The sequence below is a fragment of the Pseudomonas sp. LBUM1651 genome, from assembly GCF_059716135.1.
On sequence record NZ_CP166805.1, the window covers coordinates 629,492 to 687,162 of the forward strand.

The following is a 57,671-nucleotide window of genomic DNA, read 5'->3' on the forward strand; positions in this document are numbered from 1 at the left end:
TCAGGGCTCAGTGCCCAAGGATTGGCGCTTCACCGATTACGAACTGGTATTGGCCAAGCGTGCCGCCAAGTTGCGGCACGACCTGGAGCTGGAGTGGGAAGGCGTCGCCCTGGCGCTGGACCTGCTCGAAGAGGTCCAGCAACTGCGGGCCGAGAACCGCATGCTCAAGCAGCGGTTGGGCCGGTTGGTGGTTGAGTAAATGTCCTGATGTTTTTGTGTCTGCCTGTTCGGACGCTTTCGCGAGCAGGCTCGCTCCCACATTCAACCAGGTTCCTTCAGATGAAACACGATCGAATGTGGGAGCGAGCCTGCTCGCGAAGAACGATAACGCGGTCCCTTGGCGTCACACCTTTCTTGGCAACACCACCGTAAACAGCGTGCCGTCGGTTTCGTTCGAGCTGACCTCGATCGTCCCCTGATGCGCATCGACCACTTCCTTGACGATAAACAATCCCAACCCAAGGCTGGTCGATGGCTGGCCCAGTTCTTCATCCGCGCTGCGTACCAGCGGATCGAAGATCGTGCCGAGCGCCTCCTCGGGAATCGGCACGCCAAAGTTATGCACCGTGAGGCGAACAGCGTCTGGCTCGCCAGTGAGCGTGACCGTCACATCCCGTTTGTTCGTCCCATGCTGCAACGCATTGCCGATCAGGTTTTGCAGCAGTTGTGCGAGCCTTGCGGCATCCCAGACACCGCGCGTATCGCCCTCTGTTTTCACCGTCGGATCGCACTCCGGGTTGCCAGCACAGGCTTCGGCCACCGCCGCATGCGCGGCATCGGCGAGGTCCATGGGGGCTGGTTCAATCGGCAGGCTTTTGCCCAATCGGCTACGTACCAGTTCCAGCAAGTCGCTGACCATTACCGCCATGTGCCGAGCACCGCGCTTGATGTTGTTCGCGCACATCAGCGCATCGCCTTCGAGCGTTGTTTTACGCATCAGCAATTCAGTCGACATGCTCACCGCTTGCAGCGGTGCGCGCAGGTCATGACCGAGGATCGCCAGGAAGAGATCGCGCGAACGATTGACCTGTTCGGCATAGGCCGCGGTGGACTCGGCGAGGGCTTCGTCGATGGCTTCATTGAAGCGGATCATGTCCTGAAAGTAGGCCAGGTCGGGTGACTCCAGGCAGTTGACCCACAGGCGAATCACGCAGGCACGCAGGTGGCGAAACTCGCTGGTCATCTGCACCAGATCGAAACCTACGGTGTGTCGCAATTCCCCATGGCTGGCACCGGCTTCGTCCAGGCTCGGGGTTTTTTCCGGGCCTTCACCCTTGGCCTTGGCCAGTTGTTCGCTGGCGGTCTGGGCGGTGGTCATGTCTCGCGCGGCAGCCAGCAGAATCGCCTTGGCGTGATCACGCAACGCCACCCGGTCCATGTTGTCGGCCGCCGGGGTGATCGTTTTGGCGAACTGTTCCCATTCATCGACGATACGGTCCACGTGTTGCCTGATGAATTCGGATAAGCGCATGGCCCATTACCTGACAGGAAAAGTCTGGGCATCTTAGCCCCTTTGCCGACGGGTAAGAACTACCGCTGAAAAGCCGGATCACGCACGAGGGGTATCAGGGTGGTATTTAGTTGTTTTTCAGATTCTAAAGTTGGATGTTGTTTCGTTTTATTCCTGTGTTGACCGCAGTTTTTTAGTCTTTTGTTTTTCCATGCCTTCAATAAGCTGATGGCTCTTATTATCGCGCACGGATGCTTGCGAACATGAAGGACGATAGCGAAAACGTTTATCTGGAATACCTTGCGGATAAAATTCCGACGACGATGAAAAACCCGTCAGTGGCAAGGCTCATATCGAGAGAGAATCTGAAACCGGACTTTCCCGAGTGGTACATCAAGGCGCGCAGTATTGATCGTCAATACTTGAAGGACCTCATCAGTGAGCGCTGGCGATTGCAAAGTGCGCTGGATGAGGTGCTGGGAGACCTGCAAAAGGACATCAACGCGTTCGCCGAACCCTTGCTCGTTCAGGGCCTGAAAGAAAGGCTGAATCTGCAACTGGATGTCCATGCCACATCGGTGCGGCTTTATGTTCCTGCGCCCCTGGGTTTTGGCATCGACACTCATGCCAGCCGGCTCAGGCAGTCAACATTGCTGGAGGCTGCGCTACACAATTTCGAAGACGCTGAAACCGAGCCAGGCGCCTTTCGCGACGGCAGCGGCGTCTTTACCAGCGACATTGACGGGTCGCCTAAGCGACATTCGTTGACGGTCGAAAAGTTTGCGACCTTGTGCCGGGACCTCGATCTCGGGGCACAGTATCAGCAGCATATTTCGGGTTTGCTGGACCCTGCGCAGGCGGACGCCAAAGCGTCGCTCGAACAACACTTCGTGGGCACTGAAAAGGCAGCCTTCAACGAATCGGCGCTGATTGCATATTTGAAGGGCGATGTGACGTCTTATGCCTATGGAAAGTTGCAGCAACTACGGGACAACCAGCAAAACATCATGATGGGCAATCGCCCGTTACAGGCTCATCGACTGTCGCTCATGGGATTCAAACTCACCGGGATCGTACTGTTTAGTGCTGTGGCTGACCCCACGTACATGCAGGAAACTTTCGATAGTCTGGTCCCGAAGCATCAACGGTTGATGATGGAGTGGTCGAGCAAACTCGAATTGTTGCCCGGACAGGAGTTTGAGCAGTTCAAGTTGCTCAAGTCTTTTTTTGCCAACGGCCCCCGCGCGATTATCGAGGACACGCAGCGGACACAAGACCGGTATGCGCAAAGCCGTCTGGATGGAACGTTGATTGCCTACGTACCGGATGACCCCGATCATCCGCTCAAGGAGTACGACTCGTTCACCGACTTCATGAAGGAACTGACGAGCCAGTTACGCGCTGCGGATTACCAGCAGTTTTTCAGCCGCTTTGTGGCACACAAAGACCAAGGGCGGTTTTTCGCGCGTGTCCGGGAGCGTTTCAGCACCTTCACCTGGCAGCAGCGCGAACCGTTGGACATGGGACCGTGGTGGCGGGAAACCGCAGTGGAAAACCCCAATGCGGAGCCCATCACCAACCCCATCGTCGGTGAGCTGTGGCCTCAGCTTTGTCTATGGCGGCGCTACAAGGCCATCGCCGATGCCCGGCAGATCGCCGTGCCCACTGACGATGAAGATGCCGCCAGTCGCTGGAAACGATTGACCAGCTACGCGGATATCGGTTGGAACATTTTCAACTTCGGTGCGATGTTGGTGCCGGGCCTGGGAGAAGCCATGCTGGGCATCATGGTCGGGCAAATGATGCTCGAAACCATGGAAGGTATTGAAGACTGGAGCAAAGGCGACAAGGAAGAAGCGGCGGCCCACCTGACAGGAGTCCTGATCAATTTCGCCCAATTGGCAATTATGGCGGCAGGACATGTTTTACCCGCAGGTGCGCCGGCAGCGGTCAAGCCTTCGGCCTTTGTCGACCAGCTTAAGCCGGTCACGCTCGCCGATGGCAAAAGCCGGCTGTGGAACCCCGACTTGAGCCCGTACGAACACAAAGTCAATCTGGCCCGTGATTCGAAAGTGAACCACCGCGGCCTTCTCCCGCACAACGATCAGGAATTTCTGTCGCGCGATGGCAAGTATTTCTCGGTCCAGGACGACCCGGGCACCGGACAGCCGCAGCTCCGGCATCCGGACCGCCCGACGGCCTACTCGCCCAAGCTTGCGCACAACGGGGCCGGTGCCTGGCTCAGCGAAATTGATCGTCCTGTCGAGTGGGACACGACGGCGCTCATGCGACGCCTCGGGACGACGCTCGATGCGTTCGACGATGCAACCCTGGAGCACATCCGTATCGTCAGTGGAGTCGAAGAAGATGTGTTGCGCCGGTTACAGGTCGAAAACGAAGCGCCACCGGCATTGCTGACCGACACGATCAATCGGTTCAAGACATGGGCGGACACGGGGGCGCTTCCCGCGAACGGTCAGCCCCCTTCGAGTAATGCAGGGGTGCGATTGCTCCAGCGCGACTTCGAGCAATTGCCCGCCAACGTGGCGGAGGAGTTGCTGGCCGCCGCCGAGCCGGCAGACTTGCAAGTGCTTGCCGAGCAGAAGCGTATCCCCTTGCAGCTCAGGCAACAGGTGCGCGCAGCCTTGCTGGAGGTCCGTGTGGCTCGGGCCTATGAAGGGCTTTTCCTTGACTCGCTGACAGATCTCGATACGGAAAGGCTGGCGCTGCACACCCTGCCAACCTTGCCGAATTGGCCGGGCGATGTGCGCATCGAAATCCGCGAATATTCGTTCACCGGGCACCTGCGCGACAGCATCGGCCCTGACAATGCGCGCGTGCGTAAAATCCTCGTCAGCGATGAGGGCGGTTATGAAGCACGGGACGCCGCCAATCATCATTTGCATGGGGCCGACAACCTGTTTGCTTCTGTGCTGCATGCCTTGCCTGACGCTGAACGCAGCGCGTTGGGGTATGAAATCAATCAAGGGGCAGCTCTTCTGCAGGCCGTTCGAAAAGCGCCCCTGACGCGGGAAACGTTCAAGCCGATGCTTGCAGACAACCCGCGTTCCATACCGGCCTATGATCGCGCCTCAATGCAACTGAACGGCGGCACTCGCGGGGCCGTTCAGGGCATCCGACGGCTCACCGCAACAGTGACACCGCAGGAGCGGGTCGTGAACGTGCGGCCCGGCTGGACCGAGGCCGAGGCGCAGGCCTATCTGGACGGCGGCGGCCATGGCAGCAGCCCGGAGCAGCGAGCAGGCGAGCTCGAAGCCGAATTCGATCGACTCAACGCCAACTTCCGGCGCTGGCTGAAGTCACCGACCGAGGCCTTCAGATTCAGCCCGGCCGGCTTTGCGGAATGGGAGGCCAGAAACGCGCTGTACAAAGCCATCAGGCAGTGTTGGCAGCAGCTCGGCGAACGTGATGTGGATACGTTCGGCAACCTGCAGGGCAGAGTGCTCGACCTCAAAAATATGCCGCTGGGACGGTTGTTGGGCACCATGCCCACCCTGGAGGGTACTTTCGAGCATGTCACCCGTCTGAACCTGCTCGGCACCGAACTGATCGATGCGCAGGTGTCCTTCCTCGATCATTTTCCCAAACTGCGCTCGTTGAACCTGAGCAGCAATCGGCTCACGCAACTGCCACCGGCGGTGGGCCGATTACGAGGGCTGACGGAGCTCGCCCTCGGGAACAACCGGATTGTGCTGGATGCGCGGTCGGTGATTGACCTTGGCGCTCTATGGCGGCTTCAGTCCCTGGACCTGCGAGGGAATCCTTTAGGGCGGGTGCCGAACATTGGCCGGATGCGCATGTTGCACACCGTGATCCTGGCCGAAACCGGTATTCATACCTGGCCTGACGGTCTGTTTTCTCAGCCAAGATTTCGGCATTTCTATCTCAATCTGCAGCGCAATGAGCTGACTGTCATTCCTCGGGTTGCACCGGGCTCTGTCGAAGCCGAACTGCTGGCCCGCACCGTGTTGAACCGTGATCCCGAATGGATTTCGCCAGAGAACCTGAACACGCTGAGAGAGCACATTCGATCCGTCGGCCTCGACCCCGACCGGCCTTATCCACCCCGCGGTGTGCAAGACAGCCTTGACTGGGAGGAAGGCATGACGCGACCTGAATGGGTGGCTCGTCAGGAAATTTGGAATGCGGTCGAAGACGAAACGGGATCGGTGCCGTTTTTCAACAAGATCCGCGCGCTCACTGAATCGACTCACTTCAAAAACGACCCGGCATTCAGAGCAGACATGACCAGCAAGCTCTGGCGAATGCTGGAGGCCATGTCCAAGGACAGCGAGCTGCGCAAGAATCTTTTCGTGATCGGCAAAGAAGAGGGCATCAATTGCGTTGATGGGGGGGCCCATCTGTTCAATACGATGGGCATCGAAGTGCTGATCCAGGAAGCCTATGCGCTGGGCAGTCCGAGCCTGGTGGAAGCGGAACTGGTGCTGCTGGCCAGAGGCAAATCCCGTCTGAATGAGTTGAGCAGGATTGCCAACCGGCGCATCGCCGAGCGGCTGGCGGCCGGTGAGCAATTCAGGCGCGTCGATGACAACGGCGTGGTAACAGGGACCATCGATGAAGTCGAAGTCCATATGGCCTTCATGACGGATCTTGCTGAGCGGCTTGAACTGCCCTGGCAATCCCGGGACCTGCAATTTCGGAACATGACCGGTGTTACGCCGCCGATGATCGACGACGCCTGGCGGCGGGTGTTGGCGTTGGAAGAGGGAGATTTGCTGCGTGACTCGATCAGCGAACTGCCGTTCTGGGAGTCTTATGTTCAGGGCTCCAATCGCCGGACGTTCAAGCTCTTCAACCGCCGGACCAATGCCACGACGGAATTCAACATGGCGCTGGATAAACGGGCGACCGAGACACAACTTTCCGTGGAAGAAAGAGCCCGATTGAAAGAGGAGATTCGGGTGCTCGCCGCAGAACTGGGCAAGCAGGAAAGCGAGTTTGCTCCGGGACGGGTCATGACCGACGAGGAGTATGGCTCCGAGTTGAGTCTGATATACGACGAAGAGAAGGCGTTGCTCAAGACACTCACCCAGCAGGCGATGGACCGGGCAAAACTGCAACGGGTTGAAATCCCGTTTACGGTCGAGCCGCAAAACTGATCACGCATCAGTCCGATTAATTCGTACATAAGGAAATGTACTTTGGAAAACACTCATGAATCGCCGCAGCAATCGTCTGCGGCGGATGATCACGGTTTTAATGACGACATCCTTGCCGGGTTGATCCCCGACTGGCTGGTTGATGCTTCACCGCAAAGGCGAGAGGCCTTGAACAAGGCTCAAGGGGCTTTACCGCAATGGTTTCTGTCAGCGTCGAAAGCACAGCGTCTGTCGCTGCACGAGCACTATGAAGCCAGTTTTGCCTCGCAGAATCTGCTGGATAAAACAATGTCCAGCCTGCAACAGATCAATACGTTTGCCGAACCCCTGCTGGTCAAGGCACTGAAAGATCAGCTGGGTGTGGGGTTGGATGTCAACAAAACGTTCCTGCTGCTCAAAAAGCCAGTGGAGCTTGGCGTATTCAAGATAGAGGCTGGCTCCTTTGAGGTCACAAAACTTCCGCTGTTGCAGGCGGCATTGCACAACTTCGAAGAGGCCGAAAGTGTCCGTGGCGCTTTTCATTCCTCGTCAGGGTTCGTTGTCGAAGAGTCGACAGGCGACAACAGGCAGGTGCTCACGACGCTGAGTGTCGCGGGGTTTATAAAACTCTGTCGCGAGCTGGATATCGGGGCGAAGTATCAAACGTACCTGAACGGCTTTTTAAAGCCCTCGGACATCGTCGCCGAAGGTGTGCTGCGTGAACGTTTTATCGCCAGTCAAAAATCCGCGATGCGTGCCGCCGCCGAGCTGGCCTTGTTGAAGAAAGACATCGAGCCCAAGGATTATTCGATGATCCTTTCGGTCATCGACGGCGAGATCAATCCCAAGGTAGACGATAAACCGGTCTGGATCGGCGACCTGGTTTTGATGAAGAAAAGAATGACCGGCTGCGTGTTCTTCCATATCTGTGAAAAGTATCGCTACTCCGATGAAGTCATTCTCTACATTCCCCATGATCCGCAGCATCCATTGAAAAGGTACAAGGGCCACGAGATGGAGGCCGACTTCAAACGTCGGTTCATGACTGAGGAGGTTGCGAAGCCCGATGGCGGTCCGACAGACTATCAACGCTTTTTCAGCCAGTTTGTCGCCTACGCCGACCGGCCATATTACTTCAGCCAGTTCACTCAAAAAGCGCCAGATTCACCGCCAGACGCGGCCGCTCCCTTGCGCTCCCCCGTGTGGCAACTGGTTGACGCATTCAACCCGTTTTCCGCGATCACCCGGCCGCGCGAATTGCCCCCCGCACCCCCTGCCAAACAAGAACCGGTCGACGATCCTTTTGTCCGAACCTCGGGTTTCAGGCGCAATGGACTTTGGGGGCCGAACGTCGACCTTTGGCTGGATCTCTACGAGCAAAGTACTGACAAAATCCTTGCCGATGCCCGCAGCCATGCGGTCCCTACTGCCGATGTCGATGCCAGGGCCCGAGCGGAAAAAATCGCGCGTTTGCAGGAGATCGGCATGTTGGCATTGAACGTCGCTTCGATGTTCGTGCCCGGATTCGGCGAAGTCATGATGATCGTCATGGCGACTCAGATTACCTACGAGGCGTTCGAAGGTGCCGTCGAGTGGAGCGAGGGCGACCGCAAGGCCGCCTTGGCGCACTTGACCGATGTCGCCGAAAACCTCGCGCTGATTGCTGTTATGCACGGGGCAGGTAAAGGGCTCGCCAAGGTGACAGCGATCAAGCCGGAACCGGTTGTCGACGGGTTGCAGCCGATCACATTGCCATCGGGTCAGCAGAAGCTGTGGAAGCCTGACCTTGGCCCCTACAAAACCACTATCAGCCTGCCAGCGGATTCGCAGCCCAACAAACTGGGCCTGCATCGCTACAACGGCCAGGACATCCTACCTCTGGACGACAGTCACTTTGTTGTTGATCAGGACCCGGTCAGCGGACAACACGCCATCCAGCACCCGAGCCGGTCGGATGCTTACGCTCCACAGCTGGAACACAATGGCGTCGGGAGCTGGATCAGCGAAATCGATCAGCCTTTAACCTGGCATGGGCCGAAGCTGATGAAGCGTCTGGGTTATCGGGCGCAGGCGTTCACCGACACCCAGCTGGAGCAAGTACGGATCAGCAGCGGCGCAGAACCCGACCAACTGCGTCGCATGCATGTCGAACAAGAGCCACCTTCAGCCCTGCTCACCGATAGCCTCACACGCTTTCGAATCGACCGTGATATCGAGGTGTTCAAGGCGCGCATCAGCAGTGATGTCCCCAGGGTCTTCGGCAGCGCTGATCTGCATCTGCAATTCAAACTGATGCGCAGTCAAGGGTTGCTGCCCGACACGCCCCCCCTGAGAGTGCTGGACGGCAAAGGCAAGATGATCTGGGAAGATCCCCTTGATGGAGGCGTGTCCTCGCGTCGACTGATTTTCATGGTGAGTGACCAGGAGTCGGCGAAAGGAACAGTGCTCCGGTCGCTCCTGGAAATGTACAAGGCGCAGAACGTTGAACTCGATAACGTTCCGGGCGCGGCAGATGCACCGCTGGATCAACGCGCCGTTGAGTTGCGCAAGGAAATCGCCAGTGCCGCGCAGGACAGGAAGCTCACACTGTTCGAATCGCTCTACCGGGAGCAGAACGCTACCGGCGAGCGTGATGTGCAGCGCATTCAGGGCTTTTTTCCAAAACTGCCAACGGTTGTAGCGAAACAGATTCTGGAGGCCGCGACACCGCAAGAACTGGCTGTAATTGCCAGGCCCGGGCCTTTGCCGCAGGGCATTTATGAGCAGGCTCAGTGGTGTCAGCAGGAACTGCGAATGGCGCACGCTTATGAAGGGCTCTATCTCGATCAGGCCAATATCGACAGCGAACGGCTGGCTTTGCACAGCCTTGCAACGCTGCCGGGCTGGCCAACCGAAACCCGTTTCGAACTCCGCAGCTACGGGCCGCAAGGACGACTGCTGGATGCGGTCGGTACGTCGCAGACGACCGTGGTATTGGTGCTGGACGACAATACCCGATTCGCTCAAACGTCCTCTGCAAACCTCTACTCGACACTCTTGCAGGCCCTGTCGCCAGACGAACGACAGGCATTGGGTTTCACCTTGCAAGAGGCGCAAAAATTGAAGCAGGCGGTGCAACAATCGCCGATGCCGCGCGAACAGTTCAGAACGGTTCTGCTCAATCAAAGAGACCTTAAAGCCAGCGTTGAGCCGGGTAGCCGATTGCGCGGCGGGGGTTACCCATTACCCAGCGCAAAGGAGATGGTGAACTTTTTCCGGACCAGTCGAGGGCGCGTTCGCAGGTTGTACCCCGACTTCAGCGAGGCACAAATCGAGGCATTCCTGCAGACGCCAGGGGTGGACGTTCGAGACGAACTGACTCGACTTGAAACCGAGTTTGCGACCTTGAAACGCGACTTGAATGCCTGGATTGAAGAGCGCACCAGGGCGCAAACCAGCTCACCTGTGCCGCACGAGCCGGCAGGCGTGGAAGCGCAATTGATCGCCAGCAGACTCCGGCGCAGTTGGTGCCGGCAGAGCGGTTCAACGTTGAGCATCTCTTCTACTATGGAGCTGCCGGCCTTGACCGCGCAATTCGATCATGTGGAGGAGCTTGAACTTCTGGGTGTTGGCTTGAACGCAGGTGCCTCGGGATTCCTTAAAGGGTTTACACGTCTGACGAAGCTGAGCATGAGGTGGATGGAGCTCACACAGTTGCCCGAAACCATCGGCGAGATGGGACGTTTGACGCATTTGAACCTCAGTGAGAACCACATTCAACTCAATGAACAGAGCGCGGGATTATTGGCCGCGATGAGCACACTCGAAACACTCGACCTGGAACACAATCCGCTGGGTATCTCGCCGGATTTCAGCGCCATGACCCGATTGAAGACCGTCGACCTCAGACACACAGGGATCACTCAATGGCCCAAGGGCTTGCAGGATCAAGCCGGTCTGGAGACGGTCGATTTGCGCGACAACCAGCTGCGCGAAGTGCCATCCGCCGTCCTCAACCCGCCGGCTGATCAGCTCGAAGCGGTCGCCAGGGTGAATCGGGTGACGCTGCTGGAAGGCAATCCTTTTTCCCCTCAAGGCCGGACTCAACTGTTGGACTATCGAGAGCGCCTGACACGCACCCGGCCCGAGCTGTTAGAGGGAGGAATTACCGGCGCGTTTCACGTTCAGAACCCGATGCTCGCGAGGGTTCGTCAGCTGTATCCCGACTTCAGCGATGCAGAAATCGAGGCATTCCTGCAACCGTTGGGCGATGGCGCCGAGGTGGAACTGGTCCGGCTTGAAAGGGAGTTCGAGACGTTGAACGAGCAGTTGTCTGCCTGGGCGTTTTCAGGAGGCGGCGCACGCCAGACTTACGTGCGGGCAGGGGGCAACATTCGGCTTGGCACAAGAGCTGAGAGGTATACCGCGGCCGAGCGCATTCGGCGTTGCTGGAAGCGGCAAGCTCCGCGAAGAAATGCCGTCGACGGTACCCCGATCGGTTTCGAACTCGACTTGAGTCATGAGACCCTCGATAGCGTGCCCGACCTCGAAGCCGATTTCAGCCACGTGGGCTCGCTGAAACTCAACAACATGGGGTTGAGCGTTTCGCCCGAGGGGTTTCTATCGCGTTTCAGGGGCGTGCGTTGGCTGAACATGGCGGAAAATCGGCTGACAACGTTGCCCCCGGCATTGGGCGAAATGAACGGTTTGACCCGTTTGTTCCTGGAGGGTAACCGTATCCGCCTGACGCCGGAAACTGCCGAGCTGTTGGCCGGGCGTACGACACTCCGAGCGTTGAATCTGTCTCGAAATCCGTTGGGCATGACACTGGATTTCACTCAAATAGCGGATATGCGCTCGCTTTTTCTGGACGACGTCGGCCTTGAAACCTGGCCCGTCGGGTTAGCTGCGCAGCCCCTGCTGGACAATATTGTCCTGAGAAACAATCTCATCACCACGATTCCTGAGTCGGTCATCAACCCTCCTGCCGAGCAATTGGACCGTATGGCGGCTATCAACAGCCGTACCTATATTGGTGGCAATCCATTGTCCGAGGCCTCCCAGCAACAACTGCGTGATTATTGGACCCGACTTGAACGGGAGCGGCCGGATTTGGGGGCCGTGAGATATCCGGGCGTGTTCGAGTTTCAAGCACCTGAGGCTACCGGAGCACTGGAGCGAGTGCGACTCGGTGCGCAGCAACAAACAGCACTTGAACGCTGGACCAAAGACCTGACCGTTGACCAGCTCTCGGCCAGACAGATTCAATGGCAGGCCCTGTTCCAACAGGCAGAATCCGAGGGTTTCTTCCGGGTGCTCAATGACCTGCAAGAGGCGGGAGCGGGTCACGAGGATCTCCAGCGTCGCGTATGGGAGGTGATCGACCCCATCACGCAAACCAGCCCCGAATCCGAAGCGTTGCGTGAGCAAATGTTCGAGTGGGCCGGGCGGCCGGCTTGCTGTGATCGTGCGGCGTTGTCGTTCAGTAATCTGGAAATCATGGCCATGGTGTACAAGGCACGTACGCTGGCGATGGATGCAGAGCAGGGCGAAGCATTGTTGAAGTTGTCCAGAGGGTTGTTCCGGCTGGATGAGGTTGAAAAGATCGCGCTGGCCGATATCGAGAAGCGTACGGCCGCAATCAAAAACTCGGAAAGGTCTGCGGCCGAAAAAGCTCGCCTCATCAATAAAATGGAAGACGTCGAAATCAAACTGGCTTACCGGTTTGGTCTCAAGGATCGTCTCGACCTGCCAGGGCAGCCTCAGCAAGTCAGGTTTGTCGTCATCACCGACGATGAAAGCACCCTGTTGCGCAATCCCTATGCGGTCACGCGCAAAATGCTCGATGACGCCTACGCCAGAGTCGTGGGGCTGAACAGCTCTGATGACGAGCTCCAGGCGCTGTTGTCGAGAGATTTCTGGAAGGATTTCGTGACGAACAAGTACCGGCCACAATTCGAGACGCAGCGTGAACCTTACCAGGAACGCCACGCCAGCCTGCGTGACAGACATAAGGCCGGCACTTTGTCCGAACCGCTCTTCACGTCGCAGTCCGATGACCTGGATGTGCAGCTCCAGATCGAAGAAGCGGCGCTGATCGAGAAACTCACTCGCGAGGAGTTGGTCAAACACCCGCTCTGACACAGCTATCATTTGCACAGATGAACAAAGGCCTGGATATGCGCAAGCATCCAGGCCTTTTTTGTGCCGCCCTACCTGTCAGAACAAAAAGTATCGCTGCGCCATCGGCAACACATCCGCCGGTTCGCACCAGAGCAAAACGCCGTCAGCCTTGACCTGATAAGTCTGCGGATCAACGTCGATGTTCGGCAGGTAGTCGTTGTGAATCAGGTCGGTTTTCTGCACCGCGCGACAGCCTTTGACCACGGCGATTTTTTTCTTCAGACCCAAGGCTTCAGGCAAACCGGCCTCCTGCGCCGCCTGGCTGATAAACGTCAGGCTGGTGGTGTGCAGCGAGCCACCGTAGCTGGCGAACATCGGGCGGTAGTGCACCGGTTGCGGCGTCGGGATCGAGGCGTTGGCATCACCCATCAGGCTGGCCGCAATGGCCCCACCCTTGAGAATCAGCGTCGGTTTGACCCCGAAAAACGCCGGGCGCCACAGCACCAGATCGGCCCATTTGCCGATTTCGACCGAGCCCACTTCATGGCTGATGCCATGGGTGATCGCCGGGTTGATGGTGTACTTGGCGATGTAGCGTTTGGCGCGGAAGTTGTCGTTGCCTTCACCGTCCCGGGGCAGCGGGCCGCGTTGTTTTTTCATCTTGTCGGCGGTCTGCCAGGTGCGCGTGATGACTTCGCCGACGCGGCCCATGGCCTGGCTGTCGGAGCTGATCATCGAGAACGCACCGAGGTCGTGCAGGATATCTTCGGCGGCAATCGTCTCGCGGCGGATGCGGCTTTCGGCGAAGGCCACGTCTTCGGCAATGCTCGGGTCGAGGTGGTGGCAGACCATCAGCATGTCGAGGTGTTCGTCGATGGTGTTGCGGGTGAATGGCCGGGTCGGGTTGGTCGAACTCGGCAGCACGTTGGCAAAACCGCAGGCCTTGATGATGTCCGGCGCATGGCCGCCACCCGCGCCTTCGGTGTGGTAGGTGTGGATGGTGCGGCCCTTGAAGGCGGCGAGAGTGGTTTCGACGAAGCCCGACTCGTTGAGGGTGTCGGTGTGGATCGCCACCTGCACGTCATATTGATCGGCGACGCTCAGGCAGTTGTCGATGCTCGCGGGTGTGGTGCCCCAGTCTTCGTGCAATTTGAGACCGATGGCGCCGGCCTTGACCTGTTCGATCAACGGCTCCGGCAGGCTGGCGTTGCCCTTGCCGGTGAGGCCGATGTTCATCGGGAAGGCGTCCGCCGCTTGAAGCATCCGCGCCAAGTGCCATGGGCCGGACGTGCAAGTGGTCGCGTTGGTGCCGGTGGCAGGGCCGGTGCCGCCGCCGATCATGGTGGTGACGCCGCTCATCAGCGCTTCTTCGATCTGCTGCGGGCAGATGAAGTGGATGTGCGTGTCGATGCCGCCGGCGGTGAGGATCATGCCTTCGCCGGCGATCACTTCGGTGCTGGCGCCGATGGCGATGGTGACGTTGGGCTGCACATCCGGATTGCCGGCCTTGCCGATGCCGGCGATGCGCCCGTCCTTGAGACCGACGTCGGCTTTGACAATGCCCCAATGGTCGATGATCAGCGCGTTGGTGATCACCGTGTCAACGACTTCGGCGGCCAACAGTTGGCTCTGGCCCTGGCCGTCGCGGATGACTTTGCCACCGCCGAATTTCACTTCTTCGCCGTAGGTGGTGAAGTCTTTTTCGACTTCGATCCACAGCTCGGTGTCGGCCAGGCGGACCTTGTCACCGACGGTGGGGCCGAACATGTCGGCGTAGGCCTGACGGGAAATCTTCATTCGTTCGCCTTGAGATTCAATTGGATTTGAGACCGCTCGCATAGCTCGCTATCGCGGGCAAGCCTCGCTCCTACATTTGATCGCGTTCCCTGTAGGAGCGAGGCTTGCCCGCGAAGGGGCCGGTGCGGACAACGCATTACTTACAGGTCGCCCATGATCCTGCCGGCAAACCCGAACACCCGGCGATGCCCGGACAGGTCGACCAGCTCGACCTCGCGGCTCTGCCCCGGTTCGAAGCGCACGGCGGTACCGGCGGGGATGTTCAGGCGCATGCCGCGACTGGCGGCGCGGTCGAAGGTCAGGGCATCGTTGGTTTCGAAAAAGTGATAGTGCGAGCCGACCTGGATCGGCCGGTCGCCGCTGTTGGCCACTTTCAGGCTGACCGTGCGGCGGCCGACGTTGAGTTCGATGTCGCCGGGCTGGATCTGGTATTCACCGGGAATCATCAATGGGCTCCTTGGAGAATCTTGTAATAGAGGGCGGTCGGTTTGTACTGGCCGCTCGGGTCGCAGGCGTAGTCGGGAATCTGACCGGCACGGGTGTAACCCAGTGCCTTGTAGAAATCCTCGGCGGGGGAGCCGGCTTCGGTGTCGAGGTAGAGCATGCCGCGCTTGTGCTGCAGGGCCGCCTGTTCGAGCGCGCTCATCAACTGTTGTCCCAGACCCCGACGCCGCGCATGTTCACGCACCAGCAGTTTCTGCACTTCGGCGCGGTTCAGACCATTGGCTTTCTGGCACAGGGTCAGTTGCACGCTGGCCTGCACCTGTTCGTCCTTGACCACCACCCACAGCAGCACGTTGCCCTTGTTCAGGTTGTCCTGGACTTCATCGAAATAGGCGCGTGCCTGAGTGGCATCCAGATCGGCCATGAAGCCGACGCTGGCGCCATAGCCGACGGCGTCGAGCAGCAGATCAATCAAACCCTGACGATAGTGCGCAAAGCTTTCAACATTGACGCGTCGCAGTTGGGCGGCGTTCATAGGGCGTTACTCCTTGCTGGCGGGCGGCGGTTCGGCGCCAGGGTTGAGGGTCAGTTGCATGAAGGTCAGGTCCAGCCAGCGGCCGAACTTGGTGCCCACCTGCGGCATTTGCCCGGTGGTCACGAAACCGACGCGTTCATGCAGGCGGATGGAAGCGGCGTTGCCGCTTTCGATGGCAGCGACCATCACATGCTTGTCGCAGCCTTTGGCGCGTTCGATCAGCACGTCCATCAATTGCGGGCCAAGACCATTGCCGCGCTGGTCGCTGCGCACATAGACCGAGTGCTCGACGGTGTGGCGGAAACCATCGAACGGTCGCCAGTCACCAAATGAAGCGTAGCCGAGTACGCTGTTATCGCCGTCGACGATCACCAGGATCGGATAGCCCTGGGCTTGCCGGGCGCTGAACCAGGCCTGACGGTTGCCCAGGTCGACGGCCTGTTCGTTCCAGATCGCCGTGGTGTTGAGCACGGCGTCGTTGTAGATATCGCGAATCGCCGGCAGATCGGCGTGTACGGCATCGCGGATGTGGTAAGTCATGGCGCTTCCTCAGGCGATGGGTTGGTGGACGGTGACCAGTTTGGTGCCGTCGGGGAACGTCGCTTCGACCTGAATCTCCGGGATCATTTCCGGGATGCCTTCCATGACCTGTTCGCGGCTGAGCAGTGTGGTGCCGAAATGCATCAACTCGGCTACGGTTCGACCGTCACGGGCTCCTTCGAGCAGCGCGGCGGAGATGTAGGCCATCGCTTCCGGGTAATTGAGTTTTACGCCGCGCGCCAAACGCCGCTCGGCCACGAGGCCGGCGGTGAAGATCAGCAGCTTGTCTTTTTCGCGTGGGGTCAGGTCCATTGTTTGGAATCCATCTGGGCAGATTAAAAGGTATTCGGATCTATGAACACGGCCCTTGTAGGAGCGAGCGGGCGGCGATCCGACTTGCCCGCGAAGGGGACCTTGAGGCCGCCAAAAGCTTCGCGGGCAAGCCTCGCTCCTACAGGGGGCGGTGTTCAGGTGCTCCATATTCTGGGTGGGACCGCTTCTCGGCCTAACAACGCCGGCCGGAGCAATCGCCATAAATCTATCAACCAACCTCGCGCCAACAGCGCCTCACTGGCCAGGCATCGGGCAACGATCAGCCCCGGCAACTGCGTCAAATCCCCGCGCACCTCATTGGGCAGCGAGCGGCACTTTTCCAGCAATTGGCTATCAATCTCGCCCGTCACCAACAACGTCGCAAACACCGGTTGGCCATCCAGACCGATCGGCGAATCCAGCAATCCGTCATTCCCGACAATGCGCTGGCGTTCGTGCCAGAGCAACTGGCCGTCGCGGCGGATATCCAGCTGCGTCTGAAAATGCCCGAGGTCAAAACGCTCGCCGCTGGCCGGCCGGCCCAGCGCCACGACGTCCCAGTAGAACAGTCGCGCATCACCTTCCAGATCAATGGACGTACTGAGCTCGGCCTGCGCATCGCTGAAGATGATCGTCTCTTGGGGGAGCCACTCCAGTGTCGCGCCGTTGGCCACTTTCAGGTCGAGTTTCTGATAAGCCGGCCCTGCGGCGCGATACCACTTGGCCGCGCCGGGGCTGGTGATTTGCGCCCAGGCGTCGCGACCGACGCTGGCGCTGATGTCCAGCCTGTCACCACCGGCAATCCCGCCTGGCGGGTGCACGATGATGTGTTGGCACACCTCGGGCCCTTCGGCATACAGATGCTTCTGCACCCGCAACGGGCCTTTGTGGCGGCGCTGAACCGGGCGCGTGCTGTCGCCGAATCGGGCGTAGCCAAGCTCCAGCTCGGCGTGCCAGCTCGGAGTGAACAGCGTAATGGGGGCAGGTAAATTCATGATTTCTAATTATCGTTAGGACGCTACAGATTAGATCGTAACCAGACCGCGCACACCCTCGGCTTCCATATTTTCGCCACGACCCTGTTGCACGATCTCGCCCCGGGACATCACCAGATACTGATCGGCCAGCTCGGCGGCGAAATCGTAGAACTGCTCCACCAGTAAAATCGCCATGTCACCGCGCGCCGCGAGTTTTTTGATCACCGCGCCGATTTCCTTGATCACCGACGGCTGGATGCCTTCGGTGGGCTCATCGAGAATCAACAACCGTGGGCGGCTGGCCAAGGCGCGGCCGATGGCGAGTTGCTGTTGTTGGCCACCGGACAAGTCACCGCCGCGCCGTTGCTTCATTTGCAGCAACACCGGGAACAGCTCGTAGATGAACGCCGGGACTTCCTTCGCTTCATTGCCGGAGAACCGCGACAGACCCATCAGCAGGTTTTCTTCCACGGTCAGCCGCCCGAAGATTTCGCGGCCCTGGGGCACGTAGGCGATCCCGGCGTGAACCCGCTGGTGCGGCTTGAAGGTGGTGATCGGTTTGCCTTCCCAGTTCACCGCACCTTCCTTGGCCGGCAGCAAACCCATCAGGCATTTGAGCAGGGTGGTCTTGCCCACACCGTTGCGCCCGAGCAGGCAGGTGACTTCACCGACCTTCACCTCAAACGTCAGGCCGCGCAGGATGTGGCTACCGCCGTAATACTGGTGCAGCTTGTCGACTTGCAGCATCGTTGAACTCTCCTAAACCCCCTGTAGGAGCGAGCTTGCTCGCGAAGAACCTTGGGGCGACGCATTCATTCAGAACAACCGCGTCATCGTTAACGTCCATCGCGAGCAAGCTCGCTCCTACGGGTAACAATTAGCGACCGAGGTAAACCTCGATCACCCGCTCGTTATCCTGCACCTGCTCCAGCGATCCTTCGGCCAACACGCTGCCCTGGTGCAACACGGTGACGTGGTCGGCAATCGAGCCGACGAAGCCCATGTCGTGCTCCACCACCATCAGCGAATGTTTGCCGGCCAGGCGCTTGAACAGTTCGGCGGTGAACTCGGTTTCAGCGTCGGTCATGCCCGCTACCGGTTCATCGAGCAGCAGCAATTGCGGGTCTTGCATCAGCAACATGCCGATCTCCAGAAACTGCTTCTGACCGTGGGACAACAACCCTGCTGGGCGATTGACCGAGGTGGTCAGGCGAATGGTGTCCAGCACTTCGCTGATGCGATCCTTCTGCTCGCCACTCAAGCGAGCCCGCAGACTGGCCCACACCGACTTGTCGGTTTTCTGCGCAAGTTCCAGGTTTTCGAACACGCTCAAGGCTTCGAACACCGTCGGCTTCTGGAACTTGCGGCCGATGCCGGCCTGGGCAATCTGCACTTCGCTCATCTGCGTCAGATCAAGGGTTTCACCGAACCAGGCTTTGCCGTGACTGGGGCGAGTCTTGCCGGTGATCACGTCCATCAGCGTGGTTTTGCCCGCACCGTTGGGGCCGATGATGCAGCGCAATTCGCCGACACCGATGTACAGGTTCAGCGCGTTCAGCGCCTTGAAACCATCGAAGCTGACGCTGATGTCTTCCAGGGTCAGGATGGTGCCGTGGCGGGTATCGAGGCCGGGGCTGACGCGTTGGCCGTGGCCGATCGCGTCGCGGCTGGTGCCGGCGTCCTTGTTGGGTTCAACCGGGAAAAAGGCTGGTTCGAGCATGAATTCCGCCGTTGGTGTGATTCTCATTGTTCACCCCTTTTTTTCAGCAGGCCGATCACACCTTTGGGCAGGTACAAGGTCACGACGATGAACAACGCGCCAAGGAAAAACAGCCAGTACTCCGGGAACGCCACGGTGAACCAGCTCTTCATGCCGTTGACCACGCCGGCACCGAGCAGCGGACCGATCAGTGTGCCGCGACCACCGAGCGCCACCCAGACGGCGGCTTCGATCGAGTTGGTCGGTGACATTTCGCTCGGGTTGATGATGCCGACTTGCGGCACGTACAGCGCGCCCGCCAAACCGCACAACACTGCGCTCAACACCCAGACAAACAACTTGAAACCGCGTGGATCGTAGCCGCAGAACATCAGGCGGTTTTCCGCATCGCGCAACGCGGTCAACACCCGGCCAAACTTGCTCTGCGCCAGGCGCCAGCCGATGAACAGGCTCGCCACCAGCAGCAGCACCGTGGCGAAAAACAGCACGGCGCGGGTGCCCGGTTCAGTGATGCCGAAGCCGAGAATGGTGCGGAAATTGGTGAAGCCGTTGTTGCCGCCAAACCCGGTTTCGTTGCGGAAGAACAACAGCATTCCAGCGAACGTCAGGGCCTGGGTCATGATCGAGAAATACACGCCCTTGATCCGCGAGCGGAAGGCAAAGAACCCGAACACCAGCGCCAGCAACCCCGGCGCCAATACCACCAGACACATCGACCAGAGGAAGCTGCTGGTGCCGGTCCAGTACCACGGCAATTCGGTCCACGACAGGAACGTCATGAACGCCGGCAAACCATCACCCGAGGCTTGGCGCATCAGGTACATGCCCATGGCATAACCACCCAGGGCGAAGAACAGCCCGTGCCCGAGGGACAGCAGGCCGGCGTATCCCCAGACCAGATCCAGCGCCAGGGCGACGATGGCGTAGCAAAGAATCTTGCCCACCAGCGTCAGCGTGTAGGCCGAGACGTGAAGCGTGCTGTCCGCCGGTAACAACGACAGCAGCGGCAACGCGAGCAGCAGAATAAGGATTACCACACCGACGGCAATCGTGACTTTGGGGCCGGCTTTTTGTGTCGCGGTAACGAGCAGAGGCTGGTTCATCAGTCGATCACCCGTCCTTTCAGTGCGAAGAGGCCTTGCGGACGTTTCTGGATGAACAGAATGATCAGCGCGAGGATCAGGATCTTGCCGAGCACGGCACCGATCTGCGGTTCGAGAATCTTGTTGGCGATACCCAGGCCGAACGCGGCGAGCACGCTACCGGCCAACTGACCGACACCGCCGAGCACGACCACCAGGAACGAGTCGATGATGTAACTCTGGCCAAGGTCCGGGCCGACGTTGCCGATCTGGCTGAGGGCCACGCCGCCAAGGCCGGCAATGCCCGAGCCGAGACCGAAAGCAAGCATGTCGACACGCCCGGTCGGCACACCGCAGCAGGCCGCCATGTTGCGATTCTGAGTGACGGCGCGCACGTTCAAACCCAGGCGCGTCTTGTTCAGCAGCAGCCAGGTCAGCACCACCACAAACAGCGCGAACGCGATGATCACGATGCGGTTGTACGGCAGCACCAGATTCGGCAGCACCTGAATCCCGCCGGACAACCACGCCGGATTGGCCACTTCAACGTTCTGCGCGCCGAACACCAATCGGACAAGCTGAATCAGCATGAGGCTGATACCCCACGTCGCGAGCAGGGTTTCCAATGGGCGGCCGTAGAGGTGGCGAATCACCGTGCGTTCCAGTGCCATGCCGATCGCGGCCGTGACGAAAAACGCCACCGGCAACGCGATCAGCGGATAGAACTCGATGGCCTGTGGGGCGAAACGCTGGAACATCAGTTGCACCACGTACGTCGAGTAGGCGCCGAGCATCAGCATCTCGCCGTGGGCCATGTTGATCACGCCGAGCAGGCCGAAAGTGATCGCCAGGCCGAGCGCCGCGAGCAGCAGAATCGAACCGAGGGACATACCGCTGAAGGCTTGACCAAGCATTTCGCCGATCAGCAGTTTGCGTTTGACCTGGGCCAGGCTGGTTTCGGCGGCGGTGCGCACGGCGGCGTCCGCTTCGACACCCGGTTGCAGCAAGCTTTCGAGGCGGGTGCGGGCCAGTGGGTCGCCGGTTTCACCGAGCAGGCGCACCGCGGCGAGGCGCACGGCCGGGTCGTTGTCCACCAGTTGCAGATTGGCCAGCGCCAGGCTCAGCGCGGCATGAACGTTTTCGTCTTGTTCGCCAGCCAGTTGCTGGTCGAGGAATTTCAGCTGCGCCGGTTTTGCGCTTTTCTGCAATTGCTGCGCGGCGGCCAGACGGATGTTGCTGTCGGCGGCGAGCAGTTGGTGGCTGGCCAGCGCGGTGTCGATCAGACCCCGCAGGCGATTGTTCAGGCGCAAGGTTTTCGGTTGACCGTCGACCGTCAACTCGCCTTGTTGCAGGGCGTTGATCAGTTCGACACGGGCCGGATCGGGCTGCGCGGCCCAGGCTTCCAGAAGCTTGGCTTGCTGCACGGGATTGGCGGCGACGAAGTCTTCGGCGTCGCCGGAATGCGCGGCCATCGGCAACAGCATTGCGACGGCGAGGATCAAGCGGTAAAGGGCGGTGGGCATAGAAAACGTCCTGGTCATACGCGAACCCTGTAGGAGCCGGCTTGCTGGCGATAGCGATGGCACATCCAACATCGATGTGACTGACGCACCGCGATCGCCAGCAAGCCGGCTCCTACAGGTGTATTGCGTCGCTGGCTTAGTTGCTCTTCACCGCATAATCCGGCTTCTTGTCGTTACCCGAGATGAACGGGCTCCACGGTTGGGCGCGGATCGGCCCTTCGGTCTGCCACACCACGTTGAACTGACCGTCCGCCTGGATCTCGCCGATCATCACCGGCTTGTGCAGGTGGTGGTTGGTCTTGTCCATGGTCAGGGTGTACCCGGACGGCGCGGCAAAGGTCTGGCCGGCCAGCGCTTCGCGGACTTTGTCGACGTCGGTGGACTTGGCTTTTTCAGCCGCCTGCGCCCACATGTGAATGCCGACGTAGGTGGCTTCCATCGGATCGTTGGTCACCGCTTTGTCGGCGCCCGGCAAGTTGTGTTTCTTCGCGTAGGCTTTCCAGTCGGCGACGAATTTCTTGTTGGTCGGGTTCTCGACCGACTCGAAGTAGTTCCACGCCGCGAGGTTGCCCACCAGCGGTTTGGTGTCGATGCCACGCAGTTCTTCTTCACCGACGGAGAACGCCACGACTGGAACGTCGGTGGCTTTCAAGCCCTGGTTGGCCAGCTCTTTATAGAACGGCACGTTCGAATCGCCGTTGACGGTGGAGATGACCGCGGTCTTGCCACCGGCCGAGAATTTTTTGATGTTGGCCACGATGGTTTGATAGTCGCTGTGACCGAACGGGGTGTAGACCTCTTCGATGTCCTTGTCCGCCACGCCTTTGGAGTGCAGGAACGAGCGCAGGATCTTGTTGGTGGTGCGCGGGTAGACGTAGTCGGTGCCGAGCAGGAAGTAGCGTTTGGCGCTGCCGCCTTCTTCGCTCATCAGGTATTCCACCGCCGGGATCGCCTGCTGGTTCGGCGCGGCGCCGGTGTAGAACACGTTCGGCGACATCTCTTCGCCTTCGTATTGCACCGGGTAGAACAGCAGACCGTTGAGCTCTTCGAACACCGGCAACACCGATTTGCGCGACACCGAGGTCCAGCAGCCGAACACCACGGCGACCTTGTCTTGAGTCAGCAATTGACGGCCCTTTTCGGCGAACAGCGGCCAGTTCGAAGCCGGGTCGACGACGACCGGTTCGAGCATCTTGCCGTTCACGCCGCCCTTGGCGTTGATCTCGTCGATGGTCATCAGCGCCATGTCTTTGAGCGACGTTTCGGAGATCGCCATGGTGCCGGACAACGAATGCAGAATACCGACCTTGATGGTCTCGGCGGCCTGGACAGTCCAGGTCATGCCCATCGCGGCAATGCTTGCCGTGAGTGTGAAAGCCTTGATCAAACTGCGACGCTTCATTGTGCGATCTCCATGAACTTATGAATTTTCTTGGTTGGCAGATGCGGACTACTGAAGGGTCTTTAGCAAGGGCTGTGCCTAAGACCTGAAGCGCGTTACCTGAAGGGCAAAAGAGCCCGGCGGGCCTCCCGGCTGCACCGTGAGCGGGCACAAAATTGCGTGCGGGCATGGCGATGCGCCCAAGTGGTGCCGACTATGAAGAGGTAGTAACTATGTACCGCCGTTGGCGGATTTCCCGGTGCGATAGTGGGTGCTCAATGATGAATCAACGGAGTGCCATTTCATGGATGAACAATCACAACAACCCGCCTCGACAGCGTCGGTAGCAGCACTGAAAGTATTGGATCGGGCGTTTCTGTCGGCGGGCGATGCCGCACGTTACGCCCATGAACGCGTGGGCCGCCGCCGCGATCGCAGGTATTACGGCTATATCCTTCAACGAAACGATCAACGGTTTGTGATTACCGAACCGGGGGAGCAGCCGATCCGCACCGTCACGCATCATCAGTTGTTCCCCGACAACCATCTCTTGCACGGTCGGTTCTATTCTCACCCCGCGCTTTCGACGCTCGATGCAGGCAAGGTCGCGCAGATGAAGTGGTCCATCGATGATGCCGCGACCAGTTTGCTGATGTTCAGTGTTGACGAGCTGCGCAACAGCATCGTGAGCACTATGCCGGCCTATCTTTCGGGGGCCGAGGACAGTTTGATTGGTTTCATCCCTGACCTCTCACGAAGTGTGAGCCTGCTCAATCTGATAGGAACCGAGGCTGCACCCGGCGATTTTGCACTGGGCCTTGAAGCCGGTGCTGCCAAACCGGAACAGCTCGTTGTGGAAACGGCCGCCGCCGGTGATTTGCAGGTCATCATCAGCAACGGCCGCTGGTACCCCCGCGGCAAAGTCAGCGGGCCGTTGGTCCCCGGTCCGTGGGAGCGGAGCGTGCCGGAACGGGTGTCGTTTGGTGCGGTTTTCCCGTCGGCCGATGCCGCGGCGCTCGATCGTTACGGCAAAGACACGGAGCAATACGATGAAGAACAGACCTGGTTTGGTTTCATCCTCAAGCAACAAGGCAAGGATGAGTACATCGCCAGCGAACTGGTGCCGGTCAGCGAGGTTAGAGACAAGCTTTACTCATTGCGCAGTCTGTTTGGCATTTCCGCAAGAACCGGGGATGTGTCATTCCCCGAGTCGTTCATACCTCACTCCTATTTCTATTCGCGCCCACAGATCAAGCATGCGCGGGACGCCTCCCGACACTGGTTGGCGCAACACTTCATTGTTCCGAGAGATCTGTTTGTGGTGATTTACAACTCCCGCAGGCGTCCGGTCATCGAAACGAATGCGAGCATTCCCGTCTATATAGCGACTCAGGACGGTGCTCTTCTGAAATACATCGCCCGCAAAGGCACAAGGCTGTTCGACAATGACGTACCGAATATGGGCCTGGAAGTGATTCAATCCAACCTGGCCAGTGGGAAGCTCACCCCGACGGGGTTTGTCAGGGTTGTCGCCAACAGCGGTGAGTTACACGTCATGCGCACCAGTCTGTGCTGGGACAGGAAAGGATTGATCGATACCTACTGGGCGCCAAGCCTGTACCTGGAGCGTCGAACGCTCGGTCCGGTCTTTCCTGCGGCCGAGGACGCGGCCGTGTATGCGCGCTCGCAAATACCCGTGGGTAAGGCAAGGGCCTCTGGCGGTCTGATCTTGAAGCGAGCGGACGGCTTTTTTGTGGCCACCGATCCGGTCGACGTTCCCCGGGAAGACTTCGATATCAATTGGATTTTTCCGGATGAAGCGGTGACCACCGGCCAGTTTCCGGCAGGCTGCAGTATCGTTGCTCGCTATCGCTCACGGGTGCCGCGAGCATTGCCTCTTGTGTTGTCGACTGTAGATAAAGAGCTCTACCTCAACATGCTCTCTGTCGATGTGGTTTACACGGCATTCACCCGCACGGAACAGCTGCTCGACGAGTACCTGTTTGGACCTGACGGATCGACTATCCGTTATCGGGTCGGGGTCTGGGAGCGAGTTCGGGCCGACCTTGCCATTGCGCTCAGCGCATCGGGCAAGCCGGCTCGTGACCTGGACGCGACCTGGATCAAGGAGCAAATCCATCAGGGGTTGTTGTCACCGACAGATTGGGTAAAAAAACTGGCGAGGTCTGGTTATCTGCAAGTGGTCGTGGGAAGCCGGCTATGGGGCCATGCGCGTGCGGTGACAGAGTTTGTGCCATTTACTACGGCGATTCGCACGAATACTGCCAGGATTGCTGTGTCGGAGCCGGCTTACAGCCCAGTGCATGTTCGAGAACAGGATGCCGCGCGTTTTGTTCATGAACAGGCCGGCAGTCGTTCAGTACTGAGTTTCGGATTCATGCTCAGGAACGCTCGCGACGGCTCCTTCATCGCAACCCTGCCCATTGAGACGCTCAATTCAAAGTTGGGGTATGAACGTGTGTTTCCTGGTGCTTTACCTTTCCGCTATGTCACCAGCGGGATTTTCCTGTGTGCAGCAAAAGCGCCGCCGGGTTTGACGGACGATGACTACCGGCACTTCATTTCACCCATCGATGTGAATCAGGCACGTGCCTTTGCTGACACCGCCCAAGGGTTCCGGCCGATTTATTTCTCCTGCGCAGACGGTGCCCTGTTGCGTTTTACCCTGAGCGCCTTCGACCCGGCCGTGACACTCGACAAATTCGGCCAGGTCGAGTTCAAGGACAACCCGTTTGCAACGCTGGAACAAGCGCAGCGTGACTGGAACGATATCAACCGCGGCGTGTTCAGCCTGACCCGTTACGTTCGGCGCATGGCAGTGGCTGGACATCTGGAGGTTCTGGTGACCAGCCCGTACTGGTCCCGTCCGGGGGAGGTGGGGCACGACTGGCAGCCGCGCATGCCTGCCGCTACCGACGAAGCCCATTGGGCGCGTAATCCGGTGTTGCCGATGGGGCCCGTGTTCCACCATCCCGACGATGCCGCACGTTATGCGCAGGTCCGGGCGGGGCGTTCCACCGGGCCACAGACAGCGCACGCCGGTGCCGTACTGGTGAAACTCCCCGGCACTGCCTATGTGGCACTGGAACCTATCGCAGACCCGGACGCGTCCCATGCCGCCATCACGCGAATCTTCGGCACCGCGAGCGATGCTGCAACCACGCCCAGGAGTCAACCGCCGCAATTTCCTGATGGTTACAGGTTGATGGCGAGTTACCAGCTGTCTGCGTCATTGACGGCCAGCGCCGCGATGGATGAGGTGACCTTCGCTGCACCCGCGCAGGTACACGCCTGTACCCATGCCCTGAAAGACAAAGGTTTTGATATCGAGGCCTACTATTATTCGACGCGCTTCGGTGCATTACTCCGATACGTACCGGCTTACACCCGCGAAGAGAGGGCGCTGTTGCTCCCGACGCAGAGTCTTTCGTCCGAAGCGTTTGTTTCCCGATTGGCCGAAACGGGCGTGTTCAAAGTGCTGAAAGCCGCCGATGACTGGAGGCAGGAAGGGCGTCTTGGGCTGCATTGGAAAGTCAGGCGTCAGGACATGCCTGATGTTTCCGACAAACCCACTCGGGACGAGTTGTAATCAGATTTCAGGTCGTGGCCGACAACGCCTGCGTGTCAGCGCCTGCGCATCAGCCCGATGAAAAACAACCCGCCAATCGCCGCCGTGGCCACGCCAATAGGCAAGTCTTCGGGGGCGATCAGGGTGCGCGCAGCGACATCGACCCACACCAGAAAAACGCTCCCCGACAATACGCACACCGGCAGCAATCGCCGGTGTTCGGCCCCCACCAATCGACGCGCAATGTGCGGCACCATCAGCCCGACAAAACCGATGGAGCCGCTGATCGACACCAGCACACCGGTCATCAGCGACGCGATCAGAAACACCCGCAAACGTACGGTACGAGCATTGAGCCCGAGGGTCACGGCGGTCTGTTCACCCGCCATCAAGGCATTCAGTGGTCGCGCCATGCCCAACAGCAACACCAGCCCGAGCAACACACTGGCGGTCGGCACCGCGAGCAATTCCCAGCGTGCCAGACCGAGCCCGCCGAGCATCCAGAACATCACCGCGGAACTGGCGCGATGGTCGCCCAGAAACAACAGCAGGTTGGCGATCGCCATCATCACGAACGACACCGCCACACCGCACAGCAGCAGCCGGTCACTGTCGAGCCGCCCATTGCGGTTGGCGATCATCAACACGATCAACATGCTCAGCAGCGCGCCGATAAACGCTGCTATCGGCAAGGTCAGCAGGCCGACGATTTCACCGATATGCAGCACCACGATCACCGCGCCGAGGGTGGCGCCGGAGGTCACGCCGAGCAGGTGTGGGTCGGCCAGCGGGTTGCGCGTCACCGCTTGCAGCACCGCACCGATCAGCGCCAGGCCGGCGCCCACCAAGGCACCGAGCAACATGCGCGGCACGCGAATCAGCCACACGATGTGTTCCTGTCCGGCCGCCCAGCTCACTTCGCCAAAGCCGAACACCTTGTGCAGCAGAATCCGCCACACCACCTCCACCGGGACCCGCGCCGGGCCGAAGCCCAACGACACCACGCACGACACCAGCAACAGCGCGCCGAGGACCATCAGCAGCAAGGCGTAGCGACGGTTGATCATTTGCCGTGGAAACCTTTGGCCAGGGTTTCGACTGCAAGCACGTTATCGATGCCCGGCGTGGCCTGTACGTAAGGAATGACGATGAAGCGCTGGTTCTTGATCGCGTCCACCGATTGCAGCGCCTTGTTGTTGAGCAGGAATTGCTCCTTCTGCTCTGCGGTGACTTCGCCGTAATCGACGATCACGATGACCTGTGGATTGCGCTCGACCACGTTTTCCCAGTTCACCCGAGTCCAGCTCGATTCAACGTCATCGAGAATGTTGCGCCCGCCGGCGGCGTCGATCAGCGCTTGCGGCATGCCCAATCGGCCGGAGGTCATGGCGCGGTCTTCGCCGCTGTCATAGAGGAACACGCGAGGTTTGTCCGCCGGCAGGTCCTTGCGCACTTCGGCGACCTGCGCCTGCATCTCGGCAATCAGGGCGTTGGCGCGATCCTGCACGTCGAAGATTTTGCCGAGGTTGCGCAGGTCGTTATAGGTGTCTTCCAGCGTGGCCGGCGGGCGCTTCATCACGAAGGCGCAGGACTCGGTCAGTTCGTAGACGTTGATGCCCAGCGGCTGCAAGGTTTGCGGCGTGAGGTCGCCGCCGACGCGCATGCCGTAATCCCAACCGGCGAAGAAGAAATCGACGTTGGCGTTGAGCAGGGTTTCCACCGACGGGTACTTCGCCGCCAGCTCCGGCAGACCGACGAGGATGGTCTGCATCTCGGGCGTGACCGACTTCCAGCCCGTGACGCCGCTGTAGCCGGCCAGGCTCGGTTTGAGGCCGAGGGCGAGCATCATCTGCGTCATATTGATGTCGTGGCTGACCGCGTGTTTCGGCGCTTGCGCGAAGGTTACATCGCGGTTGCAGCTCTGGATCGTCAGCGGATAGTTCGTCGCCTCGGCAAACGCTTGGGCACTGCCCAGCATCAGAGCAACGCACAGCAGGGAACGCAAAGTCATGGTTGGGTTATCCAGGTGATTCGTGGGTAGCCGTGCAAAGGGTGCTCATCGATCAGCGCTTCGACGCCGAACACATCACGCAGCAGCGGGGCGGTCAGGACTTCTTTCGGTGTGCCGCTGGCAACGATGCGGCCGTGATTGATCACGTACAGCCGGTCGCAGAAAGCGGCGGCAAGATTGAGATCGTGGATGCTGGCGAGTGTGCCGATCTTCAGGCGCTTGACCAACTGCAACAGCTCCAATTGATAGCGTGGGTCGAGGTGATTGGTGGGCTCGTCGAGGATCAGCACTTGCGGTTGCTGGGCCAGGGCGCGGGCGAGAATCACCCGCTGTTTTTCACCCCCGGAGAGGGTGGCGAAAGCGTGGTCTTCGAAGCCTTTCAATCCGACCGATTCCAATGCTTGAGTCGCAAGGGTTTGGTCCTCCAGCGTGTCGCCGTCGAACAGGCCTTTGTGTGGTGTGCGGCCCATGGCGACCACTTCATCGACGGTCAGGCCGAAGGCATTCGGAAACTCCTGCAACACCACGGCGATGCGTTGCGCGCACCAGCGGGAGGATTGCTTCCAGACGTTTTGGTGATCGAGTTTTACCTCACCGCTCTCGGGTTTGCTGAAGCGCCAGGCGCACCGCAACAGGCTGGTCTTGCCGCTGCCGTTGGGGCCGATCAACCCGACGAACTCACCGGCGGCCACGTGCAAGGAGGCATCACGCAGCTGGAACTGGTGATGACAGTGGCCGTGGCCCAGGGGTGTCCAGGCGAGGTTTGTGAGGTTCAGCGAGGTCATTCATTTACTCTGAGATTTACGGTGATGCTGATGACGCTTTCGCGAGCAAGCCTCGCTCCTACAGGTTTTATGTCGTACGCAATTTTTGTGATCGACATAAACCCTGTAGGAGCGAGGCTTGCCCGCGAATAGGCCAGATGCTCAAAAGGTGTAATCAGCCGTGACGAAAAACGACCGCGGCTCCCCCAGAATCCACTGCTGCCCCTCATTGTATTGGCTTTGCGCATACTGCCGGTCAAACAGATTGTTCAGCTGCAACCCCAGCGTCGTATTTCGCAGCGCCTTCCATGACAGCGCGGCGTCAACCACGGTGTAACTCGGTAGCTCGTTCTGGTCGCGGGTTAGGTGGTGCATTTGCGTTATGCAATAACACTAAAAATGACCGTGCGATAAGCGCCCGAAGTCTACAGATCCCTCTAAATCGCGCATCTCGACTGTTTCATGATGAAGATGAGGCTGATTCAGTTTGTGTCTAGCCGGTAGTTTTTTAATCGCTAGACGGTATAGCTTGCTGTCACTTCTGACAGTAGACCGAAAACCTCAGCAGTTTTAGTTTCAAACCCAGTCGACAGTAAAAGGGAGCACTGATCATGCGGGTGTCATTTGTCACCAGAGCGATCGGTTTTTTGCTTTTTTGGAACGGCGCAGCGCTGATGGCGGAGCAAGACTGCCTCAGCATGTGGCAGCAGAATCCGGTCAGCAAAAGCTGCAAGGCCTACGTCCGTGCGGCCGCGCCAGATCAGATCACACCGATGCTGGTCGACCTTCAGAGCGGCCAGTGTCGAATCACGCTTACCTGCGAAAACTGGTACGGGGGAGGCATCCCTAATCTGTCCCGTGATATCGAAAAAGCCGAGTTGGTAAACGTCCACAACTGTAACGGTGAGTTGCAGATTGGGCCCTGTGGGTCGATCAACCTGACACAGGGTCAGTGAGAACACTGACTCTGTGTCAGGTCATCATTCAAGCCGCCGAATCAGGCTCGGCTTGCCGGTTCAGGCGTGTCAGCAGCACTCGATCCAGCAACCAGACCACCACCAACGAAGCGCCCACCAACGGAAACGCCACCGCCAGCACCAGCATGATCGCCACTCCGGTTTTCCATTTCGGCAGGTCATGGCGCAACGGAGGAACACCGAACTTGCCTTGTGGCCGACGCTTCCACCAGATCACCACGCCGCTGACGGCACTGAGCAGAATCATCAGGCAGATCAGCAGCACGATGATCTGGTTGAGCACACCGAACATCTTGCCTTCGTGGAGCATCACGCCGATTTCCGTGGCGCGGGCGACGGTGCCGTATTGCTCGAAGCGCACATCGGCGAGGACGTTGCCGGTGTATTGGTCGACGTGCAGGGTGGCGTCGTTGCGCGGGTCGTCGGCGAATACCGCGATGGTGAACACGCCGGTGGCTGTGGTCGGGAACGTGATGCTGTAACCCGGCTCGACCTTGCGCTGTTCGGCGATGTTCTGCACGTCTTGCAGGCTGATGGTCGGCGCTGCGGGGCCGGCTTGCGCGCCGCCGTGGGCCATGTGTTCGGCGTGGTCACCGGACATCGGCATCGGTGTGTTTTCCATCGCCCAAGGCACGGTCTGACGGGTGGCGGTGTTGAGGCTGCGGGCCTCGACGTCGGACTTGGGCACGTCGTCCCACATCGCTGCCGGAAACACGTTCCAGACTTGCGCATAGGTCTTGCCCCAGAACCCGGTCCAGGTCATGCCGCTCAGCAGCATCACCAGCAGCAACGTGGCGCCCCAGAACCCGGTGACGGCATGCAGGTCGCGCCAGAGCACTCGACCACGGCTGCTCAGGCGCGGCCACAGAATGCCGGCTGCCTGTCCGCGTGGCCACCACAAAAAGACCCCGGAAACCACCAGCACCACGCCCCAACCGGCGGCCAGTTCGATCAGTCGATCACCGACCGTGCCGATCATCAATTCGCCATGAATCGCTCGCGCTACCGCTTGCAGATTCTTCTTGGCGTCTTGCTCTCCGAGGATGTCGCCGTGGTAAGGATCGACGAAGACGTTCAGCTCGGTGCCGGCATTGAGCACGACAAACTGCGCGCTGCGTTCGGCGTTTATCGGTGGCAGGTACTGCTCGATCGTTGCTTGTGGGTAAGCTCCTTTCACCCGCTTGAGCAGGTCGTCGGCCGGGAGGTTGTGATGCCCGGCCGGGACGTTCAACAGGCTGCCGTACATCAACGGATCGAGTTGCGGCTTGAACAGGTAGATGACGCCGGTCAGGGCCAGCATCACCATGAATGGCGCGACGAACAGACCGGCATAGAAATGCCAGCGCCAGGCCAGGTTGTAGAAGTTCACTTTAGGCTGTTTCATCGGTTGTGCTCCGCTTGGCTTGGTTCTATTTAGTTGTTGATAGGCGGGTCCTTGTAGGAGCGAGCTTGCTCGCGAAGAACTCGAAGACACCGCGTTCATCCAGAAGGGTCGCGTCATCGTTCACGACCATCGCGAGCGAGCTCGCTCCTACAGGGCGAATCTCTTAAAAACTCATATCCACTTTGGTCCAGAGCGTGCGCCCCGGTTCTTTAATGGCCTGCGGGTCATTGGCCGGATAGCCAAAACCGGCGTTGCCGGCCAGGTTCAAATGCTCGGCGTAAGCCTTGCCGAACAGGTTGTCGACGCCGCTGCTGACCTTCCAGTTCTTGTTGATCCGGTACGCACCGTTGAGCGAAAACACGCCGAACCCCGAGGTCTTGTCGAAGTCCTTGCCCACCACGTTGCCCTTGTTCTGGTCGATACGATTTTGCGCGGCGACCACTCTCCACAGTGCGCCGGCGCTCCAGTTGTCTTCGCTGTAGGTCAGGCCGAAACGTGCATCCAGCGGTGGCATTTGCGGCAACGCGTTGCCGTCGCTGCTGTTCTTGCCCCAGGCGTAGGCCAGGGTTACGTCGGCCTTCCAGTTGGACGTCAACTTGTAAGCCGCACCGAGTTCACCGCCCATGATCCGCGCGTCGATGTTCTCGGCTTGCGAGGTCGTGCCCATCATTGCGGGCGTGTAATTGAACAGGATGTAATCGCGCACCTGCCCGACGTAACCCGAGGCCCAGGCTTCGAGGTCTTCGGTCTTGTATTGCAGGCCGAAGTCGAGCTGGGTGGTTTTCTCGGGCTTGATCGAATCGAAGGCATTCACCGAGCCGACGGGCCCCGAGTTGGGCGAAAACAGCTCCCAGTAATCGGGGAAACGCTGGGTGTGACCGAGACCGGCGTACAGGGTGGTCGGACTGTCGGCCAGATCATGCTCGTAACGGATGAAGCCGCTTGGCAGGGTGTCGGCGCGGGTGTCGTCGGCGGTCGGGTTGGGTCGGGTCATCATTCCGGAACCAGTGGTTTGGCGGAAGTCTTTAGCCGAAGCGCGGTCCAGTCGCGCGCCGGTAATCAGCCGGTCACGGTCGGCGGCGTACCACGTCAGTTCGCTGAACACGCCGTAGTTGTGGAAGTCGGCGTCCTTGTCGCGTGGCAGATCCTTGTAGGTATCGATGCCCATGGCGCTGCGCTTGCGGTGTTCATTGGTCTGCGCGTCGATGCCGCTGATCAATTGCACATCGGCCCAGCGCCAGGTGCCCTTGATCCGCGCACCGAGGGTTCGACGATCGACACTGGAGGACATCGGCCCAGCCATCATCCCGGTGCCGGACGGCGTGCGCAGGGTGTAGTTGTCCATCACGTGGTCGGCGTAGTTGTAGTAGATCTGCGCTTCAACCTTGTCCAGCACGTCGCCGATATTGGATTTCTCGAAACGCAGGCCGAGGCTTTCGCGTTTGAACTGCGCACCGTCCATGCCGCGTCCGGCGTAACGGGCTTCGCCATCACCCTTGCCGGCGGTGAGTTCCAGAAGCGTGTCGGCGTCCGGGGTCCAGCCAACGGCGACGTCACCGTTCCACTTGTCGTAGCGTGACGCCACGGTGTCGTTGTTGCCGTCGCGGTAGTCGTCGGAATGCGCGGTGTTGCCGATCACTCGCACGTAACCCAACGGGCCGCCGGCGGCAGCATCCACCACTTTGTCGAAGCGGCCGTTGGAACCGGCCAGTACGCTGGCATTCACCCGCGTGCCGAGTTCGCCGAAGCTTTCCGGCTCACGGTCGAACAGGATGGTGCCGGCCGACGCGCCCGGCCCCCACAGCACGGTTTGCGGGCCTTTGATGACGGTGAGTTTGTCGTAGGTTTCCGGGGAGATGTAGGAGGTCGGCGCGTCCATCCGGCCGGGGCAGGCACCGAGCATCTGGCCGCCGTTGGTGAGGATGTTCAGCCGTGAGCCGAACATGCCGCGCAGCACCGGGTCACCGTTGGTGCCGCCGTTGCGTACCAGGGCGAAGCCGGGAATGGTCTTCAGATAGTCGCCGCCGTCGCTGGCTGGCACCGGTTGGCGCGGGTCCTTTGGGTTGGTGACGACGGTCAGCGGCGAACTTGGCGCAATGGCGGTGATCACCGTCGGGCTCAGTTCTTCATGGTGGCCGGCGTGTTCGTCGGCCAGCACCATAGGGGTCAGCAGTGCGCCGCAAAGAACGGCAGAGGCGTGCCTGAAACGAGCGCGCGTTTCGTTCAGGGCAAAAGTGGCTTGGGCGGCGCTCAAGCGGGTGTCAGCAGAAAACGTGGACATGACAATTTCCATCGAACAGTCGTAAACGACACGGCCGGCAGCCTGCGGCTGTCTTCTAAACCGTGTGAGATCAAAGGTGTGTGTTTACGCGACGATGGGTGGTGCGCGGGTGCGGGCGCCGGGGAAGAAGGTTTGCCGGGCGTGGCCCAGGCGAGTGGCGGGTGTGGTGAAGGTGGTGGCTGTTGGCGTATCGAATGCAATGAAGGACTGGCCACCCATCAGCGCCGGGCAGTTGAACAGCAGGCTGCAATAGCCGCACTTTTCCCAGATGGCGTGATGAGGCGTCTTGGGTGGGCAGTGTTCGGCGGCGGTTTGCGCGCCGTGGTCGCTGTGCTCCATTGCCGGCATGTCCATGGGCATGTCCATCGACATGTTCATGGATGCTTCCATCAGAGCGGAGGCGCGCTGATCCATCGGCATCGACTGAGAAATCAGCGGGCCGATGAAGATCATCAACATGGCGAACAGGCTGATCCAGCTGCCGCGGGTCAGGCTCAAGGGCTGACGGCGGGAGGCGGATGACCTGGCGCTAAGCGGGCGCATGGGCGTATTCAGCTCTGGCGATTACGGGTTGTGCGCGTGCACTTGCACGCCGTCCGGCGCTTTTTTCTGAACCGTGACCTCGACGGTCACATCACCGGATTTCTCGAAATGCATCGTCAGCGGGAAGCGCTTGCCGTCGCTCAGCAGGCTGCGGTCTTTCAGTTCCAGCAGCATGACGTGATACGCCATCGGTGCAAACGTGACGTCGCCACCGCCTGGAATCTCGACGCTCGGCACCTGCTGCATTTTCATCAGATCGTTCTGCATCACGTGCTCGTGCAACTGAGCGATGCCTGCAATCGGCGAGTCGACGCTGAGCAGTTTGTCCGCGGTTTTACCGTGGTTTTGAATCACGAAATAAGCCGCAACGGTCGGCGCATTCGGTGGCAATTCCTGCGACCACGGATGAGCGATCTCCAGTTCGCCAGCCTTGTATTCATGGGCATTGGCAAAGCAGGCAGGCAGCAGCAACGCAGCCAGAACGATGAGTTTGTTCAACATGGCAGTTCTCCAGAGCGATTCAAGACGCAGGTCAATTGCGAGAAGGAATCACACCAGAGGGGAAGCGCGGGGGTTGAGATTCGGCCATTGCTGGCGTGGTGTGGGCGTATCGAGAGAGTCAGCGGGCAGGCTTCGATTGGCATCGAAACGCGCGAAGTACAACGGCGGCACATGCCCGGGCAACGCCACCAGTGGCGCTGAGCCGGAGCAGCACCAGCAATGCTGCATGTTGGAATGATCGTCGTTCTGCGGCGCTTGCTGTTCAAGCGTCCCCAGGGAAATCGCCACCATCTTCGTGCCGGTGGACGAACAGAAACTGCCCCACAACACCTGCTCGGCGGGCGATTTCGCCGTCTGCGCCATCGCTCCGGTCACCGGCATGGCGAGCATGTTGAACAGCACTGCGAAGCAGGCTATCCAGGCAATTGCGAGCCGTTGTCGGGACATGGGAACAGATCCGGTTGGGTGGGCGATCAGGCGCGGCTATTTAGCCTGATCAGTGCCGATAAGTAAAAACGCGGCGTGCGGTTTGGTGTCGCAGCGCAGTCAGATCGCAGTGGCATGCAGACGCAGACCCAAGGCTTTCATAACCTTCATGATAGTCGCGAATTCCGGATTGCCAGTGCTGCTCAATGCTTTGTACAAGCTTTCACGACCAAGGCCTGCATCACGTGCAACCTGTGTCATGCCCTGTGCTCTGGCTATATCGTTGAGTGCCGCGCGTATCAGAACTCCATCGCCAGCATCTTCTTCAAAGCATGCATCCAGATAAGCCGCCATTTCTTCTGGCGATTTGAGAAATTCGGCGGCATCGAAACGGGTGAATTGCTCGGCCATGATCTACTCCTCACTACCGATGTTTTGCGCCATTTGAATAGCGCGTTTGATATCGCGTTTTTGAGTCGACTTGTCGCCCCCCACCAGAAGCAGGTAAACCACTTCGCCTCGACGAGTGAAGTACATCCTGTAGCCCGGACCATGATGAACACGCATTTCATAGACAGATTCGCCTACAGGTTCGCAATCGCCAAAATTTCCATGTTCGGCAGCTCGGATTCTGGCAATGATCCGGGCTTTTCCAGTGGTGTCTCTCAGTGAGTCGAGCCAATCGGCAAATGCGCTGGATCGTTCGAAGTCGATCATGCTGGATCGTATTCCTTGGGATACATATTGGCAAGCAACCCTTTCTCAAATCGTGGTTGGTCGTTCCCCAAGAATCGAGTCGTTGTGCTTGGTAGGATCAAAGGAATGGGAATATAGGATTGAAGCTATTGGAGATACAGTCGGCTCTTTCCTGAAGTGTTGCGGGCAAAGTCACAAGGAGCTGCAGGTCTCAGGAAACGTCCGACACAGATAAGGCAATTAGCAGGTCACCCACACTCCCAAACTCCCGCTCCACCCCCGCCAACACCGGCCGCTTCAACACCAACACCGGCACTCCCCGTTCCCGCGCCACTTCCAGTTTCGGCTCGGTGGCGGTGCTGCCGCTGTTCTTGCTGATCAGCACATCAATCTGCCGACGTTCGAACAGCTCACGTTCATCGTCGATCAGAAATGGTCCGCGTGCGCCAATCACTTCGCAGCGCTCGTTGCCCGGGTAAACATCCAGTGCGCGCAACGTCCAGAATTGCTCCGGCGGGATTTCATGCAGGTGTTGCAAAGGTTCACGGCCGAGGGTGAACAGCGGTCGCCGGAACGGTTTCAGTGCTTCGATCAATCCGGCCCAGTCGCTGACTTCGCGCCAGTCGTCCCCGGCTTGCGGCTGCCAGGCCGGACGCCTGAGTGCCCAGCACGGAATGCCGGCCAGCTGTGCGGCAGTCGCAGCGTTCTGGCTGATTTGTGCCGCGTACGGATGCGTCGCATCCAGCAGCAGGTCAATCCCTTCATCGCGGATGAACTGCGCCAGACCCTCATCACCGCCATAGCCACCGACGCGAACCTGGCAATTCAGATCGGTCGGCACTCGACCGACGCCGGCCAGGCTGTAGATGTGCGCCGGTCCAAGCGTACGGGCGATCGCCAGTGCTTCCGTCACGCCGCCGAGCAGCAAGATGCGCTTCATTGAAAAGCTCCCGCATGGCCGACGATCCCGCCCTGGCGATCAATGGCAAACACTTCAACCTGAACCTGCGCCGGCACCACACTGCGCGCAAACGCCAGCGCGTGCCGGCACACCGCATCGCCGAGTGCGATGCCGGCCGCGCTGGCCATCGCCAGTGCTTGCTGACTGGTATTGGCTTCGCGAATCGCTTGCTGCAACGCTGCATCAGCGCCGACCGCTGCGGCCCATTCGGCCAGTTGCGGCAGGTCGATGCTCGAATGCCGACTGTGCAGATCCATGTGCCCGGCCGCCAGTTTGCTGATCTTGCCGAAGCCGCCGCACAGGCTGAGTTTATCCACAGGCACTTTGCGCAGATGCTTGAGTACGGCGCCGACGAAATCGCCCATCTCGATCAGGGCGATTTCCGGCAAGTCGTAGACCCGGCGCATGGTGTCTTCGCTGGCGTTGCCGGTACACGCGGCGATGTGCAGGTATCCATTGGTTTTCGCCACATCGATGCCCTGATGAATCGAGGCGATGTAAGCCGCGCAGGAAAACGGCCGGACGATGCCGCTGGTGCCGAGTATCGACAAACCACCGAGAATGCCCAACCGGGGGTTCATGGTTTTCAACGCCAGCGCCTCGCCGCCTTCGACGTTTACCGTGACCTCGAAACCGCCGTGATAGCCGTGTTCCTCAGCGAGCAAGGTCAGGTGGTCGGAGATCATCTTGCGCGGCACCGGGTTGATTGCCGGTTCGCCGACACCCAACACCAGTCCTGGCCGGGTGACCGTGCCCACACCACGGCCGGCACTGAAACGAATACCCGGTTCGGCGTTCAATCGCACTTGGGAAAACAGCAGCGCGCCGTGAGTCACGTCCGGATCGTCGCCGGCATCTTTGATAGTGCCGGCTTCGGCGCCGTCTTCCAGCAGCCGACAGAACTCCAGACGCATCTGCACGTGCTTGCCTTTGGGCAGGACGATGTCCACGGCGTCCGCGCGCTCGCCGCCGAGTAGCAAGCGAGCGGCCGCAAGGCTGGTCGCGGTGGCGCAACTGCCCGTCGTGAGGCCGCTGCGCAGCGGTGCGGGTTGTTCGGCGGTTTCGTCACGCATCGAAAGGTTTGACCATGTCCAGCAAGGTAATCGGCAGCGCCTGGCGCCAGGTGTCGAAGTCGCCCAGCGGCTGCGCCTGGGCGATGTGGATGCGTGTCAGCTCGCCGCCGTGCTGCTCGCGCCAGGCCATCAGGGTCATTTCACTTTGCAGCGTGACGGCGTTGGCGATCAGCCGACCACCGGGCTTCAGCTGAGCCCAGCAGGTGTCCAGCACACCCTCGCGAGTGACCCCGCCACCAATGAAAATCGCATCCGGGCGTTCGAGCCCGGCGAGGGCTTGCGGCGCCTTGCCGCGTATCAGTTGCAGGCCGGGTACGCCAAGCGCGTCGCGGTTTTGCTCGATCAACAGTTGTCGTCCTTCATCGGCCTCGATGGCCAGTGCCCGGCAACTCGGGTGGGCACGCATCCATTCGATGCCGATCGAGCCGCTGCCGGCACCGACGTCCCACAGCAGTTCACCGGGCACCGGGGCCAGGCGAGCGAGGGTGATTGCGCGCACGTCGCGTTTGGTCAGTTGGCCGTCGTGCTTGAACGCGGAGTCCGGCAAGCCAGCCAATCGTGACAGGCGCGGCGCATCGGGTTCAGCGATGCATTCGATGGCGATCAGATTCAGATCGGCGAACACCGGATCGGCCCAATCGCGGGCGACGCCGTCGATGCGCCGTTCGGCTTCACCGCCCAGATGTTCCAGCACGGTAAGACGACTCGGCCCGAATCCGCGCTCGCACAACAGCGCAGCAATCGCCGCCGGGCTTTGACCGTCGTTGCTGAGCACCAGCAGGCGAACGCCACTGAACAATTGCGCGTTGAGCGCCGCGATCGGGCGGGCGACGACCGACAGCGTGACCACCTCCTGCAACGGCCAGCCCATTCGCGCGGCGGCCAGCGAGCAGGAGGAGGGCGCCGGCAGGATCAGCATTTCATCGCTGGGCAGTTGCCGGGCGAGACTGGCGCCGACGCCGAAGAACATCGGGTCGCCGCTGGCGAGCACGCAAACCGGATCGCCACGCAGGGCCAGCAACGCATCGAGGGAGAATGGACTCGGCCACAATCGGCGTTCGCCACGGATACACGCCGGGAGCAGATCCAATTGCCGTTGGCTGCCGAAGATCTTCGACGCGGCCAACAACGCATGCCGGGCATTCTTGCCCAGACCTTTGAAGCCATCCTCACCAATGCCTGTCACGGTCAGCCAGCGTGCCATGTGTGTGCTCTGTTCATCTGTATTAAGCGGCGCATGATAACGCGTCAGCAGTGAATGCGAGTAATAGAATGTTTTAAGTTGGTTGTGTCGGGCAGTGGATGGTGTTTTCGAAGTTGTATAGCCTGAACTTTCTTATGTGGCTAACAATGGTTTGGAAGGTATTAACTATGATTTTAAAAAAGGCAGGAAGCCTGGATTTGACGGCTTATTCCGAAGCGTTTGAACGTGACTTTTCGATAAAGAAGACAAAGGCTGTTCAAAGAATTGCAACGCAGGATTCGCCAGGGGCCGCCGGATCGTTGTTGGGCGGCAATCTGATCAGCACCGCAAGGGGCGTGTCTCGTCAGGACAAACGAGACGTCAACGCCAGCGTGCGGTATGCGCAGTGGTTTGCGAGTCAGGAGCGCGATCGTCAAACAGATCCCCAGGGTTGGTTCTCCCTGTTTGCCATCACGCTTTGGTCCATGGGCTGGGAGTACGAAGATGAACGAGTTGTCGAGAAATATTACAGAAACTTTTCCGGTCAACTAAGTCAGGCTTATTTGAATGTTATTTCTGCTGTTAACAGTGCGATGGCAAGAGTTACAAGAGATATGTTTTCCGCACTATTGGCAAATACACCGGCCCTTTGGTCACTGTCCAAAGGAAGCCTGCGTGGCAAGGAGTTTGCGATTGCGCCCGCTGAATATGACAGCCAGGGGCGATTGTCATTGGGTTTGAATGATTACTCGTTGTGGGCGCGAGTCCAGCGCGAAGAATTTCTGTTTTGGGACTGGAACGAGAGCAACGTCACGCTCACGCATCGTGCCGTGCCCTTCACTCTCAACAGAGCAAGGTTTGATGAGATCCGCCCAACGTTAAATGATCGGCTCGACATTATCGCTGACGCGATATTCGAGTTTTACTCGGAGCGTCTGTGAGGGAGGCTGCATGATTGATTGAGGGAGGAAGCGTTTGCGACACGCGGTCTTAGGATGCCGTACGGCAAAGCAGGCATAATACCGCTCGCTTCCATCCGGAGGCGCTTCCACTTTTGATCCGGTCATCCCTTTGAACAAACACTCTGTTCCCCTCGCGTTACGCCCCTCGGCTTGTCCGGGGCTGCTGCGTATCGTCCAGGCCAGGGATGGGGGGATCTGCCGAATAAAACTCGCCGGTGGCGTTGTGAGTACTGCGCAGGCCTACGCCATTGCCGATGGCGCGCAGCGTTACGGCAGTTCAGTGATCGAGGCGACTAATCGGGCCAACCTGCAGATTCGTGGCGTCGCACATGAGCAGGCCGCGCTGATTGAAAGTCTGCTCGCCGCGGGCCTCGGCCCTTCGAATGCGGCGGGCGACGATGTACGCAATCTGATGCTGAGCCCGAGCGCAGGAATCGACCGGCAGATGCTGCTCGACACCCGCGACCTGGCCCGGCAGATCCTCGCTACCCTGCAAGAGCACGAACCCTTCCACGACCTCAGCGCCAAATTCGCCGTGCAGCTTGATGGGGGCGAAGGCTTGGCGATGCTCGAACACCCTCATGATCTGTGGTTGTCCGCTGTCGAGCGAGAGGGCGAGCGGCGGTTGGCTTTCGGTTTGGCGGGATGCCCCACCGACTGGCCGGCCGGTTCGGTTCCGCTGGAAGATGGCCATGGGCTGGTGGTCACCGTGCTTGAGTTGTTCCTGGAGCTGGCGCAGCCCGATCAAACGCGAATGCGCCATTTGCTGAGCGAAATGACGGCCTCCGGGTTCCTCGCCCGGCTGGCCGAGCGTGTGCCATTCAAGCCCGTTACAGCCTGGCAGCGTTCATTGATTTCAAACGTTCTGCACATTGGCGCCCATCCGCAGGCGCAAGCCGATCATGTCTATGTTGGCACCGTACCGCCGCTGGGGCGGCTCGATTGCGCGATGCTCCGGGGCGTCGCTCGATTGGCGCAGGAATACGGCGACGCAACGCTGCGGTTCACCCCGTGGCAAAGCCTGCTGTTGCCGAACATTCGCCACGAAAATGCAGATGAAGTCATCCGGCACCTGCATCAGTTGGGCCTGCTGTGCGACGCCGGTCAGCCCTTGTCGCGGTTGGTCGCCTGCACCGGTTCCAGTGGCTGCGGCAAAGGCCTGGCCGACACCAAGGGCGACGCTTTGCAACTGGCCGCGCTGCTGCAGCGTCATGGCCAGGTACTGAACGTGCATCTGTCCGGCTGCTCGCGTTCCTGCGCCGCCGCGCATATCGCGCCCGTCACTTTACTGGCGATCAGCCCCGGTCATTACGACCTCTATTTTCGCGAAGCGGGGCAGCCGGGTTTCGGCGCCCTGCACGCACGCAACCTTACTATTGAAGCGGTCGCAGCCTTGCTCGACGCCCGCTCACGGAGCCCCCTTGATGCTTGATTACATCCGCGACGGTCAGGAGATCTATCGCAACTCCTTCGCGATCATTCGCGCCGAGGCCAACCTCGAACGAATCCCGGCTGATCTGGAAAAACTCGCGGTACGGGTGATTCACGCCTGCGGCATGGTCGATGCGATTGATGGTCTGCAATTCTCCGACGGCGCGGGCAAGGCCGGGCGCGACGCGCTGGCCGCCGGAGCGCCGATTCTGTGTGATGCGCGAATGGTGTCCGAAGGCGTGACCCGCACACGCTTGCCCGCGAACAACGAAGTGATCTGCACCCTGCGCGATGAAAGCGTTCCGGAGCTGGCGCGCGAGTTGGGCAACACCCGTTCCGCCGCCGCACTGGAACTGTGGCGCCCGCACCTGGAAGGCAGCGTAGTGGTGATCGGCAACGCGCCGACCGCACTGTTCTATCTGCTGGAAATGCTCGATGCCGGCGCCCCGAAACCGGCGCTGATCCTCGGCTTCCCGGTGGGCTTCGTCGGCGCCGCCGAATCCAAGGCAGCGCTCGCGGTGGACAGCCGTGGCGTGCCGTTTGTCATCATGCAAGGCCGGCTGGGCGGTAGCGCCATGGCCGCCGCCGCCGTCAATGCCCTCGCCACGGAGATCGAATGATGCAGCAACCTGGACGTTTGATCGGCCTTGGCGTCGGCCCCGGTGATCCAGAACTGATTACCGTCAAGGCCCTGCGCCTGCTGCGCGAATCGCCGGTGGTGGCGTACTTCGTTGCCAAGGGGAAAAAGGGCAATGCCTTCGGCATCATCGAAGCGCATTTGCAGGACGCACAAACCTTGCTGCCGCTGGTGTATCCAGTGACGACCGAAGCGTTGCCAGCGCCGCTGTCCTATGAGCAAGTGATCAGCGATTTCTACGATGCGGCCGGCGAAGAACTCGCTGCTCATCTCGATGCCGGACGTGACGTTGCAGTGATCTGCGAAGGTGATCCGTTCTTCTACGGCTCCTACATGTACCTGCACGATCGTCTGGCAGAACGTTATGAGGCCGAAGTCGTGCCGGGTGTCTGTTCGATGCTCGGCGGCGCTTCGGTACTCGGTGCACCGCTGGTGTACCGCAATCAGAGTTTGTCGGTGTTGTCCGGCGTATTGCCTCACGACGATCTCAAGCGCCGGTTGGCCGATGCCGACGCGGCGGTGATAATGAAGCTGGGGCGTAACTTCCCCAAAGTTCGTCAGGTGCTCGAAGAACTCGGTCTGGTGGAGCGCGCGCTTTACGTCGAACGCGCGACCATGGCCAATCAGAAAATCGTACCGCTGGATCAGGTCGAGCCAATGTCCTCGCCGTACTTCTCGCTGATCATCGTTCCGGGTGAAAGGTGGCAAGGCTGATGACTCGTCCAGCTCCGGCGATTGTCATACTTGGCAATGGCAGCCTCGCGACCGCGCGCAACATTCAACAGCTGTACCCCGACGCCGTGATCCATGGATTGGCCGGACGGGTTGAAGGCGCGGACCGTGTCTATCACGAATTCGGCGCAACCCTGCGCGAACTTTATCAGCAGGACACGCCGATCATTGCCCTGTGCGCGGCCGGTATCGTGATCCGCACACTGGCGCCGTTGCTGCTGGAAAAAGGCGCCGAGCCGCCGGTGCTGGTCGTTGCCGAAGACGGTAGCGCGGTGGTGCCGCTGCTGGGCGGTCTGGGCGGCGTGAACGTGCTGGCGCGGGAAATCGCGGCTGCGTTGAACGTGGCGGCGGCGATCACCACCAGTGGCGAATTGCGATTCGGCACGTGCCTGCTCAATCCACCCAGCGGTTATGCCCTCGGCGACCTGGAACTGGGCAAGCGCTTTGTTTCCGATTTACTGGCCGGTGAAACAGTGCGCATCGAAGGCGAGGCGCCGTGGTTGGCGCAGGCGCAGTTGCCCGAAAACCCGCAAGCGCGGTTGGCCGTTCATGTGGGGCATGCCGAGCGTACGCCGGCGGCGAACGAACTTTTGATTTATCCGCGCAACGTTTTGGTGGCCGTCAGTGCCCGCGTAGCCAATGTGCCCGATGCTGTTCGCAATGCTTTGCACCAGGCAAAAATCGCGGTGCAGTCGATGGCGTGTCTGTTGGCTGCAGACAGCGAAATGTCGAGCGCTGCATTGCGTGAGGCGGCGCTTGAACTGGGTGTGCCATTGCGCTTTGCCTCGACAGCGGGTGCGGTCAGTGAGTTGGCGCGCAACGCCATCGACTCGCCTGTTTTGATCTTAGGCGATGACGCCATTGCCATCGCGGTGGCCGAGCAGCCTCTGGACCCGTCATCGATCGGCCGTCCTCGTGGGCGTCTGGCGGTGATTGGGCTTGGCCCCGGCGCTGCCGAGCTGATGGTGCCCGCGGTCAAGGCTGAACTGGTGCGCGCCAACGATGTGCTGGGCTACGAAACCTATGTGCGCATGGCCGGCCCGTTCCGCGCCGATCAAGTGCTGCATTGCACCGATAACCGCGAAGAGATGCAGCGCGCTCGTCATGCGTTCGAGCTGGCGGCGCAAGGCCGTTCCGTGGTGGTGGTTTCGTCGGGCGATCCGGGCGTTTTCGCCATGGCGGCTGCAGTGCTCGAAGCCCTGCACGAATCCAGCGATGCGAACTGGCACAACGTCGATCTGGAAATCCTTCCCGGTGTCTCCGCATCACTGGCCACCGCTGCTCAGGCCGGTGCGCCGTTGGGCCATGACTTCTGTGTGTTGTCGCTGTCGGACAACCTCAAGCCTTGGGACATTATCGAGAAGCGCCTTGATCTGGCGTCGCAGGCTGATCTGGCGCTGGCGTTCTACAACCCGATCTCACGCTCGCGTCCCTGGCAGCTTGGCCGGGCACTGGAAATCGTCGCTCGACACCGTACGCCTCAGACGCCAGTCGTTTTGGGGCGCGACATCGGCCGCCCGGGACAGACGTTGCGAGTGACAACCCTCGGCCAGCTGACTCCGGATCAGGTAGATATGCGCACCATGGTCCTGGTGGGATCGTCCACGACCTGCGTATTTCCGCGGGAAGGTGGCGGTGATTGGGTCTACACCCCACGCTGGTACGGAGAAAAACCCTCCTCCTGAGGATTTGCTCTTCGTTGAAAAGCCATGGCAGCCGAGTGACCGCTCGAGTTGCCGTGGCTTTTTTTTGGGGCGGTGAAAAAGATACACCGGAGTGTGTAGGTTAATTCCTGGCTGAGAAGAGAAACATTGCTTTTGAAATATCTTTGAGGGTAGGGGTTTTTACCTTTTTATATAGGTCGAATTCTCGGTTTATTTGCGATAGATGCTGAAGTGTGCGCGTTCATTTGGTTTTGAATGCGTATTGAGTTGTTTGTATTATTTTGAGTTGTTGCGGTTTTGTTGCTGCTTTCTGTTTGTTTTGGTGTTTCTGATTATTTATGGTGTTGAAAGTGTTAGTTGAGTGCGATAAGTTTTAGCGAGTGGCCTGGTTCGGGTCGCTCTATATTTAAATTAAATGGATTTTCAAATGAATAAAATGAATGAAGTTGAATTGAGTGCCTATTTCGATCAGTGCCTTGAAGAGTGCCAGGCTAAATTAAAGCTGATCGGTCCAAAGATTCAGTCGCGTTCGGCAGCGGTCGTGCAGTTACCCATTGATCGGGATGAATTGAATGCTGCGATCATGGGCAGCGGTATCGTTGGCTTTCTGGAGGGGATGTCACGGCGTAACAAGCGCATCGTAAAAAATACATACGCTTATGCCGATATTGCCTCAAGGCTGCTGTTTCCAAATAAAGTTGATAAAGTCGCCCGTTACGAAGCCTTCAAGAAATTGATGTTCGCCATGGGCTGGACCGAATACCACAGTGCCTTTACTCACTACAGGTCCACTACCTCAAAGTTGACGATGGATAATGTAGCGCTGGATATTGTTTACTCCGCTGTCGGTGGCGTGGCGGGCCCCGCTGGGAGTGCATTGAAAGTTGTAGCGGAAAAAACCATCGAGGCGCTAAAGAAACAGCCCGATGCGGTCAAACTGTTCGAACGTCATGCCATTGAAGCCAGTGGCGCAAACTTTGGTGTTTCCGTTTGCAAGCAGGACGATGAAGCTGAAGTCACGATGGCGGTAGGCACGGTGCGCTACGACACATCGGCCAACAATACAAAAGTTATTTTTGTCGAATGGAACAGTTCTGATGTCGAGATCTATCGAGGCAAAGCACTCTTTACCATTCACGAAGAGGACTTGAGGAAAGAAGCTGAGGCCATCAAGTTCCTCGACGCTCTCAGAGAAGCTGTGTTCATGGAGTTTTCGCCGGTTTAAATCATGTCGGTTGCCAGAGGCTTCACGCCTCTGGCTTCTGGTCATCGCTGCCGTCAGGGCACCAGATAACCCTTCACCCCTGTGAAAATGATCTGTGCAGCCAGTGCACACACAAACAACCCCATCAACCGGCTGACAATCTGCAGCCCCTGGTCGCCAAGAATCCGTTCGATGCGGTTCGACAGATAAAGCACCACACCCACCGTGAAACTGGCCAGGGCAATGCTGAGGATGGCGGTGAGTTTGTCGTCCCAGTGCGGCTGGCTCACACCCATCACCAGCAACGCACCGATGGTGCCGGGGCCGACCGTCAGAGGGATGGTCAGCGGCACAATGGTGACGTCCTGCTGCACGTTGTCGGTCTGGACCGCTGACTTGCCTTGCGCCATGCCGAGCGCCGAGATGAACAGCACGCTGCCGGCGCCGATGCGGAACGCGTCCACCGTGATGCCGAACACGTTGAAAATGACCCGCCCGAACAGGTACAGCAAGACGCTGGACACCAGCGTGGCTGTCGCCACTTTCCACGCCAGCCGACGTTGTTCCTTGCGTGAATAACCGCGGGTCAGGCTGATGAAGCAGGACAACACGAAGAACGGGCTATAGAGCACCAGCATCTTCAGGTAAACGCTGAACAACACATGGAGCATGGGGCAAGCTCACTGGCGAGGGAAGTCGTGGGGGAGTCTATCAGGCGTCGCCGGGTCTGTCGGCTCAGGACGTTTGAGCCGTCGCCCGGTTCTGTTGATCGCGCTGGGCTACCCAATGCTCGATCAGTTCGCGCAACTGCGACAGCTCGACCGGCTTGGCCATGTGCCCGTCCATGCCAGCCTGGCGCGCACGCTCTTTATGTTCGGCGAGGATGTGTGCGGTCAACGCCACGACCGGGGTGCGAATCCGCTGGTTGCCGACTTCCCAGGCACGCAATTGCTGGGTGGCCGAGAACCCGTCGAGGATCGGCATTTCGCAATCCATCAGTACCAGGTCGTAACGCAGGGCCTTCATTGCCTGCAAGGCTTCTTCGCCATTGCTGGCGGTGTCCGGTTGCAGGTTGAGTTTGCCCAGCATGCCGCGAATCACCTTGGTCGAAATGCTGTTGTCTTCGGCGACCAGAATGCGGAAATCGCTGGGCACCTTGACCGGCAGGGTCGGGCCCGTGGGCAGGTGCGGCGAAACGGCGAGGCCCTTGTTGCGCTGGTTCAGTTCATCCGCCAGCGTGGTCTTGAGGGTGTAGCCGGCCACCGGTTTGGCGAGGATGCGCTTGATCCCGGAGTTGCGCGCGATGATCTTGCTCGGCGCATTGCTGATGCCGGTGAGCATGATCAGCAGGATGTCGTGGTTGAGGCTCGGGTCTTCCTTGATCTTGGCCGCCAGTTGCATGCCGGTCATGCCGGGCATGTTCTGGTCGAGCAGGACCACGTCGAAGTAATCGCGCAGGTGCGCCTTGGTACGCAGTAGCGCCAACGCCTCCTTGCCGGACGGTACCGCGCTGACATTCAGCCCCCAGGCGCTGCACTGTTGCACCAGCACTTTGCGGCAGGTGTCGTTGTCGTCCACCACCAGCACCCGCGCACCCTGCAGCGGGCCGTCGAGGTCGGAGGTCGGGTGTTCGAGGCGGTCAGGGTCCAGGGGCAAGGTCAGCCACAAGGTGCTGCCCTGGTTGGCGCCGCTTTTGACGCCGAATTCGCCTTGCATCAAACGAATCAACTGGCGGGCAATCACCAGCCCGAGGTTGCCGCCCAGTCGCGTCGCCGAGAGGTAGTTCTTGCTGTGCAGTTCGGCGTGCATCAGCGCGTCGCGCTCTTCGGCGTCCATCGGTTCGCCGCTGTCCTGCACGGCAATGCGCAGTCGTGGTTTGGCGCTGCGTTCATCGAGGGCGACGACGATCAGGATCTCGCCTTCGTCGGTTTTCTTCAGGGCGTTTTCCAGCAGGCTCAACAAGGTCTGGCGCAGTCGCGTCGGGTCACCGCTGATGACACGCGGCACTTGCGGCTGGATAAAGCTGATCAGTTCGACGTTCTGCTGTTCGGCCTTGGCGCGGAAGATGCTCAGGCAATCTTCGATCAGCGCATTGAGATCGAACTGCACATCGTCCAGCTCGATTTGCCCGGATTCGAGTTTGGAGATGTCGAGAATCTCGTTGATCAGGGTCAGCAGTTCGTTGCCGGCGCTGTGGATGGTTTGCACGTAGTCGCGCTGCTTGACCGACAGCGGTGTGCCCAGCAGCAGCTCGGTCATGCCCAGCACGCCATTCATCGGAGTACGGATTTCGTGGCTGATTTTCGCCAGGAATTCGGCCTTGGCGTTGATCTCTGCGTTGCTGGCGGCGAGGTCGCGGCTGACACTGAAACGGTCTTCAGTGATGCTGCGCTGGCGTTCACTCAGGGCAATACTCATCAACAGGCCGCTGATGCAGATGAAAACCAGCAGGGCGATGATCAGGCCTTGCGGTTCAATCAGCGTCAGCCCCAGCAGGGCCGGCAGGATGATCAGCGTGCCGGCGTTGAACACCACCATGGCTGCCACGAACAGCCGTGCCGGGCGATAGCCTTTTTGCCAGTGCCAGGCGCTGACGAACAACATCGTCAGGCCCGCCAGGGCGACCAGCGTGTAGGTGATGATGTTCAGCGGCAGCGTATTGACGAACAGCAACAGCAGGCCGCAGACGGTGATGAGAAGGATTTCGCCGAGCAGCAGTTTGTTCAGCGGATGCGGGCCGAGCGGGGCGAAGAAGCGGTAGGCAAGCATCAGCCCGCACGGTGCGGTGAGCAGCAAGGCGAGGTAGGCGCCCGGTGTCTGCACCGAATGCCAGTCCGGTAACCACGGTCCCGCGAGGTTCAGCAGCAGCGCCAGGCTGAACATCAGCAACGCTTCACAGCCCGCCAGCCACAGGCTGCTGCGCGACCGGGTGTAGGCGTATCGAATCAGGTTGTGCAGGACCAGCATGCCGATGCAGCCGAACAGCAGGCCATAAATCAGCGTCTGACTCTGATTGGCCGCGGTCATGATTGCTGATTGCAGGGTGATGTAGGGCCGCATCTGGTGTTCGGAAACCAGGCGCAGGTAAACATCGAGGGGTTTGTCGCTTTGCGGCAACGGCAACATGAAGTCGCTGTTGGGTAATGGCCGTTCACCCTGGGGCTGTTCGGTGCCGGTGTTCAACTGATCAATCAGCTTGTCGCCGTCCAGCACATACAGATTGAGGTGTGACAGGTCGGGTGCAAACACCCGCAGTAATTGCTCGTGCTTGCCAGGTGAAAGCCTGAAGCGCAGCCAGAGCGCACCGCCGGGCTCGGCCGCGGTGAGGCGTTCGAGTTCGGTGGGGCTGAATTGGTTGGTGTAGCGAGCGGAACGGATGTCGCTCAGTTGCAGGTCGCCCTGTTCGTCGAGCAATACCGCCCAACCACTGCCTTGCGCGGCCTGGGCCGGGAGCATGCAGAGCAACGTCAGCAAGGTGACTGTGAAACTTATGGCAATCCTGAGCCAGCGCACGGCGAAATCCCTTCGTAGGTTGATGCCAGAATATAACTATGCGCGGCGCCGGAATAGTCCGGCAAGGGGCTGAAACCCTTGCCCGACCGAATGGATCGATTATTCCTGATTTTCGCCACGCTCGCGGGCAATGGCGCGGTAGCCAATGTCCTTGCGATAGAAACAGCCTTCCCAGTCAATTTTCGCCGCCAGCCTGTAAGCCTGCTGCTGAGCAGCGTCGACGCTGGCGCCCATGGCGGTAGCGCAAAGCACACGACCACCGGCCGTCACCACTTGACCGTCTTTCAGTGCCGTACCGGCGTGGAAGACTTTGCCTTCCAGCGCGGCCGCTGCATCCAGACCGTTGATGGCGACGCCTTTAGCGTAGTCGCCAGGATAACCGCCTGCCGCCAGCACAATGCCGACGCTCGGACGTGGATCCCACTGGGCTTCGACCTTGTCCAGAGCTTGCGCCAGGGCGGCTTCGACCAGCAACACCAGGCTCGACTGCAAACGCAGCATAACCGGTTGGGTCTCAGGGTCGCCGAAGCGGCAGTTGAATTCGATGACTTTTGGGTTACCAGCCTTGTCGATCATCAAGCCAGCATAGAGGAAACCGGTGTAAACGTTGCCTTCTTCGGCCATGCCGCGCACGGTTGGCCAGATCACCAGGTCCATGACGCGCTTGTGCACTTCGCTGGTCACAACCGGTGCCGGGGAGTAAGCGCCCATGCCGCCGGTGTTCGGACCGGTATCGCCGTCGCCAACACGTTTGTGGTCCTGGCTGGTGGCCATCGGCAATACGTTCTTGCCGTCAACCATGACGATGAAGCTGGCTTCTTCGCCGTCCAGGAACTCTTCGATGACCACGCGCGAGCCGGCGTCGCCGAACGCGTTGCCGGCGAGCATGTCGCGCACGGCGTCTTCGGCTTCGGCCAGTGTCATGGCAACGATCACGCCTTTACCGGCGGCCAGGCCGTCGGCCTTGATCACGATCGGTGCGCCTTTTTCACGCAGATAAGCCAGGGCTGGCTCGATTTCGGTGAAGTTCTGGTAGTCGGCTGTCGGAATCTTGTGACGTGCCAGGAAATCCTTGGTGAACGCTTTCGAGCCTTCCAGCTGGGCAGCGCCCGCGGTCGGACCGAAGCAATCCAGGCCACGGGAACGGAACAGATCAACGACGCCCGCCACCAGTGGCACTTCCGGGCCGACGATGGTCAGGGAAACGTTCTTCTCGGCGAAGTCGGCCAACTGTTCGAGGGCCAGCACATCGATAGCGACGTTTTCGCACTTGGCTTCAATGGCGGTGCCAGCGTTGCCGGGAGCCACGAACACCTTCTGCACGCGCGGATCCTGAGCCACTTTCCAGGCCAGGGCGTGTTCACGGCCACCGCTGCCAATGATCAAAACATTCATTTCAGAAACCTCGGATGACGCTAATTCTGTTGAGCGCCGTAGGGGCGCTTTTCTGTGGGAGCTGGCCTGCCGGCGATGCAAACAACTCGGTTTATCAGCTAAACCGAGGGGATGCTATCGCTGGCAGGCCAGCTCCCACAGTTGATCGTTGTGCTTAGTGACGGAAGTGGCGCATGCCAGTAAAGACCATGGCAATGCCCGCTTCATCAGCGGCAGCAATCACTTCGTTGTCACGCATCGAGCCACCTGGCTGGATCACCGCCGTGATGCCGACCTTGGCCGCATTGTCCAGACCGTCGCGGAACGGGAAGAATGCATCGGAAGCCATGACCGAGCCGGCGACCTGCAAACCGGCGTGTTCTGCCTTGATCGCAGCGATACGGGCAGAGTTCACGCGGCTCATCTGGCCGGCGCCGACACCGATGGTCTGACGGTTCTTGGCGTAGACGATGGCGTTGGATTTAACGTACTTGGCGACTTTCCAGGCGAAGATCAGGTCGTGGATTTCCTGTTCGGTCGGTGCACGCTTGGTCACGACTTTCAGGTCATCGGCGCCGATCATGCCGATGTCGCGGCTCTGCACCAGCAGGCCGCCGTTGACGCGTTTGTAGTCCCAGGCAGCGGCGCGGTCAGCCGACCACTCGCCGCAGGCCAGCAGGCGCACATTGGCTTTGGCTGCGACGATGGCGCGGGCTTCTTCGCTGACGCTTGGGGCGATGATCACTTCGACGAACTGACGCTCGACGATGGCCTTGGCGGTTTCAGCATCTAGCTCGCGGTTGAAGGCGATGATGCCGCCGAATGCGGATTCGGTGTCGGTGGCGTAGGCCAGTTCGTATGCCTGACGGATGCCGCCTTCGGCGTCCGGGCTCACGGCAACGCCGCACGGGTTGGCGTGCTTGACGATCACGCAGGCCGGCTTGACGAAGCTCTTCACGCATTCCAGCGCGGCGTCGGTGTCGGCCACGTTGTTGTACGACAGTTCCTTGCCTTGCAGTTGGGTCGCGGTGGCGATGCCGACTTCGGCAGGCTTGGCTTCCACGTAGAACGCCGCGCTCTGGTGCGGGTTCTCGCCGTAGCGCATTTCCTGAGCCTTGATGAACTGGCTGTTGAAGGTGCGCGGGAATTCGCTGCGACCTTCGGTGCTGAGGGTGTCAGCGGCCTGGTTCACGGTGCCCATGTAGTTGGCGATCATGCCGTCGTAGGCGGCGGTGTGTTCGAAGGCCTTGAGCATCAGGTCGAAACGCTGAGCGTAGGTCAGGCCGCCGGCCTTCAGGCCTTCGAGGACGCTGGCGTAGTCGCTGGCATTCACCACGATGGCCACGTCTTTATGGTTTTTTGCTGCCGAACGGACCATGGTCGGGCCGCCGATGTCGATGTTTTCGATCGCGGTCGGCAGGTCGCAGCCTGGCTTGTTGATGGTGGCTTCGAACGGGTACAGGTTGACTGCAACCAGATCGATCGGCTTGATGCCGTGCTCGTTCATGATGGCGTCGTCGATACCGCGACGACCGAGGATCCCGCCGTGGATTTTCGGGTGCAGGGTTTTCACCCGACCGTCCATCATTTCTGCGAAACCGGTGTAATCCGCGACTTCCACTGCGGCAACACCGTTGTCGCGCAGCAGCTTGAACGTTCCGCCGGTGGAGAGGATCTCGACGCCCAGGGCTTCAAGCTCTTTGGCGAATTCGAGGATCCCGGTCTTGTCGGAAACGCTGATCAAGGCGCGGCGGATCGGCAGGCGGGTAGTCTGGTCGGTCATTTCAATTTCCATCAAAAGCAAAGGAGTCAGCAAAAAAGGCGACCGTTTTTACGCGGGCGCCTTTCTGGTTTGATTGAATGCTTACAGCAAATCGTACTGCTTGAGTTTCTTGCGCAGGGTGCCTCGGTTCAGTCCGAGCAGCTCGCTGGCCTTGGTCTGGTTGCCCTTGACGTAGTTCATCACGCACTCGAGCAGGGGCGCCTCGACTTCGGAGAGCACCAGGTTGTACACATCCGTGACGGCAGCGCCCTCAAGGTGGGCGAAATAATTGTGCAGCGCCTTCTCGACACTCCCGCGAAGGGTCTGACCTTCTTCGCTCGGCGTGTTGAGGTGCTGTTTCAAATTCACGTTGTCGCTCACGGGTGTTGTTCCACTCACTAAAGTCTCGGTCATCATCGTCATGCGGCCACCTCTTCTCCGTCCCCTGTCAGGCTCTTGTAACGTTCGGCGAAGAAGCCCTGAACGTTGGCGCATTGTGCTTCCGTATCTTCCAAACGATTGAAGTGGGCGCGGAACTCCCTGGCGCCCGGCAGGGTTGCGAGATACCAGCCCACATGCTTTCGAGCAATGCGTACGCCCATGACATCTCCATAGAAGACGTGCAGCGCAGCCAGATGCTCTAGCAGAATGCGTTCCACCTCGATCAGTTCCAGCGCCGGGAGTTTCTCGCCGGTACGCAGGAAATGGTCGATCTCGCGAAAAATCCATGGCCGCCCCTGGGCAGCCCGTCCAACCAGCAATCCATCGGCACCGGTCGCCTCGAGCACGTATCGGGCCTTCTCCGGTGAATCGATGTCGCCATTGGCGAAGACCGGCATCGACACCGCCTGCTTGATCGCGGCAATGGTGTCGTACTCGGCTTCACCGGTGTACAGGTCGGCACGGGTGCGGCCATGGACCGCCAACGCCGTAATGCCTGCCTGCTCGGCGATCTTCGCCACCGTCAGACCATTCTTGTTGTCCCGGTCCCAGCCGGTACGGATCTTCAAGGTGACCGGCACATCAACCGCAGCCACTACGGCCTGCAGAATCTCGGTCACCAATGCCTCATCTTTCAACAGGGCGGAACCGGCGGCCTTGTTGCAGACCTTCTTCGCCGGACAGCCCATGTTGATGTCAATAATCTGTGCGCCCAGTTCGACGTTGGCCCGGGCCGCATCCGCCAGCATCTGTGCATCACCCCCGGCGATCTGGACCGAGCGTGGCTCGGGATCACCTTCGTGGATCATGCGCATCCGCGATTTGCGGGTGTTCCACAAGCTCATGTCGCTGGTGACCATTTCCGAGACTACAAGCCCTGCGCCCAGTCGCTTGCACAGCTGACGAAAGGGCTGGTCGGTGACACCCGCCATGGGGGCGAGAATCAAGCCGTTGTGCAATGTGTATGGACCGATGCGTACCGCCGACATAGGACTTTCCAGTTGTGGGGCCGGATCATGAGAGTTCGAAAAAGGGTTGGCATGATACCCGCTCTCGATGACTGGATAAAGGCTGAATTGAACAAAATCTGAACAGTTATTCTGTTATCGCCAGCAGTTTGGTATGAGCGGTCGCTGTCAGAAATGTGCCGTCAAACCCGTAGCACTGAACCGTTTCACTCAGGCGAGTGGAAGCTCAGGCTGTAGTTCACGGCTTTGGCGCCTGGGTCGAGGATATCCAGGGCGATGTGGATCGGCGTTTGCGGCGGCATTTCCGCCATGCCTTCGAGGTCGCCGTTGAGGTACTCGCCGGGTTTGAAGCGACGGCTGGCGATCAGGTGGCCGTTGAGGTCGGCAAAGCGCAATTCCAGCAGCGGGAAGGGCTGGGAGAACGGCGCGCGGTTGTAGATGATCGCGTCGACCACCAGCGCGCCATTGAAATCCGGGTGGCTGCGCACCACCAGGTTGCTGCTCTTGATTTTCGCGATGTCGACTTTGGACGGCACGGTGCAGCCGATTTGTGGGCACAACTGCTGGAACCACGGGCGGTACTGATCCTGACGCGCCAGTTCGTCGAAGTGGTAGGCGATGTACTGGCCGACGAGAGCGCCTGCACCGAGCAGAATTAGCAGCAACCAGAGAAAGCGTCGACCCCAGGGTGATCGGCGTTTCTGCCAATCGAGTTGCAGCGGGTCGTCGGTCAGGTCTTGGAGAACCTCGGCACGCATCGCCGGCTCGCTGCGTTCGCGACGCTTGCGCAAGGGTTCGATCGAGGGCAGGTCGTCGTCGAACTTGTCAATGGTGTCGGCCGCTGACAGGCGTTCGTGATGAAGCGGGGCGTCGAGTGGGTCGTTCAGGCGCAGTTGCGGTGGCTCTTTGTCGTCCAGGTCTACCGATTCCAGGGACAGCGAAGGTTCGGTGCGCGAGAGTATGCCCGTCTCGATCATCGGTTCAGGTGTGACAGTGGTTTCGGCCGCCTGCGCGCGATCGGCGGCCGATTCGCTGAACAGGCTGTCGGACCAAGGCTCTTCATCGGGCTCGGCGCTATCGCGGCGAGCGCTCAGGTTGTCTTCGCGGTGCCGACCGAATTCCGTGGTCGGCTGGATTTCCCGTTGTTCGAGCCGGGCGAGTTCTTCGTCCAGATCCAGGCTGTCCAGGTCCAGTTCAGCGGCAGACCACTGCTTCTGGCTGATGGCCCGTGGTTCTGGCTCGGCTGTCTCGACGATGGCCGGAGCAACCGGCGTGACCGCTTCCTTGCCTGCCTGCTCAAGCAACTGCTTGGCGGCGTTGAACACTTGCAGGCACGAGCCGCAACGAACCACCCCACGGGCCACGCTCAATTGAGCATGGCTGACGCGGAAGCTGGTTTGGCAATGCGGGCACTGAGTGACGAAGCTGTCGGTCATGCGGCGATCCGGATTATGCAGGCGCTCATTCTAGCGCCGACGGCCAGTGATGCGCACCCAGCCATCGCGATTGGCGATCGGGTCCAGATCGAAGTCCTGGGCGTAGGCGTTGGCAACCTCGTCGCCTTGTTCGGCAAGAATGCCCGACAGAGCCAGACGGCCACCCGGCTTGACCAGGCTGGACAGTTGCGGCGCCAGGGACACCAGCGGGCCGGCGAGAATGTTGGCCACCAGCACGTCCGCCTGAACCTGCGGCAGGTCCTCCGGCAGATACAGCGGGAACAGGTCTTCGGCGATGTTGTTGCGCCCGGCGTTGTCGCGAGAGGCTTCCAGCGCCTGCACGTCGATGTCGGTGCCGACGGCTTGTTTGGCACCCAGCAGCAGGGCGGCAATCGCCAGGATCCCCGAACCGCAACCGAAGTCCAGCACGTTGCAGTCTTTCAGGTCCTGACCGTCGAGCCATTCCAGGCACAGCGCGGTGGTCGGGTGCGTGCCGGTGCCGAATGCGAGGCCCGGATCCAGCAGAATGTTCACGGCGTCGGGTTCAGGGGCAGCGTGCCAGCTTGGAACGATCCACAGGCGTTGACCGAAGCGCATGGGCTGGAAATCGTCCATCCAGGTGCGTTCCCAGTCCTGGTCTTCGATGACTTCGCTGTGATGCTCGGGCAGCGGGCTGCCGGTCAGCAGCTCCAGATGCGCCAGTACGCTGGCAGCTTCGGTGCCACCTTCGAACAGGGCCAGCAGGTGAGTGTGCGACCACAGCGGCGTGGTGTTGAGTTCCGGCTCGAAGATCGGCTGATCTTCGGCGTCCATGAAGGTCACCGACACGGCGCCCACTTCAAGGAAAGCGTCTTCGTAGGTTTCGGCTTGTTCTGGGCTGATGGCGAGACGGACTTGCAGCCAAGGCATGGCGGGCACCTTTGAAAAGTATTGATTGCAGCCTAGCGGGCTGCGAGAAGCGCGCAAGTTTACGCGAGCGCGACGCAGAAGACGACCGGGTAGGCTGGGGCCAGGCGAAAACGGATGACCTGTGGCGAGGGAGCTTGCTCCCGCTGGAGCGCGAAGCGGTCCCAAAATGGCAAAGTCGGATCTGTCTGATACAACCTTGTTGAATGGTTTTGCGGTTGCTGCGCAACCGAGCGGGAGCAAGCTCCCTCGCCACAAGGGTTTTGTGTTCAGCAATCTCCAGAAACAACAAAGCCGCTCGAAAGCGGCTTTTTTGATCTGCTCACACCTTAATGCTGATTCCTTGCATTATTGGGCTTTGAGCCATTGCAGACCTTTGTTCGTCAGGCGATAGCGTTGCAGGCGGCTGTTGGGTTGTTCGGGTAGCGTCATTTCAAGGGCTCCGGCATCGATAGCCGGCAGTATGTAAGCCTTGCGGAAGTGGTCGGCGTTTTTCAGGTTCATGGAGGTCTGAAGTTGTTGCCTGCTCATGTCGCCATCAATGACCTTCAGCAGCGAAGCGACTTCCATGGTGACTTCCATGGTCGTTGCATCAGAGCTCTGCGATTGGGGGTGTGCGGGCAGTCGCACGACATACGAAATCCGCTCGTCGTCGGTTTCAAATAGCGGCGCGGGCGAACCATTGGCAGCCATGACCTTGAGAATTTTTGGGATCCCGGTCGAGCGGCCTTCGGTCAGGTCCAGTTCTTTCAAGAATTCCCCAATTCGTCGGTTGCGGTAGCGGCGGCTCACGGCGCGACCGGCTCGCAGGTCTTCCATGCGGATTGAGCGGTCGGGGCCCGGGAAGCTCAAAATCACCAGCTCTTCCTGGCTGATGCGGACCTCGATCGGTTCGCGCTCCTCATAGGAGCGGTGATACACGGCGTTGACCAACGCCTCTTCAATCGCCGCGTAAGGGAAGTTCCAGATCCTTGTTGCCTCGGCCCGGTCTGGGTGTTTGATAACCGTTTGATGCAAGTAGTTACGCTGGATGTAGGCCAGAGCCTCGCGAGTCATATTTGCCAGAGGGCCTTTAAAGATTTTTTCGTCAAAGCGGTCGCCACCAGGACCTTCGGGAAACCACAGCACGTCAATCTGCGTACCGGGAAAGAATTGTTCTGGCGTGTTGCTGAAGAGCATCAGGCCCACATTCTTGGGCCACGGCGATTCGGCTGGGCCACCCACGACGTTCATTTTCGATAGTCAGGTTGTCAGCATCTTCTGCCAGGG

General features: G+C 59.7%; 46 protein-coding genes and 1 pseudogene (2 of these 47 running past the window's edge). 11 read left to right on the plus strand and 36 right to left on the minus strand.

The features are described 5' to 3' along the window. A protein-coding gene (locus ACA066_RS02900; RefSeq protein ID WP_497698048.1) for a chaperone modulator CbpM crosses the window boundary here: on the plus strand, nt 1-199 show its 3' portion. The gene continues 107 nt to the left of window position 1, outside the view; 199 of the gene's 306 nt are visible here — the last part of the coding sequence; its start codon lies off the left edge, out of view; it ends in the stop codon at nt 197-199. A gap of 144 nt (nt 200-343) precedes the next feature. On the opposite strand, the gene ACA066_RS02905 is transcribed toward ACA066_RS02900, so the two are convergent. After that, the gene (locus ACA066_RS02905) at nt 344-1,471 is read right to left on the minus strand and encodes a sensor histidine kinase (RefSeq protein WP_497698049.1); all 1,128 of its coding nucleotides are present in this window, start codon (nt 1,469-1,471) and stop codon (nt 344-346) included. A gap of 242 nt (nt 1,472-1,713) precedes the next feature. Between ACA066_RS02905 and ACA066_RS02910 the strand changes: the two genes are divergently transcribed. Continuing rightward, nucleotides 1,714-6,591 carry a dermonecrotic toxin domain-containing protein gene (locus tag ACA066_RS02910; protein WP_497698050.1) on the plus strand — a complete coding sequence of 1,626 codons (4,878 nt, stop codon included), beginning with the start codon at nt 1,714-1,716 and terminating at the stop codon, nt 6,589-6,591. A 42-nt stretch (nt 6,592-6,633) separates the two neighbouring features. After that, the gene (locus ACA066_RS02915; RefSeq protein ID WP_497698051.1) at nt 6,634-12,690 is read left to right on the plus strand and encodes an NEL-type E3 ubiquitin ligase domain-containing protein; all 6,057 of its coding nucleotides are present in this window, start codon (nt 6,634-6,636) and stop codon (nt 12,688-12,690) included. 78 nt (nt 12,691-12,768) lie between these two features. On the opposite strand, the gene ureC is transcribed toward ACA066_RS02915, so the two are convergent. The 11 genes from ureC to urtA all read right to left on the minus strand — a co-directional run bounded on the left by ureC (nt 12,769) and on the right by urtA (nt 23,004). Further along, on the minus strand, nt 12,769-14,469 hold the full coding sequence (ureC, locus tag ACA066_RS02920; RefSeq protein ID WP_497698052.1) for an urease subunit alpha: 1,701 nt from the start codon (nt 14,467-14,469) through the stop codon (nt 12,769-12,771). A gap of 140 nt (nt 14,470-14,609) precedes the next feature. Beyond that, nucleotides 14,610-14,915 (minus strand): urease subunit beta, encoded by a 306-nt coding sequence (locus ACA066_RS02925; RefSeq protein WP_497698053.1) that lies wholly within the window; start codon nt 14,913-14,915, stop codon nt 14,610-14,612. Next, nucleotides 14,915-15,448, minus strand: coding sequence for a GNAT family N-acetyltransferase (locus ACA066_RS02930; protein ID WP_407014645.1), 534 nt, complete (start codon nt 15,446-15,448; stop codon nt 14,915-14,917). Before ACA066_RS02930 ends, ACA066_RS02925 begins: the two co-directional genes overlap by 1 nt. 6 nt (nt 15,449-15,454) lie before the next feature. Continuing rightward, a complete protein-coding gene (locus ACA066_RS02935) occupies nt 15,455-15,988 on the minus strand; it encodes a GNAT family N-acetyltransferase (protein ID WP_407014647.1) in 534 nt (177 codons plus the stop codon). Nucleotides 15,989-15,997: 9 nt separating this feature from the next. After that, on the minus strand, nt 15,998-16,300 hold the full coding sequence (gene ureA, locus ACA066_RS02940) for an urease subunit gamma (protein ID WP_033055605.1): 303 nt from the start codon (nt 16,298-16,300) through the stop codon (nt 15,998-16,000). A 155-nt stretch (nt 16,301-16,455) separates the two neighbouring features. Continuing rightward, nucleotides 16,456-17,295, minus strand: coding sequence for an urease accessory protein UreD (locus ACA066_RS02945; protein ID WP_497698054.1), 840 nt, complete (start codon nt 17,293-17,295; stop codon nt 16,456-16,458). A gap of 30 nt (nt 17,296-17,325) precedes the next feature. Beyond that, complete coding sequence (urtE, locus tag ACA066_RS02950; protein ID WP_497698055.1) at nt 17,326-18,024, minus strand: urea ABC transporter ATP-binding subunit UrtE; 699 nt, start codon at nt 18,022-18,024, stop codon at nt 17,326-17,328. 130 nt (nt 18,025-18,154) lie between these two features. Continuing rightward, entirely contained in the window at nt 18,155-19,024 is an 870-nt protein-coding gene (gene urtD / locus ACA066_RS02955; RefSeq protein ID WP_497698056.1) for an urea ABC transporter ATP-binding protein UrtD, read from the minus strand. Next, entirely contained in the window at nt 19,021-20,100 is a 1,080-nt protein-coding gene (urtC, locus tag ACA066_RS02960; RefSeq protein ID WP_497698057.1) for an urea ABC transporter permease subunit UrtC, read from the minus strand. The genes urtD and urtC overlap by 4 nt, the downstream gene beginning before the upstream one ends. Further along, a complete protein-coding gene (gene urtB, locus ACA066_RS02965; protein ID WP_497698058.1) occupies nt 20,100-21,602 on the minus strand; it encodes an urea ABC transporter permease subunit UrtB in 1,503 nt (500 codons plus the stop codon). The genes urtC and urtB overlap by 1 nt, the downstream gene beginning before the upstream one ends. Nucleotides 21,603-21,738: 136 nt before the next feature. After that, on the minus strand, nt 21,739-23,004 hold the full coding sequence (gene urtA / locus ACA066_RS02970) for an urea ABC transporter substrate-binding protein (protein WP_497698059.1): 1,266 nt from the start codon (nt 23,002-23,004) through the stop codon (nt 21,739-21,741). Nucleotides 23,005-23,287: 283 nt separating this feature from the next. On the opposite strand from urtA, the gene ACA066_RS02975 reads away from it, so the two are divergent. Then, on the plus strand, nt 23,288-26,593 hold the full coding sequence (locus ACA066_RS02975) for a hypothetical protein (protein ID WP_497698060.1): 3,306 nt from the start codon (nt 23,288-23,290) through the stop codon (nt 26,591-26,593). A 35-nt stretch (nt 26,594-26,628) separates the two neighbouring features. Here the strand turns inward: ACA066_RS02975 and ACA066_RS02980 are convergent, their stop codons facing one another. The 4 genes and pseudogenes from ACA066_RS02980 to ACA066_RS02995 all read right to left on the minus strand — a co-directional run. Then, on the minus strand, nt 26,629-27,639 hold the full coding sequence (locus ACA066_RS02980) for a FecCD family ABC transporter permease (RefSeq protein ID WP_497698061.1): 1,011 nt from the start codon (nt 27,637-27,639) through the stop codon (nt 26,629-26,631). Further along, entirely contained in the window at nt 27,636-28,583 is a 948-nt protein-coding gene (locus ACA066_RS02985) for an ABC transporter substrate-binding protein (protein ID WP_497698062.1), read from the minus strand. Before ACA066_RS02985 ends, ACA066_RS02980 begins: the two co-directional genes overlap by 4 nt. Continuing rightward, nucleotides 28,580-29,368: an ABC transporter ATP-binding protein gene (locus ACA066_RS02990; RefSeq protein WP_497698063.1), complete on the minus strand. Its 789-nt coding sequence runs from the start codon at nt 29,366-29,368 to the stop codon at nt 28,580-28,582. Before ACA066_RS02990 ends, ACA066_RS02985 begins: the two co-directional genes overlap by 4 nt. 141 nt (nt 29,369-29,509) lie before the next feature. Continuing rightward, nucleotides 29,510-29,704 (minus strand): annotated as a pseudogene (locus ACA066_RS02995) (hypothetical protein); the annotation flags it as partial. A 254-nt stretch (nt 29,705-29,958) separates the two neighbouring features. On the opposite strand from ACA066_RS02995, the gene ACA066_RS03000 reads away from it, so the two are divergent. Beyond that, a complete protein-coding gene (locus tag ACA066_RS03000) occupies nt 29,959-30,303 on the plus strand; it encodes a hypothetical protein (RefSeq protein ID WP_497698064.1) in 345 nt (114 codons plus the stop codon). A gap of 28 nt (nt 30,304-30,331) precedes the next feature. Here ACA066_RS03000 and ACA066_RS03005 read toward each other — a convergent pair whose 3' ends face one another. From ACA066_RS03005 to cbiE, 10 genes are all read right to left on the minus strand, one after another. After that, a complete protein-coding gene (locus ACA066_RS03005; protein ID WP_497698065.1) occupies nt 30,332-31,708 on the minus strand; it encodes a PepSY-associated TM helix domain-containing protein in 1,377 nt (458 codons plus the stop codon). Between the two features lie 163 nt (nt 31,709-31,871). Beyond that, nucleotides 31,872-33,989 carry a TonB-dependent copper receptor gene (locus ACA066_RS03010; protein WP_497698066.1) on the minus strand — a complete coding sequence of 706 codons (2,118 nt, stop codon included), beginning with the start codon at nt 33,987-33,989 and terminating at the stop codon, nt 31,872-31,874. Between the two features lie 84 nt (nt 33,990-34,073). Continuing rightward, the gene (locus ACA066_RS03015) at nt 34,074-34,532 is read right to left on the minus strand and encodes a DUF2946 domain-containing protein (RefSeq protein ID WP_497698067.1); all 459 of its coding nucleotides are present in this window, start codon (nt 34,530-34,532) and stop codon (nt 34,074-34,076) included. 21 nt (nt 34,533-34,553) lie between these two features. Beyond that, nucleotides 34,554-35,033, minus strand: a complete 480-nt coding sequence (locus tag ACA066_RS03020; protein WP_497698068.1) for a copper chaperone PCu(A)C — start codon at nt 35,031-35,033, stop codon at nt 34,554-34,556. 48 nt (nt 35,034-35,081) lie between these two features. After that, the gene (locus ACA066_RS03025) at nt 35,082-35,480 is read right to left on the minus strand and encodes a DUF2946 domain-containing protein (protein WP_497698069.1); all 399 of its coding nucleotides are present in this window, start codon (nt 35,478-35,480) and stop codon (nt 35,082-35,084) included. Nucleotides 35,481-35,579: 99 nt separating this feature from the next. After that, nucleotides 35,580-35,870: an addiction module antidote protein gene (locus ACA066_RS03030; protein ID WP_214380463.1), complete on the minus strand. Its 291-nt coding sequence runs from the start codon at nt 35,868-35,870 to the stop codon at nt 35,580-35,582. A gap of 3 nt (nt 35,871-35,873) precedes the next feature. Beyond that, nucleotides 35,874-36,176, minus strand: a complete 303-nt coding sequence (locus ACA066_RS03035) for a type II toxin-antitoxin system RelE/ParE family toxin (RefSeq protein WP_497698070.1) — start codon at nt 36,174-36,176, stop codon at nt 35,874-35,876. A gap of 190 nt (nt 36,177-36,366) precedes the next feature. Continuing rightward, nucleotides 36,367-37,095 carry a cobalt-precorrin-6A reductase gene (locus tag ACA066_RS03040; protein WP_497698071.1) on the minus strand — a complete coding sequence of 243 codons (729 nt, stop codon included), beginning with the start codon at nt 37,093-37,095 and terminating at the stop codon, nt 36,367-36,369. Further along, complete coding sequence (locus ACA066_RS03045; protein ID WP_497698072.1) at nt 37,092-38,189, minus strand: cobalt-precorrin-5B (C(1))-methyltransferase; 1,098 nt, start codon at nt 38,187-38,189, stop codon at nt 37,092-37,094. Before ACA066_RS03045 ends, ACA066_RS03040 begins: the two co-directional genes overlap by 4 nt. Beyond that, on the minus strand, nt 38,182-39,393 hold the full coding sequence (cbiE, locus tag ACA066_RS03050; RefSeq protein ID WP_497698073.1) for a precorrin-6y C5,15-methyltransferase (decarboxylating) subunit CbiE: 1,212 nt from the start codon (nt 39,391-39,393) through the stop codon (nt 38,182-38,184). The genes ACA066_RS03045 and cbiE overlap by 8 nt, the downstream gene beginning before the upstream one ends. 167 nt (nt 39,394-39,560) lie before the next feature. Here cbiE and ACA066_RS03055 point away from each other — a divergent pair, with 167 nt between their 5' ends. The 6 genes from ACA066_RS03055 to ACA066_RS03080 all read left to right on the plus strand — a co-directional run bounded on the left by ACA066_RS03055 (nt 39,561) and on the right by ACA066_RS03080 (nt 46,023). Then, on the plus strand, nt 39,561-40,313 hold the full coding sequence (locus ACA066_RS03055; protein ID WP_497698074.1) for a hypothetical protein: 753 nt from the start codon (nt 39,561-39,563) through the stop codon (nt 40,311-40,313). Between the two features lie 130 nt (nt 40,314-40,443). Next, entirely contained in the window at nt 40,444-41,766 is a 1,323-nt protein-coding gene (gene cobG, locus ACA066_RS03060) for a precorrin-3B synthase (RefSeq protein ID WP_497698075.1), read from the plus strand. Continuing rightward, a complete protein-coding gene (locus ACA066_RS03065) occupies nt 41,759-42,385 on the plus strand; it encodes a precorrin-8X methylmutase (protein ID WP_497698076.1) in 627 nt (208 codons plus the stop codon). Before cobG ends, ACA066_RS03065 begins: the two co-directional genes overlap by 8 nt. Beyond that, complete coding sequence (locus ACA066_RS03070; RefSeq protein ID WP_497699800.1) at nt 42,385-43,116, plus strand: precorrin-2 C(20)-methyltransferase; 732 nt, start codon at nt 42,385-42,387, stop codon at nt 43,114-43,116. Before ACA066_RS03065 ends, ACA066_RS03070 begins: the two co-directional genes overlap by 1 nt. Further along, nucleotides 43,116-44,819: a precorrin-3B C(17)-methyltransferase gene (gene cobJ / locus ACA066_RS03075; protein ID WP_497698077.1), complete on the plus strand. Its 1,704-nt coding sequence runs from the start codon at nt 43,116-43,118 to the stop codon at nt 44,817-44,819. The genes ACA066_RS03070 and cobJ overlap by 1 nt, the downstream gene beginning before the upstream one ends. 406 nt (nt 44,820-45,225) lie before the next feature. Next, nucleotides 45,226-46,023: a hypothetical protein gene (locus tag ACA066_RS03080; protein ID WP_497698078.1), complete on the plus strand. Its 798-nt coding sequence runs from the start codon at nt 45,226-45,228 to the stop codon at nt 46,021-46,023. A gap of 53 nt (nt 46,024-46,076) precedes the next feature. On the opposite strand, the gene ACA066_RS03085 is transcribed toward ACA066_RS03080, so the two are convergent. From ACA066_RS03085 to ACA066_RS03130, 10 genes are all read right to left on the minus strand, one after another. Further along, nucleotides 46,077-46,673: a MarC family protein gene (locus tag ACA066_RS03085; RefSeq protein WP_017336334.1), complete on the minus strand. Its 597-nt coding sequence runs from the start codon at nt 46,671-46,673 to the stop codon at nt 46,077-46,079. Nucleotides 46,674-46,737: 64 nt separating this feature from the next. Next, nucleotides 46,738-49,515 (minus strand): hybrid sensor histidine kinase/response regulator, encoded by a 2,778-nt coding sequence (locus ACA066_RS03090; protein WP_497698079.1) that lies wholly within the window; start codon nt 49,513-49,515, stop codon nt 46,738-46,740. A gap of 99 nt (nt 49,516-49,614) precedes the next feature. Beyond that, nucleotides 49,615-50,910, minus strand: a complete 1,296-nt coding sequence (gene purD / locus ACA066_RS03095; protein WP_017336336.1) for a phosphoribosylamine--glycine ligase — start codon at nt 50,908-50,910, stop codon at nt 49,615-49,617. A 154-nt stretch (nt 50,911-51,064) separates the two neighbouring features. Continuing rightward, on the minus strand, nt 51,065-52,672 hold the full coding sequence (gene purH / locus ACA066_RS03100) for a bifunctional phosphoribosylaminoimidazolecarboxamide formyltransferase/IMP cyclohydrolase (RefSeq protein WP_150712352.1): 1,608 nt from the start codon (nt 52,670-52,672) through the stop codon (nt 51,065-51,067). A gap of 81 nt (nt 52,673-52,753) precedes the next feature. After that, nucleotides 52,754-53,074, minus strand: coding sequence for a DNA-binding transcriptional regulator Fis (gene fis, locus ACA066_RS03105; protein WP_007907419.1), 321 nt, complete (start codon nt 53,072-53,074; stop codon nt 52,754-52,756). Continuing rightward, nucleotides 53,071-54,081, minus strand: a complete 1,011-nt coding sequence (gene dusB / locus ACA066_RS03110) for a tRNA dihydrouridine synthase DusB (RefSeq protein WP_497698080.1) — start codon at nt 54,079-54,081, stop codon at nt 53,071-53,073. The genes fis and dusB overlap by 4 nt, the downstream gene beginning before the upstream one ends. Before the next feature lie 185 nt (nt 54,082-54,266). Then, on the minus strand, nt 54,267-55,496 hold the full coding sequence (locus tag ACA066_RS03115) for a DUF3426 domain-containing protein (protein ID WP_497698081.1): 1,230 nt from the start codon (nt 55,494-55,496) through the stop codon (nt 54,267-54,269). Between the two features lie 30 nt (nt 55,497-55,526). After that, nucleotides 55,527-56,405, minus strand: coding sequence for a 50S ribosomal protein L11 methyltransferase (gene prmA / locus ACA066_RS03120; RefSeq protein WP_497698082.1), 879 nt, complete (start codon nt 56,403-56,405; stop codon nt 55,527-55,529). 345 nt (nt 56,406-56,750) lie between these two features. After that, nucleotides 56,751-57,581, minus strand: coding sequence for a Fic family protein (locus tag ACA066_RS03125; protein WP_497698083.1), 831 nt, complete (start codon nt 57,579-57,581; stop codon nt 56,751-56,753). Continuing rightward, nucleotides 57,532-57,671: the 3' end of a hypothetical protein gene (locus tag ACA066_RS03130; protein WP_497698084.1), read on the minus strand. Its footprint extends 277 nt past the window's final position; the window shows 140 of its 417 coding nt (coding positions 278-417); its start codon lies beyond the right edge, outside the window — the gene reads right to left on this strand; the stop codon is at nt 57,532-57,534. The genes ACA066_RS03125 and ACA066_RS03130 overlap by 50 nt, the downstream gene beginning before the upstream one ends.

Excerpts from the sequence above, each read along its gene's own strand:
- ACA066_RS03000 (WP_497698064.1), top strand. The coding sequence starts at position 29,959 with ATGCGGGTGTCATTTGTCACCAGAGCGATCGGTTTTTTGCTTTTTTGG.
- ACA066_RS03065 (WP_497698076.1), top strand. The coding sequence starts at position 41,759 with ATGCTTGATTACATCCGCGACGGTCAGGAGATCTATCGCAACTCCTTC.
- ACA066_RS03020 (WP_497698068.1), bottom strand. The coding sequence starts at position 35,033 with ATGTTGAACAAACTCATCGTTCTGGCTGCGTTGCTGCTGCCTGCCTGC.
- ACA066_RS03035 (WP_497698070.1), bottom strand. The coding sequence starts at position 36,176 with ATGATCGACTTCGAACGATCCAGCGCATTTGCCGATTGGCTCGACTCA.
- ureA (WP_033055605.1), bottom strand. The coding sequence starts at position 16,300 with ATGGACCTGACCCCACGCGAAAAAGACAAGCTGCTGATCTTCACCGCC.
- ACA066_RS02975 (WP_497698060.1), top strand. The coding sequence starts at position 23,288 with ATGGATGAACAATCACAACAACCCGCCTCGACAGCGTCGGTAGCAGCA.
- ACA066_RS02905 (WP_497698049.1), bottom strand. The coding sequence starts at position 1,471 with ATGCGCTTATCCGAATTCATCAGGCAACACGTGGACCGTATCGTCGAT.
- ACA066_RS02935 (WP_407014647.1), bottom strand. The coding sequence starts at position 15,988 with ATGACTTACCACATCCGCGATGCCGTACACGCCGATCTGCCGGCGATT.
- ACA066_RS02910 (WP_497698050.1), top strand. The coding sequence starts at position 1,714 with ATGAAGGACGATAGCGAAAACGTTTATCTGGAATACCTTGCGGATAAA.
- ACA066_RS02945 (WP_497698054.1), bottom strand. The coding sequence starts at position 17,295 with ATGAATTTACCTGCCCCCATTACGCTGTTCACTCCGAGCTGGCACGCC.
- ACA066_RS02930 (WP_407014645.1), bottom strand. The coding sequence starts at position 15,448 with ATGAACGCCGCCCAACTGCGACGCGTCAATGTTGAAAGCTTTGCGCAC.
- urtC (WP_497698057.1), bottom strand. The coding sequence starts at position 20,100 with ATGAACCAGCCTCTGCTCGTTACCGCGACACAAAAAGCCGGCCCCAAA.
- ACA066_RS03010 (WP_497698066.1), bottom strand. The coding sequence starts at position 33,989 with ATGTCCACGTTTTCTGCTGACACCCGCTTGAGCGCCGCCCAAGCCACT.
- ACA066_RS02990 (WP_497698063.1), bottom strand. The coding sequence starts at position 29,368 with ATGACCTCGCTGAACCTCACAAACCTCGCCTGGACACCCCTGGGCCAC.
- urtD (WP_497698056.1), bottom strand. The coding sequence starts at position 19,024 with ATGAGAATCACACCAACGGCGGAATTCATGCTCGAACCAGCCTTTTTC.
- ACA066_RS02980 (WP_497698061.1), bottom strand. The coding sequence starts at position 27,639 with ATGATCAACCGTCGCTACGCCTTGCTGCTGATGGTCCTCGGCGCGCTG.
- ACA066_RS03115 (WP_497698081.1), bottom strand. The coding sequence starts at position 55,496 with ATGACCGACAGCTTCGTCACTCAGTGCCCGCATTGCCAAACCAGCTTC.
- ACA066_RS03125 (WP_497698083.1), bottom strand. The coding sequence starts at position 57,581 with ATGCTCTTCAGCAACACGCCAGAACAATTCTTTCCCGGTACGCAGATT.
- ACA066_RS03080 (WP_497698078.1), top strand. The coding sequence starts at position 45,226 with ATGAATAAAATGAATGAAGTTGAATTGAGTGCCTATTTCGATCAGTGC.
- ACA066_RS03025 (WP_497698069.1), bottom strand. The coding sequence starts at position 35,480 with ATGTCCCGACAACGGCTCGCAATTGCCTGGATAGCCTGCTTCGCAGTG.
- ACA066_RS03045 (WP_497698072.1), bottom strand. The coding sequence starts at position 38,189 with ATGCGTGACGAAACCGCCGAACAACCCGCACCGCTGCGCAGCGGCCTC.
- ACA066_RS03085 (WP_017336334.1), bottom strand. The coding sequence starts at position 46,673 with ATGCTCCATGTGTTGTTCAGCGTTTACCTGAAGATGCTGGTGCTCTAT.
- ureC (WP_497698052.1), bottom strand. The coding sequence starts at position 14,469 with ATGAAGATTTCCCGTCAGGCCTACGCCGACATGTTCGGCCCCACCGTC.
- urtA (WP_497698059.1), bottom strand. The coding sequence starts at position 23,004 with ATGAAGCGTCGCAGTTTGATCAAGGCTTTCACACTCACGGCAAGCATT.
- urtB (WP_497698058.1), bottom strand. The coding sequence starts at position 21,602 with ATGCCCACCGCCCTTTACCGCTTGATCCTCGCCGTCGCAATGCTGTTG.
- urtE (WP_497698055.1), bottom strand. The coding sequence starts at position 18,024 with ATGCTGCAAGTCGACAAGCTGCACCAGTATTACGGCGGTAGCCACATC.
- purD (WP_017336336.1), bottom strand. The coding sequence starts at position 50,910 with ATGAATGTTTTGATCATTGGCAGCGGTGGCCGTGAACACGCCCTGGCC.
- purH (WP_150712352.1), bottom strand. The coding sequence starts at position 52,672 with ATGACCGACCAGACTACCCGCCTGCCGATCCGCCGCGCCTTGATCAGC.
- ACA066_RS03040 (WP_497698071.1), bottom strand. The coding sequence starts at position 37,095 with ATGAAGCGCATCTTGCTGCTCGGCGGCGTGACGGAAGCACTGGCGATC.
- dusB (WP_497698080.1), bottom strand. The coding sequence starts at position 54,081 with ATGTCGGCGGTACGCATCGGTCCATACACATTGCACAACGGCTTGATT.
- ACA066_RS03030 (WP_214380463.1), bottom strand. The coding sequence starts at position 35,870 with ATGGCCGAGCAATTCACCCGTTTCGATGCCGCCGAATTTCTCAAATCG.
- cbiE (WP_497698073.1), bottom strand. The coding sequence starts at position 39,393 with ATGGCACGCTGGCTGACCGTGACAGGCATTGGTGAGGATGGCTTCAAA.
- ACA066_RS03070 (WP_497699800.1), top strand. The coding sequence starts at position 42,385 with ATGCAGCAACCTGGACGTTTGATCGGCCTTGGCGTCGGCCCCGGTGAT.
- fis (WP_007907419.1), bottom strand. The coding sequence starts at position 53,074 with ATGACGATGATGACCGAGACTTTAGTGAGTGGAACAACACCCGTGAGC.
- prmA (WP_497698082.1), bottom strand. The coding sequence starts at position 56,405 with ATGCCTTGGCTGCAAGTCCGTCTCGCCATCAGCCCAGAACAAGCCGAA.
- ACA066_RS03055 (WP_497698074.1), top strand. The coding sequence starts at position 39,561 with ATGATTTTAAAAAAGGCAGGAAGCCTGGATTTGACGGCTTATTCCGAA.
- cobJ (WP_497698077.1), top strand. The coding sequence starts at position 43,116 with ATGACTCGTCCAGCTCCGGCGATTGTCATACTTGGCAATGGCAGCCTC.
- ACA066_RS02985 (WP_497698062.1), bottom strand. The coding sequence starts at position 28,583 with ATGACTTTGCGTTCCCTGCTGTGCGTTGCTCTGATGCTGGGCAGTGCC.
- ACA066_RS03005 (WP_497698065.1), bottom strand. The coding sequence starts at position 31,708 with ATGAAACAGCCTAAAGTGAACTTCTACAACCTGGCCTGGCGCTGGCAT.
- ACA066_RS02925 (WP_497698053.1), bottom strand. The coding sequence starts at position 14,915 with ATGATTCCCGGTGAATACCAGATCCAGCCCGGCGACATCGAACTCAAC.
- ACA066_RS03015 (WP_497698067.1), bottom strand. The coding sequence starts at position 34,532 with ATGCGCCCGCTTAGCGCCAGGTCATCCGCCTCCCGCCGTCAGCCCTTG.